This window comes from Pseudanabaena sp. FACHB-2040 (genome assembly GCF_014696715.1).
GTDB lineage: Bacteria > Cyanobacteriota > Cyanobacteriia > Phormidesmidales > Phormidesmidaceae > JACVSF01.
In genome coordinates this window covers 228,201-284,560 of record NZ_JACJQO010000010.1, presented here as the reverse complement: position 1 = coordinate 284,560, position 56,360 = coordinate 228,201, and the positions used below count along the sequence as shown (strand labels likewise).

Here is a 56,360-nt window from a genome sequence, read left to right as displayed (position 1 = left end):
CAAAGAACTTGAGGCTTTAACTCCCCGTGTCCCCGCGTCTCCCTCTCCCCGCGTCCTCCACTCCCTCCTACCCATCCACCCTGGCATTAACACGCTAAAGTGAGCATAGATGAGGGAGTGGCCCCAACTATGGCAGAAACGAGCGGCAACATATTACTGGTAGATGACGAACCTGGTCTGCGGGAGGCAGTGCAGGCTTACCTGGAGGACAGCGGCTTTGTGGTGCAGGCCGCTAGTAACGCTCAGGAAGGCTGGGACCTGCTTCAGGTGCAGACACCGGATGTGGTGATTTCAGACATCATGATGCCCCAGGTGGATGGCTACCAGTTTCTCAAGCAGGTCCGAGAAGATCCTCGCTTTAAGGGGCTGCCGGTCGTCTTTTTGACGGCTCGGGGCATGACGAGCGATCGCATTCAGGGCTACAACGCTGGGGCTGATGCTTACCTGCCCAAACCTTTTGACCCAGAGGAGCTAGTTGCGATTGTAGGCAACTTAATCGGTCGTCGGGCTGCCCAGTCCCCCGACCTATCAGATACCCCCGACATTGCTACAATGGCCCGCCAGATCGAAGAAATTAAGGCGATGCTGAGCCACCGGGGCAATGTCGCCAAAACCCCCTCCCCCATTCGCATTGACCTCACACCGCGCGAACAGAGCGTACTAGATCTGGTGGCCGAGGGCCTGATGAACAAAGAAATTGCCCGCCGCCTCGAAACCAGCGTTCGCAACGTCGAGAAATACGTCAGCCGCCTCTTCAGCAAAACGGGGACCAACAGCCGCACTGAGCTAGTGCGCTTTGCCCTAGAACATGGGCTAGTCACTACCTGATGGGGCTTTTAGGCGCAGGCTTCTACGCCGCTTTCAACTAACTGAATAGATCCAAGGGAAAGGGCCCATAAGTACCATTTACTTCGTCTACATCAGAGCTGTGGTAGGTGATTAGAACTCCTCTAGAGCCGCCGCTGTAGCTGTCTAAATACCAGGCTCCCTTAAGGGTATTAAACTTGATATAGACAGGCCCTTCTCGATCCGGGAGATCTATCTTGACAGGCGTAACCAGGGCCGTGACATAGGCATCTGCTGCCGTTTTGCCCTGTTCTAGCGTGTCGGCGCAAATTCCCAGAGTCTGGTAGTCAGACAGCTCGTTGAGCAACAGCAAAGCGGCACGGGTGTCTTCCTGCTCTTGGGCACTCAAGGCGGGCGGTATATTCAGGCAGCTAAAGCGGTTGAGCTGCTTGCGGAGAACTTTAATATCGGCAGGGCTAGTTTCTGGCATGGTTTAGAGGGTAGTCAGCGCAAGATTCTTTCCCTAGAAACCATACCCCCGATTGGGGTCTTTGGTGCGCAGCAAAGTTCTTAAGCGTTATCGAAAGACGGGAATGAAGCTTTGGAAACACATGGTGCATTACATCAGCGTCAGAATTGAGCTTGCTTCGTAAGCATGAGGGGCTGTGGAGGATTGTGTACAGCTAGTTTAGGGATTACTAGACAAGGCGCACCTTCTACCTTTCAGGCGTACATCATGACCTATCACGTCCGTGTCATGGACATGCCCAGCAGCGAACGACCCCGAGAGCGAATGCAGTCCTACGGAGCCAAGAGTCTGGCGGCAGCAGAACTGCTAGCGATTCTGCTAGGCACCGGCACCGGCAAGATCTCTGCAGTCGGGCTGGGGCAGCTCATTTTGCAGGAGATGGGCCAAAACCAGCGAGATCCACTGGCAATGCTGCGCGAGGTCTCTCTCCATGACTTAACTAATGTGCGCGGTATTGGCCCAGCCAAAGCCGCTACCATTCTCGCGGCGGTTGAACTGGGCAAGCGAGTGCTGCAGACTAAGCCGCTGGAGAAAACAGTGGTTGATGATCCAGCCATTGCCGCCGCTGCCCTCAGCCATGAAATGATGTGGCAGGCCCAAGAGCGCTTTGCAGTGCTGTTGCTCGACATTAAGCATCGACTGCTAGGCACCAAAGTCATCACTATCGGCACCGCTACTGAAACCCTGGCACATCCCCGCGAAATTTTTCGGGAAGTGATTCGCCAGGGAGCCGTTCGCTGCATCGTCGCGCACAATCACCCCTCTGGCAGCCTAGAGCCTAGCCCCGAGGACATCAACCTGACCCGGCAACTGCTTAGTGGCGCGCAGGTTCTTGGGGTGCCCGTTCTCGACCATTTGATTATCGGCAACGGCGATTTTCGCAGCCTACGGCAGACAACAGCGCTGTGGCAGGAGTGCCCGCAGGAGGTTTAGGGAAGAGGGTCCTGCTTTCTATCTTTACTCCTCTCTTCTCCCCTATAATCAGTCCTCACCCAATCCCGAAATAAGCGAATAAGGGCATTTTCCTTTGTGCTTGTTCTGAGAGTTAAAAATTTCTCAACATCGGCTCGGGCTAGCAATGGAAAAGCGAGGCTGAAGTCACAGGGCTGATACTGCTGATGTTTTAATCGATAAATTGTTAGAGACTGGCCATTGTAGCGCCAAACTTCGGGTACGCCCAAGGCTGTGTAGATAGCTAAGCGATCAATTGAGCTACTGGTGATGTCTACTTCGATGGCCAGATCGGGGGGTGGGTCTTGGCTCAAGTCAATCTGGGCTTTATCCCAGACAGCAGGCTCGTTTTGGATGTAGTAGCACTGATCGGGTTCTAGGCCGCGTTCGAGGTCTTCGCGATCGCAAGTCCTCGAACCCAGACTACGAATCTCTAGCCCCAGTTCTTCCGTCAATGCTTCAACCAGTCGTCCCAGTAGTTTCTTGTAAGTTTCGTGGGGATCTAGCGGCATTCTAATTTCGAGTAACCCCCGATCATAGGTAAGGCGCATCGCAGGCTGATTTTCAAAGTCTCGTACTAGAGATTGATAAGTTCGCCAGCTAATATTTTGCAGCAAAACCCGATCTGGACTTTGAATAAGGGTCGCCGTCATGGTGCAAGGGGGTTAGTAAGTCTTCTATCTACTATTTAGCAACAAGTTGACCGTTCTGGACGGTGAGGATCTGGGAGGACTGCAGCCACTGGGCGTCGAATGAGCCTAGGTGAGTGGTGGTAATTAGGGTTTGAAAGCGATCTTGAATGGCGTCTAGAAGCTGGTTTTGGCGCTTCAGATCGAGTTCGGCTAGTACGTCGTCTAATAAAAGTAGAGGCGGGTCGCCTACAACTGAATCAATTAACTTGAGTTCGGCCAGCTTGAGGGCTAGGACCAGGGTGCGCTGCTGGCCTTGGGAGCCGTATTGGCGGGCAGGGGTATCGTTGATGGTGAACTCAATGTCATCGCGGTGGGGGCCAACGAGGGAGGTGCGCTGGTGTCGCTCTGCGATCGCACGCAGCCGAATTTTCTCTAGAAAGGCCGTCTGAATGATTCCCGGATCATCTTCCTCCAGGGGCACGTTGGGCTGGTAGCGAATCTGCAAATCTTCGGTTTGGCCGCTGATAGCTCGATGCCACTCCTGAGCAAGGGGAGCTAGCCGCTCAATGGCCCTGGCCCGCCGCCGGATGACGCGAGTGCCCAGAGCCGCGAGTTGAGCATCCCACAGGGCGAACTGAGTAGCGTCTACCTGGGGCGCTGGCTGAGGCTCTTCCTCCTCCCCATAAGTCTGACGAATTAGGGCATTGCGCTGCTTCAGGGCCTGGTTATACTGGCTCAAGATGTGGGCATAGACGGGCTCAAGCTGCATCAGCAATGTGTCTAGCCAGGTACGTCGCTCTCCTGGACCGCCCCGCACCAGCTCTAGGTCTAGGCTAGAGAACTGTACTGCATTGAGTGCACCTAAAAAGTCGAGCTGCCGCCGCAGCTTTTCGCCATTGAGAATGGCGGTACGACGCCCCCCATTTCGGAGGACTAGAGAAAGGTCGGCGGGCCCTAGGTCACGCTGCACCGTGGCGCTGATCTGACCAACTGCTGCCCCTTCCCGAATCAGATCTGAGTCGCGGCTGGTGCGGTGCGACTTGAGCGTGGCCAGCACCTCCACCGACTCCAGCAGGTTGGACTTGCCCTGAGCATTTTCCCCTACCAGGATGGTTTTGGGGGCACTGAAGTCAACCTGCTGCTCGGTGTAGTTACGAAAGTGTCTCAGGTGAAGGTGCTTGAGGTACATGCAGGCGGCATTAGCAGGGGCAAATTGCGAGGCTAACCAAACCCTCAGTTTAGCGAGATCGGGTATGTTCAAAACAGAAGTGTCTGCTGTCGCTCGGTGGCAAGATGAACCAACTCGTGGGCGAGTGCCGCACCTATTCAGCTCTAGTCGATACCCATGATCATCCCTATGCTCAGCTTTTGCTGACGCTGCAGGGGGAGCTGTTTATTGAAACGCCCGAAGCTGATCTAGTTCTAGATGAGTCGCGCCTGGTCTACCTGCCGCCCCATTGCCAGCACTCTTTCTTTGCCAGAAATACCAACCAATTCGTAGTGCTTGATATCCCTAGAGCCTTGGTTCAGGCAAATTCTCTAGCTGCGGCATCGGCCTGCATTCAGCAGCGTATGAACGAACAGTGGCGAGCCGTGCGTAACCTAATTCGAGAGGATTTGAGCAGGGGGAGTCCGAGCACTGGGCTAAGGCATCTGACGAACTATGCCCTTGCCCTGCTGCAGGATCAGCAGATGCCACGAGGATTAAAGCCCCGCCCTCAAGCGCGATCGCAACAGCATATCCTTGACCACTACGACCAGCCGCTCACCCTAGAGTTCTTGGCCCAGCTAGAGGGTTACACCGTGGGCTACTTCTGTGAGTGGTTCAAAAAAGGGACGGGGCAAACGCCCAATGCCTATCTGCAGCAGGTGCGGCTGGATAGAGCTAAGGAGCTATTGGCGCACAGCGAGCTGACCATTCTGGAAATTGCTCAGACCGTCGGCTACGAGCATCATGCCTCGCTGACGCGGCTGTTTCGCCAGCAGGAAAGCTGCTCGCCGCAGCAGTATCGCCAGCACAGCCGAATTTTGGACAAGGGTTAGCCGCAATTGGGTTAAGCGCTGCCTGGTGCCTTCTCTCTACACTTTTTGGCAGGTAGTTGAGGGATCGTGATGCAGCACGCGATGAAAAAGGCTTCTATCCGGGCGACAGCCGTTGGCTTTACAGCGATTTTGATGTGGGCGACGCTGGCTTTCTTGACGAAACTTAGCGGGGCGTTGCCGCCGTTTCAGTTGACAGCAATGGCGTTTACGCTGGCTTCTTTAATCGGGCTGGGGCTACGGGTAAGGGCTGGGAAATCCTTGGGCGCAGATAGGGGCGCAGGCCCTTACGCCCCTACCAAGTTGCCTATGGGGGCATGGCTCAATGGATTATGGGGTCTGTTTGGCTATCACTTTTTCTACTTCATCGCGCTGCAGAATGCGCCTGCAGTGGAGGCCAGCCTGATTGCCTATCTGTGGCCGCTGTTGATTGTGCTGTTGTCGGCCTGTTTGCCGGGAGAACGGCTGCGCTGGTTTCACTGCGTTGGTGCACTGGCGGGATTTATTGGGGCGGGGCTGCTGGTCACGAGTGGACAGGGTCTGAGCTTTAATCCGCAATATCTGCTTGGCTACTTAGCGGCGCTGGTGTGTGCCTTTACCTGGTCGGGCTATTCGGTGCTGTCTCGCAAGTTTGGGGCGGTGCCGACTAGCGCTGTGGGCAGCTTTTGTGCGGTAACGGCGGGGCTGGCCTGGATTTGCCACGGGCTGTGGGAGACAACGGTGTGGCCGGTAGGTGGGGAGTGGGGTGCGATCGCATTTCTCGGCCTAGGCCCCATTGGTCTGGCTTTTTATACCTGGGACTATGGGGTAAAACATGGCAGTATCAAAGCTTTGGGGGCGCTGTCTTATCTGGCTCCGCTGCTCTCGACTCTGCTGCTGGTGGCAACAGGTTTTGCCGAGGCTTCCTGGTCGCTAGGGCTGGCCTGTCTACTGATTGTAGGCGGCGCGATTTTGGCCTCAGGTGATTTAACGTAATAAGGCATCTAGCTTGAACTTTAAAGAACCCTACCCAAATCAATGAACGCTGCAATTATTGGCTGTGGCTACGTGGGCAAACCCGTTGCCCAACTGTGGCAAGATCAGGGACTCACCATCACAGCGACCACCACCCGATCAGAGCGCGTCTCCGAGCTACAGCCGGTTGCCAACCAGGTTGTTATCTTGCGCGGCACCGACGAAGCGCGGCTGCGAGACACGCTCAACGGTCAGACATGCGTTTTAGTCAGCGTCGCCGGAGGCCGCCAAAACGGCTATGCAGAAACCTACTTAAAAACGGCTGAGACGCTAGCCATGGTCTTGTCTCAGGTTGGCACCGTAGCGCAGCTAATCTACACCAGCAGCTTTTCTGTCTATGGCGACCACAGCGGCAACTGGGTCACGGAAACCACCCCTGTTAAACCAGCCGCGCCCAATGCCGAAGTTTTGGCTGAAACTGAGCGAGTGCTGCTGACCATTGCCCGTCCTGGCTTAAACGTTTGCATTCTGCGGCTGGGCGGCATTTACGGGCCGAGGCGAGAGCTAGCCAGGATCTACGGCCGTTGGGCTGGAACAACCCGTCCAGGAGCAGGGGCTGAGTGGAGTAACTGGATTCACTTGGATGATATTGTGGGCGCAATTGACTTTGCCCGTATGCATGGGCTAAGCGGCGTTTACAACCTGGTGCAGGATGAAATTCCCACGGTGCGAGAGCTAGTTGAGCGAGTCTGCAGCGTCAGTTCTCTACCGGCCGTTACCTGGGATCCTTCCCAGCCTAGCGATCGCCCTTACAACGTTCGCGTTTCCAACCAAAAGCTCAAGGCAGCCGGGTACCGCTTCAACCGCCCCCAGTTCAACCTGGAGTAGACGTTGTACCTGTCTTTCTAAAGGAAAACTCTGTCTTGGGCAGGCAGACTCAACAAAAAGTTTTTTAATTATCCTGAAGAGAAATAATGTAATCGCGTAGGCTGTTTCCATTAATTTTTCTAGGTAGTTCCTGTTCTCTAGGTATGGAAAAGCACCTTATTCTCTTTCGCCACGGCAAGTCTGACTGGGCTGCCGAGTTTCAGAGGGACCATGAGCGCCCCGTTGCTAAGCGGGGCATTAAAGCGGCTAAGGCCATGGGCAAGCTGCTAGCAGCTGCGGGGCAGGTGCCCGACTCTATAGTGTCTTCCTCGGCTGTTCGAGCTAAGACAACGGCTGAGCTAGCGGCTGAAGCGGGAGGCTGGGGCTGTCCCCTGCGAGTCACCGATCAGCTTTACGAAGCAACGCCTGAGGAGGTCATGACTGTCATTCAGCAAGAACCTGATACGACTCGCACGCTGATGCTGGTAGGCCACGAACCCACGTGGTCGGAGCTGACCGGGCGGCTAATTGGCAGCGGTCGGGTGCTGTTTCCTACCGCTGCTATGGTGCGGATTGATTTTGAGCTGAGCAGCTGGGAGCAGATTGCGTTTGGGCTAGGCCAGTTGGTCTGGTTAATTCCCCCTAAACTGTTCACCGAAGGCGATTTTGAGGGGGTGTGATCTGGCTGCGATCGCACCCCCTCAAAGCACTGGCTACCCCCGCTAAGGCTCCACTCCTCCACAACCTCGGAGAAAAGCCAGGGCAGTGCCCTCATAGAACCCTGGCCTAGAGCGCTAGGAGCAGGCATGTATAGCCGCCCGCGCCTAGGACAAAGGCCCAGAATCGACTTTCGCGCTCCTCCGGCAGTTCTTCCTTTAGGACATTCAACACAATGCTGCCTGCTAGAAAAGAAAAGGGTATGGCGATCGCAGTCCCAGAAACCTCCGTACCGCTACCAATCACCCAGCCCACTACCACACTGCCTGCCAAAATCCAGCGACCTACCTGGTCATAGCTCTTTTTATGGTGCACTCGTAAGCCGTAGTCATTCACCGCAAAGTGAAGTGCGATCGCAACAGCAAAAGACACCATCTCCAGGAATCCGGGTTCTTCCTGGTGCAGCAACAGATAGCCAATCAGCGCGTTGTAAAGAGCAAAAGCCACGATGTGAAGCCAAAAAACTCCGGCCTCAGTCACATCGCCATTGCCGCTCTCTTGATTGCGTTGCCGCGACACTATTGCCGCCCGCTCTAATCCATAAAAAGCGGCTAATCCCACCAGCGCCATTATATAAACGTGGTGCTCTAAAAACGCTAACCCAGACCCTAAGCTCTTCTGAACGGTTGTCTGAGCCTCGTTTAGATCAGGAATGAGGTGGACGAATACGTAGGCTACAGACACGCCACTGCCAAAGGAAAGCCAGATATTGCGGGGGATACATTGAAGAAATAGCAGTTTGCCAGAGTAGAGATGCACCAGCGCCAGCAGCACACTGAGCAACCCCGACAATAAGACCAAACTCGACTGGGAGAGATCAGCCTCAGCCATAATGGCATCCCTCAGTGCAAGTACTCCTCTACAGCTTGACGGGTTTTGGCAGTAATTTCGTCTCTCACAGAGTAGAAAGGATGCAGGGGAGGTTTGCGATCGCAGCGTCTCAACAAAAAAGCCACTGATTTTCCTCGTCCCAATGCTCTGTGCTGGAATGCTCAGCAGGGGCTCTACCCCCTCAAAGCAGCAGAGCCCTCAGCGCCATTCTTTAACACAATATCTAGGCAAAAAAAGGCCACTGATGTCTATCAGTGGCCCAACTTCTGGAGTTGGTCGTCTCTCAAATCTCGGGTCTAATGCTTAAGTCAGACCAATGCAAAATCAGACGTGCTCCGTCCGGTTAAATCCGGAAAAGCAGATCGAATGGCGGGGTGAACCAGTTCACCGTTAGCGACATTGAGGCCTTGGCCCAAAGCACTATCGGTCAGCAGCGCGTCCAGCCCCTTCTCAGCCAGCTTCAGCACGTAAGGCAGGGTAGCGTTGTTGAGAGCCTGCGTCGCAGTCCAGGGGGTAGCTCCTGGCATGTTGGGCACCCCAAAATGTACAACGCCCGCTTCTACATAGGTAGGCTGGCTGTAGGAGGTGGGCCGTAGGGTTTCGATACAGCCGCCTTGGTCTACCGCCACATCAATAATGACGGAGCCGGGGCGCATTTGAGCCACCAGATCTCGATTGACCAAAATAGGGGCTTTGCGACCGGGCACCAGCACAGCTCCAATCAACAGATCGGCCTGAGGCACTGCCGCTACGATCTGGCTCGATGTGCTGTAGAGCAGCTCAACGCGAGAGCCAAAGAGGGTTTCCAGGTAGGCTAACCGATCTACGTTAATGTCGATGATCTGTACTCGGGCACCCATGCCTACGGCAATCCGAGCCGCTTCAGTACCCACTACACCACCGCCCAAAATAACGACTCGGCCAGGCTGCACACCCGGCACTCCGCCCAGCAAGACGCCGCGCCCGCCCTGCTGCCGCTCCAGGTAACGAGCCCCAAACTGCACCGATAGCCGCCCAGCAATAATGCTCATAGGCGTCAGCAGCGGCAGTCTGCCGTCGGCTGTGGCTACTGTTTCGTAGGCAATGGCGTGCAAGCCGCTCTGTAGCAAGGCCTCTGTCAAAGCCCGCTCTGCAGCCAAGTGGAGATAGGTAAACAGAATTAAATCTTTGCGAAAAAAGCGATACTCAGAAGGTTGAGGCTCTTTCACCTTAACCACCATCGACTGCGCCCAAATAATCGTCGGATCGGAAACCAGAGTCGCGCCAGCTTCAACATATTCCTGGTCGGTAAAGCCAGAACCCGCGCCCGCCCCACGCTCGACGACAACCTGGTGGCCTTGCTGGCAAAGCGTCTGCACGCTAGCCGGAGTCAAGCCGGCTCGAAACTCTTGATCCTTAATCTCCTTGGGCAGTCCGATCCGCATGGCTCAAATTCCTTCAGGTGTTGTAACAACTGTATGAAGTGCAGCCAAACCATTCAAATGACAGTGTTAATGTCCATGCATGAGCACTGTTGATGTCTCCAAAATTAAGCTGTTTCAGCTGCGGGCTTTTGCCGCTGTGGCTGAGTATGGCAGCTTTGGCAAAGCCGCTGCCGAGCTAGAGCTAACCCAGTCGGCCATTAGCCACGCGATCGCAAGCCTAGAAGCAGAGCTCGGTGTCGTGCTGTTTTCCCGAGGGCGACGGGGCGCAGCGCTGACCCCAACTGGAACCGAGGTCATAGACAACGCTCGCCAGATTTTGCACCACCTCGATCAGCTGGTCAGCACCACCCAGCAGGCTAGGGGTCTAGCCGGAGGGCAAGTCAGAGTCGCCGCCATTCGCAGTTTGGCAACCCACTGGCTGCCCCAGGTGATCGCAGCCTTTAAGCAGCGCTACCCGCAAATTGGCGTTACCATTACCCGCTGCGTCAACCACGGCGAAGTGCAAACCGTGCTGCAAACAGGAGCCGCCGATGTCGGGTTAATGGATATCTACCATCCCGCTGGGCTAAAAGTCTACGAGCTATTTGCCGACGACTACATCGCCCTGCTGCCGCCTCGGGCAGTGCTGCCCGATGGCCCCCTAACCTGGGCCCAGCTACGCCAGTACCCCCTGATCCTGCCGGTGCCCAACGACAACAGCTACACTCTGCTGCGTGAATACTTAGCCCAGCTGCCCGTACACCTAGACATTGCCTACGAACTCAATGAAGACTCGACCATTGTCAGCATGGTGGCTGAGGGGCTAGGCATGACAATCTTGCCCTACTTTGCCGCCATTCCCATTCCTTTAGGGGTGCGAGTGCGGGCGCTGCCCCTGCCTCTGAAGCGGCAGTTGGGTGCGGCCGTTTTAGCAGATGGTATCCATAGCCCGCCAATCTATGCCTTCCTAGACACGATCCAGCAAAAGAGGGATGAGGCAGTCTCGGCTGCATCGCTAGCATCAGGCTAACCTTTTCAAGAAACCCCCTCAGGAAGCCAGCGAAACTTTCACATCTTTAGCTTCCAACTCTCTGATGATGAGATGGCAGCCATCAGCCAGCTTAGAGGCAATCAAAGGCTAGTTTCACCCGCTGGGCTTGCGCCTGCTTGGGATCAGCCCAAAGCCTCCCTGACCCATTAAAAGTACCCTTAGGGGGCATGTTCTTGGAGAGTGGCTGTGGCAGCCTGGTAAGTGCTGATTTGCATTGAATTGCCCCCCTATGACTCAAAAGATTGCGATCGCAGTCATTCACGGCATTGCTCAGGCCAATCCTGAATTTGCCGACAAGCAAAGCCCCAACTACGTCAGTGGTATCGCAGTCCGACTACAGCGGGAGATAGTGCGGGCCCTCCCTGGGGTGGCAGATCCTGATTTGCAGCTAATTATCGAGCCAGTGTACTGGTCCCCCGTTGTGCAAAATCCGCAGGATGAGCTGTTTAAACGGCTCCAAATCCGGCAGCGGCTGAGCCGTTTCTTTGGCCTACGCGACTTTATTTTTCACTCCTTGGCCGATAGCATTGCCTATCAGCCGATTCAGCCCGCCTCCGCAGCCGAAGAGCAGATCTACGAAGACATTCACACCCGCTTTGCAGAGACCCTAAGGCGACTAGCCGATCAGGCTGGTGAACGCGCCCCCCTATGCGTTATTGCCCACAGTTTGGGCAGTGCTATTGCCAGCAACTTCCTCTGGGATTTGCAGCAGGGCAGGCGACCCGCCACCGCCCGCGATAACCCCCTAGAGCGAGGCGACACCTTTACCCTGTTTTATACCCTAGGCAGCCAAATCCCGTTTTGGTCCCTCAGATTTCGCAACTTTGGTACCCCCATCCAGGTGCCCTCCCCCCAACTGCCTCAAATTTATCCCAACCTGCAGGGCCAGTGGCTCAACTTCTACGATCGCAACGATCTGCTCGGCTACCCCATCGAAGGCATTAATGAAGAATACCGCCAAGTTGTCAAAGACATCGAAGTCAACGTAGGCAATCTCCTAACCAGGTGGAATACCCTGTCCCACAACGAATACTGGCGTAGCTCTGCTGTCACTCAACCGATAGCGCAGGGATTAGCCAATGTATGGCGACAGGTAAACGGGTAGAGCAGACCTGTCCTTGAGTAGAGCAGACCTATTTTGAGCAGCTACTAGTAGGAACTGGGAAAAGCCGAGATTTCACGGAATCGCAGAGATCGTTGATCTCCCGGAGTGCAAAGCCGCTATGTAGCTTCTAGGATGAAGTCACGCTGGCTAAATAAAGCTTACATAAAGCGCCATCGTAACGCCCACAGGTCTGTCAACGCGAAGGAGGGCACTATGTTCTGGGAACTCTGCATTCAATATGCCAATGGTAGTGAGCAGGTGCTAAAGGTCTTCAAGGACTTGGAAGCCGCTCTAAACTGCGTTGACCGCATTTATGCCGAAGGCTACCCTATGCACATTGCCTATATGGTGCGCCCGGCCTGTAGTGCCTAAACTAAAACGCCTCGGGGCATGGCTTAGCCATGCCCCGAGGCATAGAACCGAAAAGACTTCAAACAGACCTCAAACGGTGGTGATGTCTTTTTCCTTTTCTGCCAGGGCCTCGTCAACCTTGGCAATGTACTTATCGGTCAGCTTTTGAATAGTGTCTTGAAGATCGCGAGACTCATCTTCAGAAATGTCTCCGCTCTTTTCTTGCTTCTTGACAAAGTCCATTCCATCCCGACGGATATTGCGGACAGAAACCCGGCCTTCCTCAGCGTATTTATGGGCTATCTTGACGAACTCCTGACGGCGTTCGCTGGTTAGCGGCGGGATATTGAGCCGAATCACCTGCCCATCGTTGTTGGGGACGAGCCCAACATCCGATAGGGAAATGGCTTTTTCGATCGGTGATAGAGTGCTGCGATCATAGGGCTGAATCAGCAGCGTGCTGGCCTCAGGAACACTGATATTGGCCAGCGACTTGAGTGGGGTGGGCGTACCATAGTACTCCACCGAGATTTTGTCGAGCAGAGAGGCATTTGCCCGACCTGTACGAATGGTGTTGAAAGACCGATGGGTCGATTCAACCGCTTTTTCCATGGCGTCTTCGATATCGCCAACGTCAGCTAACTTCACAGGATTCTCCCACAGTTGTGCCAATAGACTCTCCCATCACGGCGCGATAGATATTACCGCGCACGGACAGGTCAAATACCACAATCGGAATGCTGTTATCTTTGCATAGCGCAATTGCGGTGCTATCCATTACCTTAAGATCCTGAGTCAACACATGACTATAGGTAAGGGATTGATAGCGACGAGCCTCGGGGTTGATTTTGGGGTCAGAATCGTAAACGCCATCTACTTTGGTGGCCTTGAAGACGACATCAGCATTGATTTCGGCAGCTCTAAGAGCAGCGGTGGTGTCGGTAGTGAAAAAGGGATTGCCCGATCCGGCCCCAAAAATAACCACCCGGTTTTTTTCCAGGTGGCGAATCGCGCGGCGGCGGATATAGGGTTCGGCAACTTCCTGCATGGAAATAGCAGTCTGAACCCGCGTTGGCACCCCGATGCGCTCTAGGGCGTCTTGCAGGGTCATGGCGTTCATCACTGTGGCAATCATGCCGATGTAGTCGGCAGTGGCCCGGTCCATGCCAGCGGCAGATCCTTTGATGCCTCGGAAAATATTGCCGCCCCCCACCACGATAGCGAGCTGAATGCCGGTATTGATTACCTCAGCAATTTCTTCGGCGATAGTTTGAACAATGTTGGGATCAATGCCGTAAGCCAGATCTCCCATAAGGGCCTCCCCACTAAGTTTGAGTAAGACCCGACGATAGGCTGTGCCCATATGAATCACACTTTAGGGGTATCTATAACGGTTCCCCACCAATATACCTACTTAATCCGCGTTCAATTCAAGTAGGGAAGTGGGGCGCTGAAGCTTCATGGGGGGATTAAAGTAGTTTGATAGGGTTTAGATCTGCCGCCCAGGGGCGCTGTCGCTAGAGAGGATTAAAGTCCGGTTTATGCCTACCCCACTGCTTCAGGTTGGCCTGGTTGTTGGCTGGTTAGCTATTGTCGGCGGGGTAGCAGAGGGGCTGCGTCGAACCACGGCGGTTGGCCCAGAGATTACCCGTAAGGTGGTCCACATCGGAGCGGGCCATGTCATTCTGTTGGCTTGGTGGCTGCAAACGCCTGCCTGGATGGGAATTGCAGCTTCGGTGGCGGCCAGTGCGATCGCACTGCTCTCCTACCGTATGCCCATCCTGCCGGGGATTAACGGCGTTGGGCGAGACAGCCTGGGCACGTTTTTCTACGCTTCGAGCATTGGCTTGCTGACTGCTGGGTTCTGGCCCCAAGGGCTGCCCCACTACACGGCCATTGGCATTCTAGTAATGACCTGGGGTGACGGCTTAGCAGCGCTTGTAGGGCAGCGGTTTGGTCGCCATCCCTACAAGCTGTGGGACACGCAGAAAAGTTGGGAAGGCTCCCTAGCAATGTTTATAGCGAGCCTGGTTGTCTGCCTTAGCATTCTTGGTGGGGTCTACGGCTGGTCTCTAGCCATTGGCCTGATCAGTTTTCTAGTGGCTGTGGTCGCTACTGGCCTAGAGGCTTTTTCGAAGTTCGGCATCGACAACCTAACGGTTCCCCTAGGGAGCGCAGCACTAGCCTACTGGCTCAACAGCCTAATATCGTGATTTTGCTACACTCCCAGAGGCTAGCCCTGCTGCCCCATGCCTTTTGTCTTCTGCCGTTTGCCCTTTGCCTTGAGCATCGTTTTGAAAGTAGTTTTGCCGCCTTTGGCATCTATTTTGGCCTGGGTTGGCTGAGCAGTTGCGGTGACGGGGCGCTGTGGGGCAACGGTATTAGATTGTTCAGTGGGTTCAGGCCGCTCTTGGACCGCTGCTGCCGGATTTTCTGTCTCTGGGGGTGCTTCTACTTTTGAATCTTTTTCTACTTTGGCGGGCGGTTCAGCGCCTGGGGCCTCTGGTGTCAGGAGGACAAGCCGTAGGTGATGCCGCATAGCAGGGTCGAGGTAAGTTTGCTGGAGAGACTGCCACTGCTGCCAAGCCTTATAGCGGTTGTCTGCCAGTTGGGAAAACAGAGAGGGAATTTGGTTGCGGGCATCAGGTATCGCCTCTTCTAGAAAATCGGCCAGGATCATGCTGTCTTGGAGCTGGCCCAGAGTTTCCTGCATGGCTTCTAAGTTGTCCAGCTCGGCTGTGAGAGCATCGCCATAAAGGTCTTCGATCAGCTTGAGTTGGTAGCGAACGCGCTTGATTTGCTTGCGCAGGCTGTGCAGGGGCTCGCTGTTTTGATCAATCAACTCATCAACAGCGGCGGGATCAAGCTGGGTGTCGATCTCAAGGGTTTCGGTGGTGCCGATCAACCAACCAGGATGTAGCCAGAGCCGACTAACCAAAGGCAGCACCAGATCGGGCATGGCAGTTGCGGCCGGTAGAGCTGCGATCGCATCTAAATCGGGCTGCTTCAGCCAACCCTTCAGGCCCTTTTTGAGTTGGCGGTATTTTTCCCCCTCCAGCAGCTGCTTGACCTGCTTAAAAACGCGAACGCGACGACGAGCCAGCGCTGTGAAAGCAGTTTCTAGAGCAGTCTGCTCAGCCTGCGGCAACTCTGGCAGGAAACGCTGCCGCAGTGTTTCCTCAATCACGTCTAGGTCACGCAGTTCTCCCAACTGGCGGGCGACATCTGCCACGCGAGGTTCCTTACCAGCTTTTGGGATGGTAATACCGGGCTGGAACACCTGCAGGGCTGTTCGCAAACGCCGCATGGCCACTCGCATCTGGTGCAGTTCTTCAGGGTCGGTATCGGCCAAGACGGCATCTTCGCGACGAGTAGCCTGCTTTAGGTACTTTGCGATCGCAGCTTGAGCCAAACTGCCCAGAGTTTCATATTTAGCACCAACCATGGCATTCACCTTCGTTTAAACATGACAATTCCTCCCCCGAGCACTGAAGGAGGAGAGTTCCAAAATTTAGTTGCTGGTTCTTGTGAGAGAGTGCATTTCTCCCTTATTTAACCCAATCTTAACTAATAGAATGGCCTCCCTGCGGACAGAAAAAAGTCAGACTTTCTTAATGCTTAGTACGGCTGCTCAAAGAGCTAGGCTTAGGGTTAATGGACAGTTAGGTTAAGGCTGCTCGCCCCACAAGAGTTAGAAAAACGCTGTTCTTTCACGCTTTTTGCCAATCAAATACCAGGAGTAGACTTCTAGGTCTACTCCTGGCAAACACGAGCTATGCTTTAAGCGAATTTTTGACTAAGGCCGTACTCAGCAGCAGCTACTGACCTGTCTTGAATCCCATGTGAGACACTGCACTGCGGGTAAAAGTAACTCGGTCTTCGAGATCGAGTTGCTGGATCATGCCAACAAATTCGCTAGTATTCTCGGGCAGCTCATAGTCACTGGGGACATTGATTACAGAGCCTTCTTCCATACATTGAGCCAGCAGCAGCCAAAACTCGAGCTTCACGCTGGAGCTCAGAGCACCATATCCCCGACTAACAGGCGTATCTGCACCGGTAGCAACGTCACGCTGGGCCTGCAGCTGCTCCTCCTTAGGCATAGCTTTTACTTGATCAACTAGGGCCTGCCCCAGGGTTTCTACATCAGCGCCAGGAGCCGGATTTAGCTGATCTTTGATATCCAGGTAGCCAAACCAAAGCAGAGCTAGCTGAGTGTCAGCATCAAACTGCTGAAATTTTTCTAGAGGTTGGTTGATTGCTTGATTGTCGGTGGTGTAAGTCATAGAGAATTCCTAATTTCGTCAGGCGTTTTCATCAGGCGCTCATAAAATTCATGAGGCACCTCTTCAAACTACTTAACAAAGTCTAAGGAACCCTCTCATATAGCCAAACTGTCAAATGAAATACTTTTCAGACACTTTTTAAGATGCTAATTCTGTCTATCGAGAGTGTCTAGCAATCGCTCCTCCCCCATCTAGTTTATTGCCACGTTCCCAGAAAGATTGAAGACACAGGAGAGCTTGACTGCTGTAGCATATACAGTCATAAATTCTCGCCATTTAGGTTAAGCGCTGCTAATCAGAATCCCTTAATAATCGAGTAGCCTCATCTGCAGGAACTGGTCGGTAAAAGAAAAATCCCTGAGCTGTTTCACAATCAATAGACTTTAAGAAATCAAGCTGCTGAACCGTCTCAACGCCTTCTGCCACAATACTAAGGCCCAGGCTTTTACCCAGTGCCACGATGGTTGAGATGATATGAGAGACTTTTTTGTTGTGCGTGAGATCTTGAACAAAAGACTTGTCAATCTTGAGGTGATTGAAGGGTAGAAACTGCAGCCGACTCAAGGAAGAGTGCCCAGTACCAAAATCATCAATAGACAGCTGAATGCCCATCTCTTCCAAACGCTGAAATAGTTCTTCTGTAAATTGAATGTCGTTAATAGCTGTTGATTCAGTCACCTCTAGCTCTAGAAAATGAGGCTCTAAATTGGTTTCAGCTAAAATACCCGTAATTATCTTAACTAGATTAGGCTGCCGAAACTGCTTAGGTGAGAGATTTACAGAAACTCGGATAGGTCGCAGCCCCGCTCTCTGCCAAAGTTTATTTTGATCACAGGCTTGCCTCAAAACCCATTCCCCAATCGGAATAATCAGCCCATTTTCCTCAGCAATAGGAATGAATTTATTGGGGCCTACCAGCCCCATCTCGGGATGCTGCCAGCGAACCAAAGCTTCCATCCCATCAATTTCCCCGCTGCTGATGTTGATGCGAGGTTGATAAAACACTCGTAGTTCATTTCGCTCTAGAGCGTGACGCAAATCCTTTTCTAGGAGCAATGTTTCTGGTGACCTAGAATCCATTGAGGAATGGTATATCTGATAGCCATTTCGGCCTAACTCCTTAACCTGATATAGTGCAATATCTGCTCTTCTAATCAGAGTTTCAGCATCCACTGTATCGTTTTCTAATAAAGCAATGCCAATGCTGCCTGTGACATAAAGTTCATGAGATTCAATGGTAAAAACATTGTCCAGATTGGCAATGATCCTCGCTGCAACGTGGTTGGCATCTTGAAAAGTTTCAAGGCTAGGCAGCAGAATAATGAACTCATCGCCTCCCCATCTCGCTACCACGTCTCCAACCCGAACCGAAATTTCTAGCCGTTGAGAAACCAGCTGTAGAAGCTGATCGCCGATGGTATGACCTAGAGTGTCGTTAATCGTTTTGAAGCGGTCCAAATCAAGGAACATTACCGCTAGATTCTTTTGGGTTCGGTCAGCGTTTTTGAGGCATAGACTAAGCTGCTCATTAAAGAGCATACGATTGGGCAGCCCTGTTAAGACATCGTGTAAAGCCCGATGACGAATGCTATCTTCAACCTGCTGACGCTGAATTGCGCCCCCAATGTTAGCAGCAATGGTAGACAAAGTTGCTACCTCATGAGACGACCAAAGGCGAGGCTGCCGACTGGCCACTCTAAGGAACCCCCAGAAAGACCCTGCTAAAATGAGTGGCACCAGCAAAATAGATTGACAGCCACTAGTCTGCAAAAAAAGCTCTTCTGAAAGCGGCAGATCGTTAGCTGTTCCTACAATGATCTGGCCATCAGATAGTTTTCTAAGCCAGTGAGAAAGACCCTGTTCGCTGTGGGTTTGTTCTTGCCAGCTGAGTTGGCTGGAAGAGTTCGAGGCTTCTTTAACCCACTCAAACTCAATAGTGACGGCTGAGCGCTCTAAGCTTTTTGCTGAAGCATGACTGCACAGCAGCATTTGATCAGCTTCAATAGCTTCTCCAACAATGGAGAGCGCCGATAGCATTGCTGCTTGAAAATCAAGGTTAATTAAAAGACAATTTGCTGCCTGGGAAACCGCTTCCAGAAGGCGATCTCGCTTTAGGAGTTCTGCTTCAGCTATTTTGCGCTCCGTAATGTCTTGGACAGAGCCTTCAAACCCAATACACTGATGGCTCTTATCATAAATCGCTCGAGCATTTTCTGAAATCCAGATTATGCTACCATCCTGACGATAGATCTGAGATTCAAAATCGAAAACTATGCCTGTTAATTTGACGGTTTCGACAAACTTATTTCGACGGGTCTTATCTACGTAGAGGCATTCCCCAATATTCAAAACCTGGTTCATCAGATCTTCAGCCGAACTGTAGCCACAGATGTGAGCGAGCTTGGGATTTGCTGCGAGATATGCTCCTTCTAAAGTAGTTTGAAATAAACCCTCAACGGCATTAACAAAAATGCTTCGATATTTCTTCTCAGCTTGAAGTCGAGCAGCTTCTGCCTGCTTTTTCTCAGTAATATCGAACAAAAAGATTCGGATCAGGTCATTCTCTTTAATTTGATGAATGGTCTCTTCGTAAATAGCTGAATTGTATTCAATTTCTCGAGTATATGATTTTTCTAGTAGGTTGTGAGTAGCTTGAATAATTCCCTCTAGGACGGGGTGGGCTATATTTCTCTCTCGAATGTCTGGAAAGAGGCTGATTGCTTTGGGGTTAAGGTAAGTAATATTACCTTCTGTATTGATTTCAATAATTGGGTTAGGAATTAGCTCTGGGAAGGTGGCTAGATGCAAAAGAGCTAAATCCGAAAATTCTCGGCGTTCCTCCTGTGAAACGATCACCGTTTCGAGTTCCCTACTACCTTCTGAAAACTGGCCCACTAGAGCCGCTTTAAGCTCCTGCGGATCTTCCAATCCGACAGGAGCATAAAAGTTGTAGTAGGTAGCTCTAATCGCACTCCCTAGAGCGACTTCGTCTCCATGTTTGAGAACGTAGGAGGTATGTTTTTTACCGTTGATGTAGATGCCGTTTGTGCTTTTTTTGCCAGATAAGCTGCCGTCTACAATTTGGAATAAGTGCTGGTGGCTATCGGGCACAGCCACCCTAAGCAAAATGGCATGTTGCCTAGAGACTGATGATGAGCTAATGACAATTGAATTACTCGGGTCGCGACCTATCGAGTAGGTTGCGTTATCTAGAACGATCAGCTCATCTTTTTCGTCGCAGGTGAACTCAAGCAGATGGTAAATCTGATTTGTAGAGCTGAGTACTGGCATCGTTTTAAGGGTTGGATGGCTTAGGCTACCCAGGCGGTAGACCACCCCCTGATATAGCAACACGTAATACCAGTTTTCCCCACCAGAATTACAAAAAAACGCCGCCTCTCAAATAGCGCAGCTTGACAGATCCTGAAACGCAGGGAGATAGAGAAAATGAGGGAGATAAATCACTGTTGAGAGTTCCCCGCATCCCCGCGTCTCCTTGCCCCCCGTCTTTACACTAGGTCTTCCGGCGGCGGATCTGATTGACCAGCTTCTCCATCTCTACCCATCTTCCTAAAATCAACCGACTCAGATGCTTTAAACGGCCATTTTTCTGAGAAAAGGACTGATCGCCTCTGCTACTTTTTCTGCCCAGTCTTCCTGAGCATAATGGCCGACCTGATCTAGCTTCACCAGATCTCCGTCCTGCAGAGTCTCAAAACAAGCTTCGGCCAAACTAAGGGGCAGCCAGGGGTCGTCAAGGCCCCAAAGCAGCAAGGTAGGATGGGTTCTCTGGGGAAGTCCGGCAGCAATTTCTGGCGTGACTTTGGCCAAATTTAGCCCCTGCACCGTGGCCAGCAGCGCCCGCCCTACATCCGAGCTTTTCAAGAAAGGGCGGCGGTACACGTCGAGATCGGCATCATCTACCTGATAAGGGCCACCCCCTTCCAACGTGCGATCAACCAGGATTGGATCTTGGGTCAGCATATCGCCTACCAAGGGAATGCCGAACTGCTTAATCTTCCAGGGCAGCTTTGCCTCCGGACTAATCGGTGCATTGAGAATCGCCAACCGCTCAACCCGATCTGGGTAGCGCAGCGCATATAGCAGCCCTACACTGCCTAAAAACCCCTGTACGACCAGGTGAAACCGAGCCAGCTCCAGCGCCTCCACAAATTCCGCTAGCGCCTCCACAAAAGCTTCTGCCGTGTAGGAAAAGTCACGCCGATCGGGCTTGTCAGAAAAGCCGTGGCCAATCCAGTCAGGTGCGATCGCACGAAATCCCTGCTCCGCTAGAGCCGGCATGACCTTGCGCCAGCTATAGCTCTGAGCCACTAGCCCATGCAGCAGCAGCACCGGCAGGCGATCGCTCGTCCCTACGGGCTCAGCCTCCCGATAGAACCAAGTTAGCTTGCCCACCTTGATTCGCTGCTCTGCAATGACCATGATTAATCCCAACCAATTCAGTGGCCTGAGCTTACCGCTGAGGGGGGGCGGAAGGCAAGGCGGCGGGAGCAGGCGAAGGTGAGAAGGGTGGGGCAGGTGAGGAGGGACAGCGTGGTTTGAAAGTTCTTCCCTACCTCCCCTACTCTTCCATCTCTCCCATCTTCCCTGCTCCCCTTGCTCCCTACTGCATTTGAGCCAACGTTGTCCCCATGTAGTAATGGGTCAAAATATCTCGGTAAGAACGGCCCTGACTGGCCATGTTGTGGGCTCCCCACTGACTCATGCCTAGGCCGTGGCCGTAGCCACGTCCAGAGATGTTGACCATGTCGCCTGCTACAGAGATGGAGAACAGGGTGCTGCGTAGGCTCAGAGCTTGGCGCACTTCGTTGCCGCTCATGACGCGGCTGCCACCATTGCCCTGCAGACGTAGAGAAACTACGCGCCCACGGGGAGTGGTGCGTTCGGGTACAGCGGCGACTAGTTGGCCGACCCCAGAGATGCGCCGCTGGAAATCTCCCATCGGCATCGAGACAGACCATTGGTAAACGGGTGCGCCGACATCATAATCCTGTACGGCTCGCAGGTAGGGAACGGGGCGCTGCCAGACATCTTCTACGTTTTCGGTGTAGCCGCCCGAGGAAGAGTGGAAGACGGCTTCGATTACCTGGCCGCCGTGGGTCAATACCTGGCCTCGGGTAGCATCAACGGCGGTGCGGGTGCTTTGGGCTTCTGACTCCAGCCCCTTATACACCTGGGAAGCCGTGGTGCTCGCTACGTCGTAGGGGCGGGCCTGGGCTCGGTTGCGATGATAGAGCGCATAGGAGCGGGCCGCAACGGCCTGGGACTTTAACGCTTCTAGGGGCCAGCTGACTGGCATTTCACCGCCTAAAACGCTGTAGAGGTAGGCTTCTAGATCGACAAAGTTAACAGCAGTGATGCCATTGGGCCCAGGCGTGACCAGTACCCGCCCTCGATACCAGCGATCGCCAATAAAAATGTAGCCGCCCTCGGTGGGTTCAACCCAGAAGGCGTCTCCTAGCCAGGTAGCTAGCCGCACTCTGCCATTTTCCGAGGCCACGCTAATGGAGCGCCCCCCGGGCAGCTGGCCCAACCCTTGACCGTTGCGATCGCGCACTACTGCAGTCGTCGAACTGCCTACTGTCAGCGCTGCCGTATTTTCACGAATGGCCACACGCAGTTCTGGAGCGGCTAGCCCAGGGAGCGCAACCAAGCCCCAGAGCAGGGCAGCACTGCCTACCTGCATCAAGGAGCGCCGCACCTGACGGCTAAGGGGAGCTAGGCGAGTAGGCCATTGTACCTGTGTCATAAGCTTTGCAACGATTGCTGAGTTGATTTTCAAGGAAAAACTGCAAGCAGGCGTGGCCCAGCGGTTGGATGACTCGCCATTAAAGATACCACCCCTTACTGGAAATGAACCAAGCTGAGAAATCCCGGCATTGCTGTGCCTGCTGCCTCTAAAGTAGCCCTGCGGATTCGTAGAGCCGCCGCAGCACTGCCATAATCTTTTGGCCGTACTGTAGGTCTGCACTCCAGCGTCCGCTCAGCTGATTGACTAATGGCGCTACCCCACGCTTGACAAAGCGGAAGCGGGGGTCAACCAGCACCTGCACCAATGGTTCGGTGCTGGCGTAGGCTTTGAGGTGCTGAATCTGAGCCCGCACACCAATGCGGGCACTGGGAAAAGAAGCGCCCTCTGTACCCCCTGTGGCCGAGCCGATGCCGCCAAAATTGTTTTGAGCAGGCCGCAGCGTCGTGCCATTGAAAGTCAAGAATGAAGTTTCAACGCACATTTGGCTGAAGGCAATGTCGTGGTTGACCCCTTCAATGGCCGCCTCTTCCCGGTAAAGCCTGGGCAGATCGGGATATTGGCTAACAGCGGCCTCGTTGTTTGCTTTTAGAAACATCAACATTTGAATTTCTGAGGTCTTACCAAACCCCATGATCCGGTCTAGGGTGCCGGGGCATATCTGAGAACCGCTGAGCGTCCGCAGCTGCACAGTGCGGCTGGCGGCATCCCAACCAACGGAAACATTGTAGTTCCGCAGGTCAACGGCTTTGATGTAGACGATGTTGTTGTAGCTGACCCGGCGCACGTTGGTGTCTTGACTGAGGTTGACGCCCAGCAGGTCGGTTAAGTCGATAGGAATGTAGGCATTGTCGCTGATTAGAATGCCCTTTTCCTCGTAAGCCCCTCCATTGATCGTGATGTTGACAGTTGGAATAGTCGGCGTTACCGGAGTGGGTCCTGTACCGCTAACCGCTCTACTCCAGGCAGCTAGGCCGTCGGCTAACCCCAAAGCGATATCCCGGCGGCGATTTTGAATCAGGGCTAGGTCTTGGGGGTTAGAGAGGAACCCAACTTCCATGATGAGAGAAGGGCAAGCAATGTTCCGGGTGAATGCTAAACTGCCAAACCCAGAGGCGGTATCGGGCCGCACTCCCCGGCTAGTGAGTTGGGGCACCCGACGCAACAGCGCCAGCATCAACAGCTCAGCATGGGTGCGACGGGTTTCGTTGTTGGCAATGTGGTAGGCCACAGCCCCTCGCACCGCTGGGTCATTGAAGGCTCCGGCCTGAATCTCTAGTGAGACGTCGGTGAGGCGGCAGCGGGCGTTGATCCAGCCGAGGGTTTGAGCGGCGCTCAGGTCATCGGGAACCGAAAGGACAGTAAACCCGCGCGATCGCAACTCCGGTACGATCAGGTCGCGAAGCCGGATCATCTCTGCTGCTTCGGTGGTGCCAGGAATGATTGCACCCGGATCGAGCACCCCGTTCTCAAATCCTCCGTGAGCCGCTGAAATAAAGATTTGTGCCATGCTAACCCGCTAAACACCACATTCCTGGCACAAATCATACCCATCTAAGGTAAATTTGCCACCTAAGTTAGGGTTCTTCAAAGGCTTTTAGGGCTTTTTCGCTGACCCGGCACAGCCGCCAGTCGTGCTGCAGTTCGGCTCCCATGCGCTCATAGAATGCGATCGCACTCTCATTCCAGTCCAGCACGTTCCACTCAAGTCGGCCGCAGCCACGGCTTAGCGCCAGTTTCCCTAGGTAGAGCAGCAGCGCCTTACCCACCCCCTGGCGGCGATACTGGGGCAGCACAAACAGATCTTCTAGATAAATACCGGGGCGAGTCAAAAAAGTAGAGTAGTTGTGAAAAAACAGCGCAAACCCCGCTGCCTCACCCTCGACTCGGGCCACTACGGCTTCAATGTAGGGCCGTTCGCCAAACAAATGCTGATGCAGATCCTCAGCATTGCCGACCACTTCATCGGCTAACTTTTCATACTCAGCCAGAGCCTTGATTAGTTCAAAAATCACCGGCACATCCGCAGGCGTTGCCGCTTGAATCTCAACGGTAGAAGCAGAAGACATAGGGGATTGAAGTCAGGAAAAATGAGATTATACGCAACTTGCTAGGCGAATAGCTGTTAAGCCACGAGCTAAACTAGGTTCATCCTGTGCCTGTTTTCCCAAAAGACGCTCTGTGGTTCAAACCTCTCGTCCTAAAATTACTTTGCAAGACTTTCTGACCTCTCCAGAGGCCAGCGGGCGCTGCGAACTGATTAATGGACAGGTGGTACCCAAAGTGGCCCCCAAGCGCTTCCATTCCAAAACTCAACGGGCCTTACTTCGGTGGCTGGAAGATTGGGGAGAAGACAAAGGCGAAATTGGTGTGGAATGGGCCGTGCAGCTAGTCCGGCACGGTCAAGACTGGGTGCCCGTGCCAGATTTATCCTTTGTTTACTTCGAGCGCTTACCGGAGGCACTAGCCGACGAAGCCTGTCCGGTTCCTGTTGACTTAGCAGTTGAAATTATTTCTCCAGATCAGACCTTTGGAGCTATGGCTGAAAAGGCTACGGACTATCTTACCGCTGGAGTCTTGCGAGTTTGGGTGGTAGACCCTAGAGCCCAGAGCATCACTGTGTTTGCTTCCGATACCTCGCCGATGACCTATCGCAGCGATCGCACCCTAACCGACAGCCATTTGCCTGGCTTAAGCGTGATTCCCCAACAGCTATTTCAAAGGGCAGGATTGCGAAATTAGAGGGGTATTATCCCATTAGAAAAACCTCCGGCAAGCCGAAGGTTTATGGGGGTTATCAGTGTGATCGAGCAATGAGTCTTGTCAGAGAGTTGAGTAGTGAGCAAGTTCAGAGCTATCTTTCGTCTACTCGCTCTGAGAAAGGCTCACCATCAAACGGCTGAACACCTGTGGCTGGATAAGAATCGCTGTTAGGGCCAAAAATTCGAACAACCGCCTCAGAAAAATACTGAATGACGCTATCAATCATTCTGGGGACGTTCATACCTGTCACCTCAAGCTTATAAGTAGCGAACTTTTTGGTGTTGAGTTGCTGTTATTAATGCTTGGGTTAGTCTCAACTCAACATTTTCTTCTCTACGCTTTTATCCTATAAGGCAGAACAGGTTTATGAGGGATAGAGCCATCATTCTTTACAGCCGGATTTGAATTTCAAGCACTTAAAAATACATAGAAATTTTTCTTTTGCAAAAGCCAGAAATATCCTTTAGAGTGCCTACCCGACAGCGTTAACAACTAGCAAAGTGCCCAGCTCTGCCGAACAGCCTCTGCTCTGGCCCTAGGCCTTAACGTCTAATGGCGCTTTGGGCACAGGTAGCTGCATTGACCAGCGGCTGGCAATGGGCATGCGCCAGCCCATGCCAAAGGCGCGGTCGGTAATCTTGAGTACAGGTGGAGCCTGCCGCCGCTTAAACTCAGCCCGCGAAACCAGCCGCACCACTTTTTTTACCGTTTCTGGGTCATGGCCTGCCTCGACAATCTCGACCAAAGACTGCTGCCTTTGAACTAGCCGCTCCAGAATGTCATCTAGTACCTCATAGGGTGGCAGCGAGTCCTGATCGACCTGACCCGGCTTGAGTTCAGCACTGGGCGGCTTGGCAAGAATGTTGGAGGGGATGGGGGAGGAAGCGGAAGGCAGCAGGCTCCCCTGCTCCCCTGTTCTCTCATTCAACCAATTACACAGCGAATACACCCGTGTCTTCGGCACATCCGCAATCACGGCTAGCCCCCCATTCATATCGCCATAGAGGGTGCAGTAGCCGACAGCCATCTCCGACTTGTTGCCGGTTGAAAGCAGCAGGTAGCCAAACTTGTTAGCCACCGCCATCAGCAAGTTGCCTCGGATGCGCGACTGAATGTTTTCCTCGGCAATGCCAAACTCGGTTCCGGCAAACAGGCCTTCCAAGGTTTTATCGTAGCCCTGCATGAGGGTACCGATGGGCAGGGTTTCATAGCGGATGCCCAAGTTTTGACAAAGGTCTAGGGCATCTTTAACGGAATGGTCAGAGCTATAGGGGGAGGGCATGAGCACGCCAAAGACGTTGTCTGGGCCGAGGGCGGCGGTTGCGATCGCAGCCACCAACGCAGAGTCAATTCCCCCACTCAAGCCAATTACAGCCTTGGAAAAGCCGCACTTGTGAGCATAGTCACGCACGCCGAGCACCAAGGCAGACCAGATCTCGGCATCTTCGCTGGTAAACAGGGGCACCTTTTGGCCCGACTGCAGGTCTCGCTGGTGGGCATCGTACTCCACGAGAACCAAATTCCGCTCAAAGGAAGCCGCCCGCGCCACGACTTCTCCCTGACGGTTAAAGGCAACGCTAGAGCCATCAAAAATCAGATCGTCATTAGCGCCTACTTGATTGGCATAGACAATGGGGCAGTGAAAGCGGGTCGAGCTGTGGCCCAGCATCGACTCCCGCAGCTTTTGCTTGTTGACAGAGTAGGGCGACGCCGACAGGTTCACGATCAAATCGACTCCGGTTTCGGCCAGATTGGCAATGGGGTTGCGGGGGTAGCTGCGTCCGCCCCAAAATTCCTCATCATTCCACAGGTCTTCGCAGATGGTGACACCGATGCGAACTGGAGTGCCGCTGCGGGTGGCAGCGTCGCTGCGCTCCCACAAATCGAATTGGCAGAAGCCTTGGCCCTCGGCAAAGTAGCGGGCCTCGTCAAACACATCGTAGGTAGGCAGCAGCTGCTTATGAAAAACCTGCTGAATTTTGCCTTGGTGTAGGAGCACTGTGCTGTTAAATAGTGCCTTGCCGCCATGATCTCGGGCCTGAGAATTGGGCAGCGCTAGCCCCACCAGCACCGGCAAATCCACAGGCAGATTCTGCGCTAGCTGCTCTACGGTTAACCCCATCTCGTCAATAAAGCTGGGCCGCAGCAACAGATCTCGCGGCGGGTAGCCGCACAGCACCAGTTCCGTAGTCACCAGTAAATTGGCCCCCAACTGATCGGCCTGGCGCGCTGCTTCTAGCACCTGCTGGGCATTGCCTGCGAGATCACCAATGGTGGGATTGAGTTGTGCGATCGCAATCTTCATAGCGTGTCAGTCAGTAAGAGAGCTGTTGGGTGTAGGCAAATAAGATGGGATTTTACTGTTAGGGTATTGGCTCACGCTACGCTTGACGTCAACCTACGAGAGTTATTAGATAAACACCATAGGTTTATTTTTCAGCGGCTCAAAGGCAGCGGCATCGAAGCGGTAGAGACTAGCCGGGCGACCTGCACCGCGAGAGGTTTTGACACCTGTATCTTGCAAAAAGCCCAGTTTCAGTAGGCGAGCGCGAAAATTAGAATAATCTGAGAAGTCGGGACCCAGGACAGTCACATAGAGCTGGTAGAGATCGCCCAGAGTAAAGACTTCTGGCAAGACATCAAAAGCAATAGGGCTGTACTCTAGCTTGTTTCGCAGTCGCTGGTAGCCATACCTAAGAATTTCGCTGTGGTCAAAGGCTAGGGGAGGCACCTGGCTAAGCGGGTACCAGGCAATGCCGCTGACGCCATCGGCAATCAGCTCTGCTTCGGCAAAGCCTACTAGGGCGAAGTAGCTGACCGAGAGATAGCGGATATCGTAGGCGTCTTTGGCTTCGCGGGGGTCGCGCTGGGGGCCGCCAAAGGTGTAGAGCTGCTCTAGATAAAGGTTGTTGACCCGGATCTTTTCAGAGAGCACCCGGTAGGCGGCATCCTCTAGAGATTCGCCTTGGCGGACTAGAGTTCCGGGCAAGCTCCAGGTACCGGCAAAGGGGCTGTCGTGGCGCATGACTAGCAGCACCAGTAGACGGTTTTGCTCGGTATCGACGGAGAAGATAACGTTGTCTACCCCGACTTTAAAGTCTGCGAGGGCTACGGTTTCCTGACTGATAGTTTTTCTCTGGAGTCTTCCGGGCATGAGTAGAGGTGGTTTTGCTCAATGTAAGCTCGAACGGCAGGCGGTAGCTCAGCGGCTTCAGCGTCGCGGTACTGAGAAGATGACACATCGTACTGTTTAGGAGTGGCTGCCACTTCAACTACCGCACCCTGCCGCTGCAGTTCCTTGAAGTCTGAATCTGCCAGGCTATAGCCAGGACGGGGCACAACCAGAATTTTGACGGCTTCAAAAATCTCTTGGGCCTGGTACCAGTGGGGCAGCTGATGCACCAGATCAGCCCCGATTACCAGAGTCAATTCTGCCTCAGGCCATTTCTGCCTGGCCCGCTCAATGCTGATGATCGATCGCATGTGACTCAGCTCTGGGTGAAGCTGCACCGTTCCCGGCGGCACATTAAGATCTGCAATCAGCAGCTCCAGCATACGAAACCGATCGGCTAAATCCGTTTGGTGAGCTTTGAAAGGGTTGTTGGCCGTCCAGACAGCAACATGGTCAAACCGAGTTGCCAGCCAGCAAAGAATGGCACAGTGTCCCTGGTGAGGAGGATCGGCGCTGGTTCCAAAAAGAGCGATTTGCATAGGCATTGCGGGGGAAGTGGCCATCGGACTATACCAAGGCTTCGGGCGAAAGACGGCGCTGGGTGGCTTCGGTCAACCGCTGGAGCGATGCCGAGATCTCAACCGCAACCGCAACGGGTTGCTCGATATCTCGGACTGCCGCAGACAGGCTAGCTACCGATGCGGCTGTGGTCTGAGCGATTTGCTCTAGAGAACGGGCAGGTTGGAGCATCTGACCATTTTGCATCACCAACTGCAGCAGAGGCTGCTCTATTCCAAAGCTGTCACTTTCTACCGGATCGCTCATTAGCCCTAGGCGATCGCCTACAACCTGCCCGTCTTGCAGGCGGCGGAAGATCTGCTTGCGGCCCGGATACGTGACCTTGCCATCCGACGATTTCATCACTGGAATGCCGTCGATATCCACCAGCTTGTAGACTCCGTTCACCGGCTCTCCTGTGACTAGGCGAGTCCCCAAGCCGTAGCCGTCAATCTCGGCTCCAGCCCGTTTTAAGCGGGCAATTTCGTACTCATCGAGATCGCCGCTGGCGAAGATTTGAGTGTGGGGCAGATGCGATCGCACCTGCTTCGACAGCGTCACTAGATCGCCTGAGTCAATCCGCACGCCAGTTACTTGAACCTCACCGCGCTGCACCTTGCGGCCCAGTCGCTCAGCAGCAGCCACCGTATCGTAGGTATCAATCAGCAGGGGCGCATTGGGAAAATACCGTTGAAAGGCCGTAAATGCTTCATCTTCACTGCCCTCTACTGCCGTCAGCGCCATCACCAGCGCATGGGCCATCGTGCCAGCAGGTTGCTGCCCCAGCTTTACCGCTGCCAGCACGTTGGAAGTCGCATTTAACCCGGCTGCCAAGGCTGCTCGTGCGGCCCACACCGAACCTTGAGGGCTAAAGGCTCGGCGCGTGCCGAACTCTAGCAGAACTGCTTTAGGCCCGGCCACGTCTCGCAAACGAGCGGCACGAGTGGCCACTAGCGTTTGGTAATTGATCGTATTGAGCAGATAGGTTTCGGCAATCTGGGCCTGCCATAGAGGAGCTTCTACCCGCAGCAAAGGCTCCTGGGCAAAGACAGCAGTGCCTTCGGGTACTGCCCAGACATCGCCGCTAAAGTGGGCCTCTGCCAGCAGCTGCCAGAACTGAGGTGGGGCTTGCTCAAACAGGCCCGTCGCTTTGAGTGACTCAATTTGAGCCGCAGTAAAGCGCAGATGAGTCAAGTACTCTAGAGCCTGAGTCAATCCCATCGCAATTAGATAGCCAAAGCCCTTCGGCAACCTACGGGCAAACAGCTCAAAGCTGGCCCGCCGCTGATCGAGCCCTTCCCCGACATAGCAGGCCGCCATTGTCAGCTGGTACAGATCGGTTAGCAGGGCGTAGTCGTCCTGGCTAATTAGGAGTGAGGGGTCTTCCATCAGTGCCGCTTTTCATGAGCAATTATGGTTATTTTAACCATAATTATTGAGGGCTAACGTAAAGCAAAATACCTTTTGGATAAAAAGGGTATAAAGTAGGCCAGCAGAATCGTCTCGGCCAGAGTGTTCAAAATTTGCCTAAAATCACAAAAATAAGCTGTATTCCAAGATAAACACCTCTGGAGCTAAGAGGTGAGGCAACAGGGCTGCAACTTCATTTTTAGTAGATGCCTCTATTAAGCAGGCCGTCCTATGACAATGGCAGCTTAACTCTAGGCTTCGGTGTAGGGCCTCGGTGCATTAATCAGTACGATGACACAGCGTACCGATGGATACGCTTTTTAGCTAGCAGCCGGCTGGGTGCGAAACAGGTTCCAAGGAATCTGCGGGTTAGCCGCTAGCTGTTTGCCTAGCTCTGCCGCACCGAAGCGGTTTACGTGGCTGGGGTCGGCAAAAAATTGGTTTTGATTGCGCCACTGCTGCAGCAAATCGATCACGATAAAGTTGTTTTGGCTGCCCTGCTGGCGCAGGTACTGCTGAAACTGCTGCTCGTAGCGTAGCCGTACCGCATCTAGATAGTCGTCACTGAGGGGCAAGTTGACGACAACTAACGGAACCTGTTGCGATCGCAAGTAGGTTGCGATCGCTTCTAACGACAAGGACTGCACCCCTTCCAGCTGAAAAGGGCTGTAAAACCCGTCGTAGCGACCGCTAACCCGAGGAAACTGGCGGTAGTACGTAGCTGGGTCAAAGCGATCTTCAACCGTCAAAAATCCCTGAGCCGTGATCGCGCTAATGGGTAAGGTCACGGCATTGGGCATGGGATCGGCGGCTTTCTCGGCTAGCTGAGGCAGCGTACCTGCTCGAACGGCCTGATAGCCAGGGGAGTTTAAAATCTCGGCAAAGGTGCGATCAAAGCGACCGCTGTTAAACGCGCGGGAGCCGTCAGCCCAAATCACTAGTTGGGGAAGTTGTTCGGGCTTAAGCACCTGCCGCAGCACAAAGCTCATCACCTGAGCCGTCGCACCATTAATACTAAAATTGAAAACTTTTAGGCCAGGGTAGCCTTGGGCTGCCAACCCCTGCTGCAGCGCCTGAGGATCAACTCCCTGGAGGGCGCGCGAGCTGCCCATCACCAGCACGTCGGGGGGACCAATGGTAGCAATGTACGACAGATATAAACCAATCTGTTCGTCTAAGATGGGGCTGCCAAAGGTGGGAAAGATTTGGGGAGCACTGCTTTGTTCAGCTCGCTGCTGTGCGATCGCAAGGTTTTGCACATACTCACGTCCCTTGCGCTGGGCAAATACCCGCTGCGGGCTACCTACCGGAATGGCCTGTAGCTCGTTGATTGCCTCAGTCCAGGCTACTGTTACCTCGTCCCAGTCCTGAGCCGTTCTAGCAGTTTGGGCTAGCCTAGCAGCCTGAGTTGCCTGCACCACAGCGCTATCCCACCGAGCTTGAGCCTCAGCACTGATGGGATTATCTGCTTCAGTCTCTGCGGCAGAGCTTTCACCTGCCATACTGACCTCTTCAGCGGCAGAAGCATCAGTTGGGGCGGCAAAAGGCTGGGGGCGGCTGACATAGCAGCTCAACAGCAAACTCAAAGTTACCAACCCCAAAAACCAGCCCCGGATATTTCGCCTGCTCACCATAGTTCTTCTGCCCATTAGAGCAGCCGTGCCAAACACTAGATCTCCATTATCCAAATCCAAGCTAGGAATGGAGTGAATCAGAGACTACTTTTGTTAAGGCGGCTGTACTAACTACGCTCTAAGGTGAGGCATTTAATGGCGTAATTGAGGCTGTTTGAGGGGCTAGCGGGTGGCGTACCCCGCAAACCACTTTTGGTAAGTTTGCACCATTGCTTCATCGTTCAAGAGCAGTTCTAGGCGAACAGTGCTGCATTGCTGGGCCAGGGAAGTGTCCAAAACTGAGAGCACCTGGATGGCTGTTTCAGGCGACTCAAACTGGTGAGCAGTGGCTTCAAGGCCAGCCGCTCGCGTGAGGAAAATAACGACCCGAACTTTTTCGCAGTGATGAGCAGGCAGCTTAACTACGGATCCTAGAAAAGTGATGGCCTCTCGAATACTTGGTAAATCAGCACTTGTGGTTAAGTCCTGAGATGCTGTAGCTGTAGCCGTACTCGTGGCTGACCCTGTTCCGGCCACAGAGACAAGACCGTCCGCAAGGCCGGCTCCCTGAATTCGGGTTTCTCCTAGGCCGATCTCCATCAGGGGCTCGCCAGCGCCAATCTTCTCAATAACCAGCTTCTCTCGCCGGATGGGCACTTCAACGATTTCTGTTTCTATCACTTTGCGCACACTGATCTCACCGACCTTATTGCGCTTGCGGTTAACTACTAGCCGCTCTTCTACAAGCTGGATGCCTTTACCTGCGTTGGGAATAATCTCCTGCTGGTCAAGGTTAACGTGCAGGATTTTTTGCTCCGTATCAATGTCTTTTAAGTGGTTGTTGCCAATAGTAATTTCAGTTCCAGCCTGGCCATTGCCAACTAACTGTACAACCAAGGAAAAGTCCCCAGCTGACAGCGGCTGTACTCTTACAACTTGACCTAATAGATAACCCGCACGATCGTATACGGAACTTCCAATTAACTGATGTTCAGGCATTGTAGATAAACAATTAATATTTTGGATTGTTTAGTGCGAGGGACACAGCTATCGCTGCGTCCCTCGCTAGCGACTCAAGTCAGCAAATCAATCAGGGAATCACATCACCGAACTACGGGTTGATTCTGGGATTCTGGTTAGTTGAGGGGTTTTGGTTGATTCTAGGATTGCCCTCGGTTTTAATATCCAGTTCCTCACGACGCACCTGCTCGCGGGCCCGCACGGTTTCGTGGTCAGTTTCCTTACGGACATTGACCTCTTCCCGAACGAAGGGCTGTTTCTCAACGCTGATTTCCTCTTCGTAAACTTCCATGCGAGCAACCTCTTGGTTGTCAAAGGCATGGTCGCCAGGCACAGCAGCTTGACCCGTTACAGCGTGCCGTTCGATCACAACGCGCTCTTTATCCACGGTTTCAGCAACTTCAGCGGTTTCAGTCAGAACCCGCTTACCAACGCTAACTTCACCAACTTTGTTGCGCTGATGGTGAGCAATTAGGCGCTCCTCATACAGGCGCAGCGGACCGTGGTTGTCCTCTTCGCTGTAACCATAGAGGCTAGGCTCTTGGTCGTAGAGGCCAGCTGTTGGCTGTGCTATCTCTTGACGAGCGGTTACCCGGCGAGTCTCTTCGATGCCGCGAGTGCTGCTCTCAAGGGGCTGCATACCACGGTCTGTGTCTAGCGGGTTCATTACGGATGCATCATTGGGCGCTGCATAGTTGTTGCCCAAAAATTGACGACTAGAGCGACCTTGAGCCACGGGTCGGTAGCCGCTCCGCACTTGCTCTTCGTATTTGTCGTCTACGACTGTATCTTCTTTATACTCAGGAAGGTTTTCAACCTGAGATTTAGACAGTCCATTTACGTAGATGCGGCTCTTGTCATAGTCGAATTGAGCCAACCCAATGGGCATCAAAACAGTTTTGCCGAAAATCCAGGGGCCCGTATCAACAACTAGATAACGGAAGCGACCGGACTCGTCTACTAGGAGATCCTTAGCAGTTCCTACACGATCTCCGCCTTCAGTATAAATAGAGTAGGAGTCGATGTTTTCCATCTGACCGTTGGCCAGAGTTTCGCGATAGTTAGGGTAATAATCTTTAAGCCGATGTAAAGGCATAAATAGCCTCCTCTGAAATTTGTCATCCTGTTAGATACTATGGAATCGAACCCCTCTGTTCCATCGTCCAATGGAAGGACGCAATTGTCTCAGCAGGCGTATTTTGAACAGTCAATAGTAGTTAGAAATACACGATTCTTGGAGTATTGTTTTGCTTGCTCGGTTATTTCTAAAGAGGGCGCTCACAGCAATAGAGCGTATTTGTAAAATGACTGGTTAAGCCGCTCAAAATCTATGGCAAGTATTGATAAGAGGCGATTTTTGAGAAGAGGTCTGTAGCAAGGTGTTTTTATCAGAAAATGCTGGCCGATTGATAAGACTACTCGGCAGGGCCTTTAAGCTAATACGCCTAACTTTCTCGAATCCAGCGTGAGAAGAGTAGCAGCAATCCCTGAAAGAATGCGCTTGAGGTGACTAGCTCAGGCCAAATCTAGGTGGTATTCTCTATGGAACATTGCAGTGTGGATATTGGCAGGTGCAGCATTTCCCTATGAAACGATCACGTCGATGGTTTACCCAAGTGGTGCTAGGGGCAGGGGCAGCGGTTGCGATCGCAGCCTGCGGCGGCGGCAGCAGTGAAGAGGTCGTCAGCGTTGGCTCTAAAGACTTCACTGAACAGCTAATCATCGGCGAGATGTATGCCCTGATGCTGGAAGAGGCTGGGTTGACCGTCGAGCGCAAGCTCAATTTGGGCGGCACCCCTGTAGCCCAAGCTGCAATGGAGAGCGGCGAGATCGATCTCTATCCTGAATACACCGGCACTGGCTTACTCACAGTGCTTAAGCTACCCCCCAGCAGCGATCAAGAGGCGGTCTACAACACCGTTTCAGAGGCCTATCGAGAGCAGTTCAACATGGTCTGGCTCGATCCCTCTCCCATGAACAACACTCAGGCGTTGGCCATGACCGAGGAAAAAGCCCAGGCTCTAGATATTCGCAGCCTCTCTGACTTTGCAGGCAAGGCCGATCAGCTAGTGCTGATTGGTCCCCCTGAATTTGAAGTGCGCGAAGACGGGCTGCCAGGAATTCAGGAAGCCTACGGCAACTTCACCGTGCAAGAGTACAAGGCTGTTGATCCAGGTCTGCGCTATCGGGGGCTGGTAGATGGAGAGGCGGATGTCGCTGTTGCCTTTGGCACCGATGGTGAGATTAGCGCCTTTAATCTGGTTCTTCTCGAAGACGACAGGAACCTGTTTCCGCCGTACCAGGTGGCTCCGGTCGTTCGCCAAGAAGCCCTCGATGCCAACCCCGGTATTGCCGATGCTCTGAACCAGCTTTCGCCCCTGCTCAACGACGAGGTGATGCAGCAGCTTAACTACGAAGTCAGCGGCAATCAGCGGGAGCCTGCAGAAGTCGCCCGCGAATTTTTGGTTAACGCGGGTTTACTGTCAGAATAGGGCTGGTAAAGGTAGACCCTGCACATCCGCCGAAAAGGTTCTCTATGGCCACCATCCAGTTTGATCAGGTTTCACTGCGGTTTCCTAGGGCACCTCGGCCTGCCGTTGATCGGGTGACCTGCCAGGTCAGTGCTGGAGAGCTGGTGGTGATTTTAGGGCCTTCAGGCTGCGGCAAGACGACCCTGCTGAAGATGGTCAACCGCCTCTATGAGCCGACCGGCGGCGCGATCTACCTGGGCGGTACCAATATTCGCCAGCTCAAGGCCACCAAGCTACGGCAGCAGATTGGCTATGTGATTCAGCAGTCGGGGCTGTTTCCCCACATGACAGTGGCCGACAACATTGCTGTCGTGCCCAAGCTGCTGGGCTGGTCAAAGCCCCAAATCCAAATGCGCATTGATGAGCTGCTACAGCTGGTTCGGCTACCGCCTGCTGAATATCGGCATCGCTACCCGGCGCAGCTCTCGGGGGGGCAACAGCAGCGGGTGGGTATTGCCCGCGCCCTAGCTGGTGACCCAGCTACCCTGCTGATGGACGAACCTTTTGGAGCCATTGACGCCATTACCCGCACGGCGCTGCAAGATGAGATTTTGCGCCTACAGCGGCAGCTGAAAAAAACAATTCTCTTTGTCTCCCACGATGTTGAAGAAGCGCTGCGCTTAGCCGATCGCATCATCGTGATGCGGGAGGGGCAAATTGTCCAGTTCGATACCCCCTTTAATCTGCTGACCCAGCCTGCCGACTCGTTTGTTTACAGCCTGCTCGGCGCAGATGACATGGTGCGTCAGCTAGGGCTATTGCGGGTTTCCTCGGCTATGATTGGCCTCCCTGATAACTACACCAATGGCAACAAGCCCAGTCTCTCCGCCGACGACAGCCTGCGCGATGCCCTCTCGCTGATTCTCAAAACAGGAGCCCAGGAGCTATCGGTTGTTCAAGATGGTCAGCCGGTGGGACTGCTGACCCTCGATCATATTCGCGAGTCAGCCCTAGTTGGGGATGGGGTTTGACCATGAGCTATTTAACCAACAACTTCAGTGAGGTTTGGACCCTGCTGCTACAGCACCTGCGGATGACGGGACTGGCGCTGCTGGTTGCGATCGCACTTGCCGTCCCCATTGCCCTTTTGATCTCCCGCTTTCGCTGGCTAGGCATTCCCGTCATGGGCACCTTGGGCGTTCTCTACACAATTCCCAGCTTGGCTCTGATCATTTTCCTGGTACCGCTTTTTGGGCTCAATGCTACCTCGGTAGTCGTTGCAATGGTGATCTACACCCAGGTAATTCTGGTGCGTAACCTAACCGTGGGGTTGAACTCAATTAATCTAGCGGTGATAGAAGCTGCCCGAGGTATGGGCATGACCGCTTGGCAGCGGTGGTGGCGGGTGCAGGTACCCCTGGTACTGCCTGTTTTTGTGGCCGGAGTGCGCATCGCCACGATTGTCTCAATCGCCATTGCCACCATCGGCGCAAAGTTCAACGCTGGAGGATTGGGCAAGCTGCTTTTTGACGGCATTCAAACCAATCGCTACGACAAGATCTGGGCTGGTTCAATCGCGGTGGCGCTGCTAGCCTTTGCCCTAAATGCACTGCTGTTGTGGCTAGAGAAGCAGAGCAATCCGCTGCGGCGCGTCAAGCTGTCTTAAGTCACCCCGGCTTTGCCCCTATCCGCCACAATGGGAATTGCCCTTCAGCCGTTGCTTGTCCATGAAAAAGGTGTCGCGAAAATTCCGTTGGAAACCCTTGCTCATTCTGCTAGGACTGGGAGCAGTGGGAGCAATCCTGGCGGTGTTTTTCATGCCACGACAGCCTCAAACCGTCGCGATCGACCCCAGAGAGCAGTGGCAGGCCCAGCAGCAGGTGGTCAGTAGCGTCATGCAGTCAGCCGACCGCAATGCGCTGATCGGCACCTCCCCGACCCAAGGTGCGCCAGAAGCTGAGATTATCCTGTTTGAGTTCTCAGACTTTCAGTGCCCCTACTGTGCCAGAGCCTCTCTAGACGTGAAAATCTTGCTGGACAAGTATGACAACGATGTCCTGTTTGTCTACAAGCACCTGCCGCTCACCCAAATTCACCCCGAAGCCATGCCTGCTGCCAGAGCCGCTTGGGCAGCGGGCCAGCAGGATCGGTTCTGGATCTACCACGACGGGCTTTTCGCCAATCAAGCCCGCTTGGGAGAAGGGCTCTACGTTGAACTGGCGCAGCAGATCGGGCTAGATGTGGAGCAGTTCAATCGCGATCGCACCAGTACAGCCTCCCTCACCGCTATTCAGCGCGATCTGCAGCTAGCCCAAAGGCTGCAGCTGAGCATCACCCCCACTTTTTTGATCAACGACCTGCTGATGCCGCCAGGGGCTCCCCTCTCCTTTTTCGAGCAGACTCTAGATCAGATAAAAGAGGCACTAGCCGCTAGAAGCCAGCCCCAGTAGTCATCAGGATTGAAATGACCAGGGTGAGCAAAGGATAATGGCGTCTCATAGCTGCTTCAGAGCCAGCAAAGTCGTGGCGGCCTGCTCTAAGGTTTCGCCAAAAGCCAGCAGACCATCTTCATGGCCCGCCATCACCAGACACCGCTTCTGGGCCAAGCCCTCTTCCTGAAAGAGTCGCCCCATTTCATAGGCCATCGCGGGCGTGCCGTAGGGAACGCTGGCGCGGGTGGTAGGCAGAACATTTAGATACTGTTGCCAAAGGGCGGCGCTGTGCCCGTGGACAATCGCCTGAATCGTAGAGTCCAGGGTATACACTGCGGCATGGGTGAGAGATTCTGAAGAGGCTTTGATCGGGCCGGTGCAGTGCAGGCTGTTGCGATCAATGTCCCAGCGATCTACCAAGGTATAGTGCTGAGGTTCTGTATGGAGTAAGTGGCCGGTTTGAGTGCCCGAAATGATGAAGCTACTGTCGGTAAGCTTTAGGCTAATGTTGCCGTAGCCAATGCCATTGGGGTAAAGGCCGATTAGGCCAGCGGCGAAGATGCGATCGCGCCATCCCATCAGCGTTTCCAACCCAGAAAACGCCAGCGGCTCTGTCTTTTGCCACTCACAGCTAAATTTGATCACCCCCTCGTCAAACATCTAGCTCGCCCTGCTAAGCATTAGGATTAGCTAAGTTGCGGAAGCGCGTAAACTGCGGCTCAAACAGCAGCTTCACTGTCCCAACTGGGCCGTTTCGGTGCTTCACCACAATTACCTCAGCAATACCGCGATCAGGCGTATCCGGCTCGTAATATTCCTCGCGATACAGCATCATAATCAGGTCCGCATCCTGCTCAATTGAGTTGTGAACTACTACATTATTTGCAATAAAATTGTGCAAACCTGGAACCGTAAGATCAAAGACTTCCTCTTCTCCATCCGGTTCAATAGAGACAATAGCATCCCAATAAACATCACTATTGGCTAACTGAAGAAGATGCTCTGATTGAACAACCTGCGCCAGCCGCAGTGCTCGCTCCCGGCTAACGTTCTGCTTATAAAACGTTGTACCGCAGTAGGGGACGCCTAGTTGATACTGCATCTGGCGTGTAGTTAATCCATTTGCTTGCATAGCTGGAACTGCATACAGTCTCCAAACATCAAAAGGAATCACATCTCGGTTCGTATTTCCCCTGCGACCCTTTATGTGTTCTCGAATTTCGACAACGGACTTTTGCTTGTAGGACCCGACAGCCCCAACAAGCTCGACGAAAAGTTGAATGTCAATCTTGCCTGTCACAACGACATGGTGTTGGTCTCGCCCTTTCCCGTGTTGTGAACGAGTAGAGAGCCGAGCATTAATTCCGAGACGTAGCAATAGTGATTGAACATCCTCTGCCAACTTCCGGCTGCTGCTTGCATAGTAAGCTATAGGTCGAGGTGATTTGCCTTGAACTAATTTAATAGAGCCGTCAGTACTCCAAAGGTGCCTGAGGAAAACTGAAATCGCGTCGCGAGATTGCTCGAAAACTAGATCAGGCACAAATTTCTCATGGGATCGAAGGCCAAAAACGCCTAACGAGTCCAGCCATGCTGCAATCGGATTTCTTGTTTTATGTGTTAATCGTTGAGTCGAGACAAGGTAAACCTGATACCAATTCCGCTCTTTTACAACTCTTGGGGTAATTCGTTCACCAAACGCTTGAGTTGCTAATGATGCTACTAAATTAGCTAAATCGTCTTCTCTGGTAGTGTATTGAATTGTGTGGCGAGGTAACGTGCAACCATCCCCTATCAAATGCCCTAATAGGGCAAGTTCAGCATTGCTCATTGTCTGAGATGATGAACTTTCGAGCCTACGAGGTAAAGCGATTCGATCACCCGTTCTAAGTTCATCTAACCGCTTCCAGCCATGAATGGTGAGAAATTTATGGTTTTCTGTGGCTCGAATACTTCTTCCTAAGGCCGTATTGAGCCGTAAAATAGGCTTGAATCCTGTTGAAAAGGCATGGCTGACAGCAGCTGCCTTCAACTGCATTGCCGCTTCATCCAATGCCCACACTTTGAAACCTTGCTGGCCGACTAACTCTTGAATCGGTACCTGTGCTCCACTCTCTGCTAGCGTCACTAATGTATCCCCTGTCAAACAGCCAGATTCCCGCAAATCAGACATCATGGGGCGCTTGTTAGTACGCGACTCCACGCCTCGGCTGAGCTGAGAAAGCGCAATAATTGGAGTATTGAGTTCGCGGGCTAGCCCTTTCAAAGAACGAGTGATTTTAGAAAGTTCCTGTACCCGGTTGTCGCTGCCGCCTTCCATCAGCTGAAGATAGTCAATAAGAATTAGGCCCAAAGCTCCCCCTTGCTCAGCCTGAAGTCGGCGGGCTTTGGAGCGCATTTCGGTAACTGAAATGTTGGGCGTGTCATCAATGAAGACCGGCATTTGCGACAAAATGCTGATCGCATGACCGAGTTTTTCCCACTCCTGCTGGCCAATGCGGCCACTGCGCAGACGGCTACTCTCTATTTCAACTTCGCTAGAGAGTAAGCGGTAGACTAGCTGCAGCTTTGACATCTCCAAACTAAAGACTGCCACCGGCATTTTGTTAACCGCAGCAATGTGGCGCGCAATGTTTAATACAAAGCTAGTGTTATGAACACAGATATCATTAGCCACAAAGTTGTGGGTTTCCGGGATAGTCAAGTCATAAACCTGCTTGCTCCCCACAGCCTCGATTGAAATGATTTCGTCCCAATAGACATCACTGGTTGCAAGTTGCTGTAGTTCCGTCTGCTCTAGTGCTGTTGCTAAGGCAAATAATCGCTCACGGGTGGGTGCCCGTTTACCAACATGAATATTGCTTGTGCCTTTAAGCCCAGCCCGAGTCGCTAAAGACTTCCAGGTTTCCGCCCCTTTGGCTGCGCTCAGGGATTGCCAAACTTCAGTCGGAATCAAGTCTCGATTGGTCTGGTACTGACGTTTTGATAAGGCTGCCTCGGCTTTTGCGATCGCATCTTCCTTGCCAAAAATACCAATATCCTGAATGAAAGTTTTGATGGAGAGGGCATCAGTAATGTCTAACTGCCAGACAACCCGACGATCGTTCTGGTATTTCATGGTGCGCCGCTTGAGACGAGCGATAACACCAAATCTAAGAAGAAGATGCTGAGTTTGTCGAGCTAGCTTTTCGCTAACAGTCGCAAATCCCAGTTGAACCTGGCCACTGCTAAGGACGCTAACCCAGCCATCCGTAGCAAAGAGCCGGTTAAGAAAAAGGGCGAGTTGCGGTCTCACTAACCTAAACACCGCCTCTGGAACACTCTTTTCATGGGCCGACTTACCCCACAGCTGGTGCGTTTGAAGCCAAAGGGTTACAGCATTCTGACTAGTCCAACGAATACTGGAAAATCCGTGAGGAGCTAACGTCTCTGTGGAAACACTAAGCGCCTCGATTAGTCTTTCAAAAGTTGCCAGATCCGGCGCGCAGGTACCCTCCTTCCACTGACAAATTAACGAAGGGCTAACATTTAGCTGATGGGCAAGCTGACGATCGGAGACTGGGTGCTTCTGGAGCAGCAATTTAAGGACTTCTCCAAAAGCTTGGCGTTGAGTTTTCACCAGTTCAGCATTGGCCGTGACGTATAAAGAGGGGGTTCGCTGCCCCTGACCGGTTTCAATTCGCACTTTAACGCCAGAAAACTGAAGCGCAGCTTCAGTGAAATCCTCCTGCAGGCAAGGGTTTGAGTTCGTGAACTGAGGGGAAAGCCCAGTAAGGCAGCCATCGCCAATGAAATAGGCTAGCAGCTTTACCTGATGTTCTGGCAGCCTTTGCGTGCCAAAGATAGGAAGGCAGCGAGGAACAGCCACTCTAGCCCCTACCGCCAACTCAGCCAACGGTTTCCAACCTTGAATCGTTAAAAAAGGATGGGAGAGGGTTGTTTCAAGGGTGCGGCCTAACCGAGTTGTTACCCGAAAGACTGGCTTTAACCCATCATCGACATAGGCGCTGGGTTCAGCCAGCTTAAAACGCCAGTCCGGCCCTAAAGTGAGTAGTTGGGCAGCTCGTTGACGATAGATCTCCCCAATACTGGCAATACTGCCATCAGCCAGCAAAATCTCTGCCTCAGCGCTGAGACACTTGCCCATTGCCGGACGCCCAGCAGCAATAATCAGGTCAGAGCGCTGAAAACCCTGGGTCATTGCGTCTAAGTCATAAAAGCCGCAGGGAACGCCTGGCATGACGATACCGAGCGATCGCTGTTCGATCTCAGCAAAGGTATCGATCAAAATATCGGAAGCGGCCGTCAATCCGCTCTGGGGGCGATCTTGGGTGATGCCAAACAACTTTTGCTCTGCTTGATCAAGCACCTGCTCCAACAGCGAACCCGCTTCGTAGCCTAGCTGGGAAATCTCGCCCCCTGCCTGGATCAGACGTCGCCGAGTGTACTTGTCCATTACCAGAGCCGCATACTGGTCGATATTGGCGGCGCTGATAGTGCGGTCAATCAGCTGAGCTAGGCGGCTTTGGCCCCCAATCTTCTCTAGCTTTTCATTGTCCTTGAGCCAGGCGGTAATGCTCATGAGGTCAGTAGGGCGACCTTTGGCGTAGAGATCGAGCGCCGCCCGGTAGATATCTTTGTGGGCCCCGATATAAAACGCTTCGGGCACCATGACTTCCATGACTCGGCTAATGGCTTCGGGATCTAGTAAGATGCCGCCCAAGATTGCCTCTTCGGCCTCGATGTTCTGGGGGGGCAGCCGATCGCTAACCTGCTCAAAATTGAGATTTTGCACCATAGTCAAGCCCTTGCAAAGAGTTATCCGGAGAAAGGAGCAGGGAGTGTCGTCACCTAACCAGCAGGCTAATGCTAAGGCCAGCAGCCCAGCATCTCATCAAAAAATGAGGCAGAAACCCTGTCTGGATAAACTTATTATCCAACAACTGTTTCTGCCTATAGAGCAAATGTATTACTTTGTCAGCTAACGCTACTCAGCCGCAACCCGCAGGTTGATGGTGACGGTGACTTCAGGATGCAGCTTGACATCCACCCGATAATCGCCCAGCTTGTTGATATCGGGCAGGGTGATCTCGCGGCGATCTACCTCTTTACCAGCAGTGGATTGAATGACCTCAGCCACGTCTGCTGCCGTAACGGTCCCGAAAATCGCTTCTTTTTCGCCCACTGGCTTCTGCACAGTGAATAGACCAATGGTTTCCAAAGCCTTTTTAACAGACTCAGCTTCTTGCTTGAGTTCTAGCAGCCGCTGACGCTCTTTTTCGCGCCGCCGCTCTACCTGCTTCAACACGCCAGGCGTGGTGCGAACCGCCATCCCCTGAGGAATGAGGAAATTGCGAGCATAGCCAGGAGCAACTTCTACGAGGTCGCCATTTCTGCCCAGCTTGCGCACATCTTGATTGAGAACTACCTGTATCCGTTTAGCCATGATTTTTTAGTTACTGCCCAGTCGTCTATACTACCGAAAGGAAACGCGCGATCGCAACACCTCCTTAAAATCATGGCTAAACTTATCGCTGCCCTGCTCCTAGCTGTCTGGGTTGCTGCCATTGCCATTTTCTCAGCCCAGAACGGTACGCCTATCTCCTTACAGTTCTTCGGCCTCCGCTCGATTCAGCTGCCTCTAGGGATGACGTTAGCTTTTTTTGCTGCAGCTAGCATGATCGGGACAGCGTTAGTTTTGCCTGTATTTACGGGGAGTGAGCGGTTGGGAGCTGCTGGTCGGCGGTTGAAGTAAGGTGGGCAGAGGGCAGAAGCAGAGCCCAACGTTTCTAGGTTGGATGCGTAGTCGGGTCAGGTCAAAATTGTGCCGCCCATGAGCTTTTGATAGCGGCGATCGAGTTCTGCTTTGAGGCGGGGCCAGAGTTCAAGGGTTTTGTCTTCTTTGAGCAGGGCTTCTGCAGCGGTGCGGGCCTGTTCTAGCACGTCCTGGTCTTCTACTAAGCTGGCCAGGGCAAAGTCGGGCAGACCCGATTGGCGGGTGCCGAGCACTTCCCCTGGGCCTCGAAAGCGTAGATCCATCTCAGCAATGAAAAAGCCATCCTGGGACTGCTCTAGCACTTTAAGCCGCTGCAGAGACACTTCGCTGCGGCTGGCGCTCATCAGCAAACAGTAGGACTGGGCTGCGCCTCGGCCCACTCGACCGCGCAGCTGGTGCAGTTGGGAAAGGCCAAAGCGCTCGGCGTGTTCAATCAGCATTACAGAAGCGTTGGGCACATCGACGCCGACCTCTACCACAGTGGTAGAGACTAGGATGTGGGTTTTGCCATCGCGAAATTCAGTAATGGCCCGATCTTTTTCAGCCGAAGACATGCGCCCGTGCAGCAGGCCCACCTTGAACTCTGGAAAGATCACTTCGGACAGCCGCTGGTGTTCTTCGGTGGCAGATTTGAGGTCGAGCTTTTCTGACTCTTCGACTAGGGGCAGCACCACGTAGACCTGGCGGCCCTGGGCCACTTCTCGGCGCACTAGGTCGTAGGCATGGTTGCGATCGCGCCCCGTTAGCAGCGTCGTCTGAATTGCCTTACGGCCTGGCGGCAGTTCATCGATCTGGCTCACGTCTAGATCGCCGTGTAGGGTCAGAGCCAGGGTGCGGGGAATGGGGGTTGCCGTCAGCGTGAGCACGTGAGGGTTGGGGCCTTTCTGCTGGAGTCTAGCCCGCTGCTGCACGCCAAAGCGGTGCTGCTCGTCAATCACCACTAAGCCCAAGCTCTGAAACTGCACCGGATCTTCAATCAGAGCATGGGTGCCGACTAGGACGGGCAGCTGCCCAGTAGCCAGTTCTGAGAAAATAGCTCGCCGCTTAGCAGCCTTGGTTGACCCCGTCAGCAGCTCCACCGGCAGGTGCAGCTGGGTAAACCAGCTCACCAGCTTACGGTAGTGCTGCTCTGCCAGTACCTCCGTAGGAGCCATCAACGCCCCCTGATAGCCCGCCTGAATCGCTGCCAGAATGGCGATCACGGCCACCACCGTTTTACCGGAACCGACATCGCCCTGCACCAAACGATTCATCGGAATGGATCGCTGCAGGTCGGCCAGAATGTCGTTGACTACTCGCTGCTGCGCCCCAGTCAGATCAAAGGGAAGCACTTCGTAAAAGGTGTCGATCAGCGCCCCAGTGGGAGCTAGGGCAACGGTGGTTTGCTGCTGCTGCTGTTCTAACCGGCGGCGCAGCAGACCCAGCTGCAAATAGAAAAATTCGTCGAACACGAGGCGGCGGCGAGCAGCGGCCAGTTTGTCGGCATCATCAGGGAAATGGATTTGTGCGATCGCATCCCCCAACCCCGTCAGGCCATACTGCTGGCGCAGGTCCACCGGCAGCGGCTCCTTTAGCTCAGCCACCGCAGGCAGAGCGGCCACTACCGCCCGCCGAATCAAATCTGCCGACACCCCTTCGGTAAGCGGATAAACCGGCACTACCCGGCCAATAGTCAACGACTCAATGGCACCGCCAGAGCCTTCTAAAACTTCCAGATCTGGGTCTTCTAGCGTCAGGCCAAACTTGCTCTCCTTCACCAACCCCGAGGCCGCCACCACTGCGCCCATCGGAAACTCTCGCTTTTGGCGCTGCTGCCAAGATACGTTGCTATAGCGGCTACCGGCATAAAAGCGGCTCAGCTTTAGGCGACCGCTGCCATCCTCTAGCATTAGTTCAAAGATGGTCAGCTTGGCGTTGCGGGGACTGGTAAAACAGTTGATGCGCTTGACGTTACCTACGACCGTGACCGTTTCCCCTGGCTCTAGGGCCGCGATTTTGACCTGTTTGGCGTAGTCAATGTGGTCGCGGGGGTAGTAGTAAAGGATATCCTGCACAGTCCACAGGCCGAGCTTAGCCAGTCGTTCCCCGTTTTTGGGCCCAATTCCTTTAAGGTAAGTTACCGCCTGTTCTAAAGTGGGCTTGCGGCCGTTAGCTGCGGCAGCCGCAGCTGTGAGCTCTGTCGTCTTGGGGGAGCGAGTGCGGCCTTCGGCCTGAGTCTTTTTTGCAGCCCCAGGAGCACCACTGCTTGCTTTTTCTAGCTGGCTTTCCAGAGTTCGCCGGGTTTCGTAGAGGGTTCGGCGGGCGTCTGCAACTAGGTGCTGGCGCTGGGCAAAGCTCAGCTCGCTGTACTGAGTAAATTTTTCGGCCAAGCCGGTCCACCGCGCTTGCTCAGTCCCTGGCAGCTGAGCGGGAGGGCAGCGCAGATTGTCCTGCAAAAACTCATTAAAGCGCTGCTGTTTGCCCTCCAGATTGTTGAAGCCCCGATCGGCTTCCAGAGAGAGAGCTTTTTGCAGGCGCAGCCAGTCAGGGGTAGGCGTAGGGCTGTCTGTCATAGAAGCTCATTCTCCCCCAGACGGCTCCTCTTGCGGCTCCTCTCGGGGCGCTTCATCGTACCAGGTAGAGCGCCAGGCTAGTTCGGCTTCTGCGATCGCAAGTTCCCGCTGCTTTTTCTGGTAACGGCTGCCGAGCTGCTTTAGCTTACCAACGGCCTCTCGCAGCTTACTGCGCCACAGAGATGCCTGAGCATCGGCAAATTCAATATCAGACAGCCGCAGGTGTATCGCTACTAGATGGGTTACGTCGCGTTCGTTGCCAGCTTCGTCTAACTCCTCTTCTGACAAGACGCTTCTATCGTCTTCGTCCTCATCGTCCTCATCTGCTGTTTCTGAACCGCCATCGCGAGCTATCTCCACCAGCACATTGAGCAGGTTAGGAGCAGAGGCTGCTTTTTCTAAGGGAATATCTGCCTCTGTTGCCGCTGCTAACAACGCCTCAGGCAGATCGGGCAGCATCTGAGCCCTTTGCAGCAGTCGATTAGTGCCATTCGACACCCGCTGCAGCACCATCCGCAGGCGCTGCTCCAGCAAGAAGTGCCGCTTCATCAATCGAGCGGGCGTCATGGGTTGATCCGACTCATCTGCCTCAGCCAAGTCTGGGTCCATCGCCTCCAAAACGGCATTCATCAGCAGGGCTCGCACCATTGGCATATCCGAGATCTCGGTGTCATCCTCGGGGTTGTCTTCAGTATTGTCCTCGGGGTTGTCTTCAGCGCTAACCGACTCGTTTAAAGCGGTGCCCCCAGTCTGACTAGCCTCTGCCTCGGGCAAAGCCGCATTGGTCCCCTCAGGAGCATCCTCTGCTGGGGCCAAGGACATTTCAGCTATCCCTACTTTGTTGCTGCCGCCAGAGAGAGCTTGAGCCGATTCGGCTACAGCTAAGGCACTTTGCAGGCTCTCTAAATTTGTCTCCATCAGAGTAGATAGGCGGTTTTGCACGTCGTTGGCCAACGTTCGCAGCGCCTCCTGCAGCTTTTGCCGCTGACTTAAAGAAAGCCGCAGAAACGCCTCAGGGTATGCCTGGGTACAAAGATGATAGCCAGCTAAGATTAGCTGCCGCCGGGCCGCCTTGCCCAACATCTTCAGGTAGTTTTCGTAGAGCGTTTTGAACTCCTCAGCTAAAGTTGCAGTAGCTGTTTCCAGTACTGCCAGATCTTTGCGGATTTGTTCGACCGTGCCTACCATAAGCCGTTTGCTGTATGACGATCAGAGAAATCTGAAGAAGCCTTGAGGCCATTGCTTGCATCCATTTCCTAGCCTCGGCCTCCCTACAGGATAGCGGGTTCTATCCCGTTCTTGAGCGAGTTTGTCAGTTATGGGAAGCTGACTGGGTCTTCTTTTGCTGACTGGGTCTTCTTTTTAAGCAACGCTATAAAAGTGAAGGGCAGGCTTTTTGGAAGCCTGCCCCAACACCTGCAAGTTAGAAAAAAGAGCCTCTTTATCTAACTGTCCCCAAGCAGCAACCTAAGATTGCCGTTTGGCCTGTAGGTTTCCCTACTTTTGACCTGTTTGAGCAGCAACTTCCTCTGCAAAGTTGCTCTCTTCCTTCTCAATGCCTTCACCGAGGACAAACCGGGAGAAGCGACGAACCTGGATGTTTTCACCCAACTGAGAAACGCTTTGCTTGACCAGTTCTTCAACGGTGATGTTCTGGTCTTTGATGAAGGGCTGATCCATCAGAGAAAGCTCTTTGAGGCGCTTTTCAATGCGGCCCTCAACGATTTTGGCCCGGATGTTTTCTGGCTTGTTAGACAGATCATCGCGGCCCATTTCGATTGCTTTTTCCTTTTCCACCATGTCGGCAGGGATGTCGCTGGTCTTCACGTACTCAACGTTAGGACAGGCAGCAATCTGCATAGCCACATCCTTCACTAGAGCTTTGAACTCGTCACGGCGAGCTACGAAGTCTGTTTCACAGTTGATTTCGACCAGCACACCTACGCGTCCACCCGTGTGAATGTAGCTCTCCACCAGACCTTCAGCAGCTACTCGACCTTCTTTTTTAGAGGCCGAAGAGATACCTTTCTGGCGCAGCCACTCACTGGCTTTTTCCTTGTCACCGTCGTTTTCCAGGAGTGCTTTTTTGCAATCCATCATGCCTGCGCCAGTCGCCTCGCGCAGCTCCTTAACTAATTTTGCAGAAATCTCTGCCATGATGACTTAACTTCCTAACGCGCTAACCTTCAAAGCGGACAATACAGAGCTTTAGCTAGTGACCTGAAGGGGCCGACGCTTAGCCGTTATCTCCATCCTCATTGTCAGCGGGATAATCGACCTCATCGTAATCGAAGTCATCATCGGCCCCATCGTACTCATCATAGATGTCATCGCCGTCACCTCGACCTTGGCCACCAGAACCTTCGTAGATGGCATCTGCTAGCTTGCCGAGAATTAGCTTGATGGAGCGAATGGCATCGTCGTTACCGGGAATGGGCACATCAACCAGATCAGGGTCGCAGTTGGTGTCTAGCAGCGAGATGATCGGAATGCCTAGCTTGTGGCATTCCTGCACCGCGTTGTACTCCCGGCGGATATCAACAATGATGGCTACATCAGGAACCCCGCGCATCGCTTTGATGCCGCCTAGGTATTTTTGCAGCTTCTCCATTTCCCGCCGCAGCACCGCCGCCTCTTTCTTGGGGCGCAGGGCAATGGCTCCCGTTTCTTCCATGCGCTCTAGTTCTTTGAGGCGCTCCACGCGGGACTTGATTGTCGTCCAGTTGGTGAGCATACCTCCCAGCCATCGCTGGTTGATATAGTGGGAACCGCAACGGCTCGCTTCTTGTGCAACAATACCAGCCGCCTGTCGCTTGGTGCCGACAAACAGAAATTTCTGGCCTTGCTCAGCAGATCTACGAACGAAGCCATAAGCTTCTTCGATTAGCTTGGCGGTTTGTACCAGGTCAATGATGTGAACCCCGTTCCGCGAGGTAAAGATGTACGGAGCCATCTTAGGATTCCAGCGGCGGGTTTGGTGCCCAAAGTGGACCCCAGACTCTAGCAGTTCGGGCAGAGTAACAACAGGCATATTTAGCTCCTTTCGGGTTTATCCTCCATCCGGAAGTATCTCTGTCAGAGACACCCGAAACTCCGGATGTGCGATTTAGACAACTTTTCTAATCTAGCACAAACGAGTCCTCTACCTAGGGCAGTCTTTGAGTTGCGATCGCACCCCCACACAAGCAATAGGAACAACCGAGCAGGGGTTTTTGTTTCCTTCCAGCGCCCCATCGAGCACCCCAATCGAGCCCCGCAAGAATTACTCCTCACATCTCTCGCAAAAAGCCTGCTCAATTCGCTTGAATAGAATTTGTTGGGTGAGATTCTGACAATTTAGCGATAGCCTATCTTGAAGATTTGGGCAATCTATGGATCATTAAAGGACAACCCGGTCAATAATTCTTTTGAGTCACCGGTTAGCCGACCTGCCAGCATACTTCTTATACAGAGGCGCTCTATGAGTGAGTTACCCCGTAACCCTGCTCCCCATCCCGCTCCCCCGCCACCACCGCCCCCTCGCGCCAGCGCCAATCCCGGAGCGCCTGCCGGACATCGGCCTGCTGCCCCGCCACCGATGCCCAAAGGGCCGAGCAACATTAAGGTCGGCTCTGGGCTAACGCTGGAGCGGATTGTACGGGAAGCCTTTGACAAAGGGTTTTCAGACGTTCACTTAGGGGTGGGTGAGGTGCCCCGCTTTAGAGAGCGAGGGGAGATCTCCACCACAGACTATCCTGTGACCGACGAAGCCACCTTTTATGGCTGGCTCTCTGAAATCATGAAGCCTGAGCAAATTCAGGAATTCAAGCAGACGATGGACTTTGACGGGGCCGCCCAATACGACTTCACCCGGATCCGGATCAACGTCTTTGACACCCTGCGGGGACCCGCGCTGGTGCTCCGTCTGATTCCGGTGAAGATTTTGACGCTGGATCAGCTCGGCTTTCCGCCGGTTTTCCGCGATGTGTGCCACTACCACAAGGGTCTGGTGCTGGTGACAGGGCCAACGGGTTCGGGTAAGTCCACCACCCTGGCAGCGATGATTGACTACATCAATGCAGAGATGCCTAAAAACATCATCACCATTGAAGACCCGGTGGAATTTGTCCACAGCAGTAAGCGATCGCTAATCAAACAGCGGGAAGTGGGCATGCACACCCTGAAGTTTGACAACGCGCTGAAGGCATCTCTGCGGGAAGACCCAGACATCATTCTGGTGGGTGAAATGCGGGACAAGGAGACGGTCAATACGGCGCTTAAAGCGGCTCAGACCGGACACCTAGTCATGGGCACCCTACACACCAACAGCGCTGTCAAGACGGTGGAGCGGATTCTCAACCTGTATGAGCCAGAGCAGCAGGCCCCAGTGCGGGTGTCGCTGGCAGAGTCTCTAGTCGCCGTTATTGCCCAGGGGTTGTGCCGAACGACCGACGGTAAGCGAGCGGCATTCCACGACATCTTGCTCAACACAGACGCGATCAAGGACTACATTTTGCGGGGTCAGCTCGATGAAGTCGAGGCGCTGATTCCGAAGTGTACCTTTGACGGTATGTGCACCATGAACCAGTCGCTTTATGCCCTTTATGAAGCCGGACGTATCACTGAAGAAACCGCTCTAGAAATGTCGCCCAAGCAGAATGAGATGGCTCAGATTCTGCGCGGGCGTGTCTAAGGTTGACTGATTCTCCTGTGACCTCTACTAGCCCCCAGGTATTCAAGGGCATTGCCCTGTTTACCCCTGGGGGCGACCTAGTTTATTGCCTAGATAAGCAAAAGCGAACCCGCTGGCATCTAGATCTCTGTGCAACGCTGCAGGATCAGCTGGCCCTGTCTGATCCACCTTACTTTTTGCTGCCGTCCTACACAGCCACCGTCGATCGCTGGATTGATCCGACCTCAGGGCAACTGGTGATGGTGGCCGAAGCGTATCCCCGAGTCTTGCGCTTTAGAGCCCTGCTCAACGCAGTGTTTGCGGTAGAAGCTCAGTGGCAGCCGGTCTATACTTCACCCGAAACTGGCTCTCCAGTGCTGCTGGAGACGCATCGAGCCCAGTTTCCCCAGCTTTGGGAGTGCCACGATCTAATTGTTCAAGCCGATCGGGGCAGGTTGGAGCCGCCATCGCTGGCAATGCCCGTCATAGACCAGTCTTTGACTAATGCACCCACTTCGGCTGAGCCGCTAGCCTTTCGCCTTTTTGTCAGCGGTTCGGCAGCGGCCTCTGCCGAGAATTTGCTGCGGGTGCTCTACACCACGTTTGAGAGCGTGCTCAAGCAGCCCTACACGCTGAAACTCATCGACGTTACCCAGCACCCTGAACAGGCTGAGGCTGACCAAATCTCAGTCACGCCTACGCTGGTGCGGGTGTGGCCCGAGCCTCGGCGACGGATTGCCGGAGATTTGTCTTCGCCGCAGCGGCTGCTGGCGTTTCTCCAGACACCTTAGGGCCAAAATGCTAAAGCCAGTCTATTGAGCCAATTTACTCTTTAAGAATCCGCCTGAGCAGCTCTGACAAAGGCTCTGTGGCACCCTGCGCTTGGTGCTGCTGAATTAGCATTCTGGCTCTGTGGAGCTTGCGGCGGATGCGGTAGGGCAGGGGGCGGCTTTGTTTTTGGGCGATGTAGCCGTAGTAGCGGCTTTGAAGAATGCGATCGCACCATACATCGGCCCGCAACACAGGTGGATGGCGCAGCGGCAGTGCGATTGGCTGGGTGAGTAGCTTTGCTCGCCAGTCAAACTGATCTCGGTTGTGGGCAGCATCGGCTCCAAAGCCCAGGTTAGTGACCAAATTCACGCAGGGCACAATGCAGTGCGCTCCCTGCACCCAGGTGCTAAAAATCCACTGATAGTCCCAAGTATCTTTTTGCCCAGCATAGGTCTGCTGCAGTGTCTTGTCCCACCAGCGCACTGCCGCCGAATCGGGCAAGATATCGCTCAGCCAGCCCGCCTGACGGAACTCAGGCCAGAGCGCCATGTCAGCATCGTAGTGCTGCCAGGCCCGCCGCCAAGTTGCCCAGCCCCAAAAGTGGGTGTAGCGCGAAAAAGAGTAGCTGTACTCGGCTTGCCGGGGCGGGATATTGAAGTTGTCGCCGGTAATGGCCATGACCCGCTGATCGCTAGCGTAGCGCTGCAGCAGCTCCTGACAGTAGCCAAAAAAGCTAGGTTCAGGAACGCAGTCGTCCTCTAGGATGATGGCCTGCTCCACGGTCGCAAATACCCAATTCAAGCCGCTGACTATGCGGTCTTTGCAGCTCATGTAGGTCTCTGCATAGTTCCTGAAGACCTCACAGGGCCAGTCTACTGCTTCCACAATGGCCCTAGCCTGCTGGCATTGCTGCAGCTGATCGGCTTTGTCTGCAGGGGGCAGGTTAGAGACAATCAGCAGCGTTTGGGGCCGCGCCTGCCGGATCGCCTCAAACACTAACTGGGTGGTTTGGGGGCGCTTGAAGATCAGCAGCACCACAGGCGTTTTTAGAGCTTCCTGACTGGTCATACCCGGCTGCCTTCCTCAATGACCTGGGTGTAGAGGCCTTCTAGCTTTTCAATGCTGCGCTTCAGGTCGAAGTTTTGCTCGACGTGCTGGCGAGCAGCGCCAGAAAACTGCTGCCAGAGGCCAGGTTGGGAGAATAGGGTCAGGAGGCGATCGGCCAGGGCTTCGACAGCTTTTTCGGGCACCAAAAATCCGGTTTTGCCCTCTACCACGGCTTCTGGGATACCCGCGTGAATAAAGCCCACTACCGGCAGACCCATCGCCTGGGCTTCGACCACGACGTTGGGCAAACCCTCAGAATCGCCGGTGCTGGCGGTAATGCTAGGGGCAGCCAGCACAGTCGCCCGGTTCATCCAGTCTCTAACGACGCTGTGAGGCTGTGCCCCTAAAAAGCGGTAGGACGAGAGCAGCTGTTGTGCCCTTTGCTCTAGCGCGGTGCGGCGCGGCCCGTCTCCAATCACCACCAGCGTTGCCTCTGGGCACGTCGCCTGAAGTTTAGCCACCGCTGGCAGCAGATACTCACAGCCCTTTTTTTCTACTAGGCGACCGACAAAGAGAACCACTGGCTGACGAGAGCAGTCGGGCCGAGCTGTAAACTTTGCCAGGTCAATGCCGTTGTAGACGACCACAGCTTTTTGTTCGGGGCAGCCTGCCTGAATCATGCGATCGCAAATAAAGCCAGAAACCCCAATGCAAATCTTGGCCTCCTGAAACAAAGCAGGCCGTCGCTGCAGGTAAAAATCTCGGTAAAATTGCCCCCGGTGGTGAATGAAATCTAGGGGCCGGGGCGCGCGCCTATTGGGTCGGCTGAACTGCATGCCGGTGATGTCGCTGCCGCGAAAGGTAATCATCAGCGGCAGGTGCAGCTGTCTGGCTAGCCGCGCCGCCCAGAGAGCGTCTAGACCAAAATGAGCGTGTACCAGCAGCGCAGAGGTTGCCCGCACGCGCCGCAGCCAACCGGGGTGAATAATGCCACCCAGCTTCAAGGCCGTCTTCCAAACTCCAGCATGGGCTACCCCATCACTCAGGCAAAGGCTGCGCTCCGGTGGGATAGAGATCTGGCCCTGGCCTAGCCGCGATGTGCCAACGTAGATGCCCTGATACTGCTGCAGACTGTCAACCTGAGTCTGAATAAAGGTTTCGGAGTAAGGCAGCAGCTGGTCTCGGTAGATCAAGATGGGCCGGGTCATAGCAGCGGGGAGCCTAGCCCTGAGGCAGGACGATGGGGCAGCGCCCGGCGATAGAACGGGCTCACAAGGGCACTTCTAAGCTTTTCTAGCTGACAGGCCGCCACCACATCGCTGCTCAAGACAGGGTAGTACTTGGCGTAGTGAATCACCATCCTTAGAAAATCGTGAGTCATATAGCCAGCCAGGAAAAAAGGCCGCTGCCACTGATGAAGCCGCTGCATGCGAATCAGGTGCTGCGCTAACCCAATACTGCGAACTAGCGCCAGCAAGTAGTCTCGCTCTAGCCGCCAAGCTGGAATATGGTGCAAAATCACCAGGTTGGGGTTGTACAAAATTTCCCAGCCCGCCTTTCGCAGCCAGCCCAAAAGCTCGATATCTTCGCCTTTGAGGGCCAAGACATGGCCGACAGGGCCAGAAATTGAAAAGTCCTTGGGCACACTTTTGAGCCAGGCAGATTTGCGAATGACGAGCCCCGCACCGGGGGGTAAAACTCGGTCCTTGCGCAGGCTGTAGGAAAAAGGCTGATCTCCTCGATCAATCAAGGCCATATAGCTGGCTATATGGGCAAAATTGGGCGGCGGCGGCACCTCAAAATCACCAAAGATCTTGCCGCTAAACGCGCCTGCCCCTGGGTGCTGCTGGCCAAATTCCCAAATCTCAGCGACCCAGTTAGGAGCAGGATAGTTATCGTCATCTAGAAAGCCAACCAGGTCAGCACCTGCCTCTAGTAAAGCTCGCTGGCGAGCAAAGGCAGCACCCTGACGATCTTCCAAAACATACTTCAACGTAAAAGGAAGGGGCTCAGCTCGCTTAGCCCGATCAATGATTTGAGGCGTGTCGTCGGTGCTGTTGTTGTCTACTACCAACACTTCCCAGCTTAAATGAGCGGGAACAACTTGCCGTTGAAGGCAATCAAGAATTTTAGGCAGCCTACTAGCGGCATTGTAGGCCCGGATGGCAACAGTTAGCTGAACCATGGGATCTCTGTCCTGCTGAGCATTGAATTGAGCTCTGTAGGGCGTTTAGATTAGAAATGAATCCTGTTTCGTGTTGCTCTCTATTTAGTATAGGTGGAGAAAGTTCACCCTCCTCACCCTGCTACCTCGTCTCTCTCCTACCGCATCACCCGCCTACTCTGTCACCTTCCGCCCACCACCCTATTCCCCCTTTTCCCCACTCAAAATAAAAATAGGATCCACAGCTGCAAACACTTGATGATTTCCCCGGGACTCCAGGCGATTGACGGCAGGCTGGACAGCTTCTACATTTCGGACCCGAAGGGCTGCAAAAGTCTCAGAGACCGTATAGAGGGTTTCGAGGTTGGTGGCAGTGACAGCCAGACGGCCTGCTGTAGCCAGGTATTGCCAGGACTCTAGCAGCGTTTCTTTTAAGGGCCGACCCCCCTCTACTAAGATGCAGTCGGGCTCGTAGGGCAGCTCGGGCAGGCAGTCGGGGGCGATGCCTTCGATGACCTCTAGATTTTTGAGGCCAAAGAGATCGCAATTTCTGCGGATCAGGCTGGCCACTTCTTCATCACGCTCCACCGCTACTACCTGGCCTTGAGGACAGAGCAGAGCCGCCTCGATAGCCACGGTGCCAGTGCCTGCGCCAACGTCCCACAGCACAGACCGGGCCTTGAGCCGCAGGTAGCCCAGCAGCAGCAGCCGCACCTCCCGACTGGTGAGTGGAATGCCGGGCAGCTGCTCAAACAGTTCATCGGGAATGCCGGGCGTCACGTAGGGCCACAGGGAAGTCATACAAACAAGCCGAAAAGAGTATTGGGACGGGAGGTTTTTCAACCCCTAATTACCGTTAGGGTAGCGAGCGTTGAGTCAGCGCAGCCGGTCACATACCCACCAGCCTGGCGAATACACTGTAGGGATTGTAGCGCTTGTGCTGTGATGGCTTCTCCCGGCAGCACCAGAGGAATGCCTGGTGGATAAGGGCAGAGCGTCTCGCCACTCAGGCGACCAATAGCTTCAGCGGCAGGCACCGTTTCGGCTGCCGCAAAGAAGGCATCTCTAGGCAGCAGGTCAGGCACTTGGATGGCCGCAGCCACTCTTGACTCAGCCAGCACCTCTGTGTGATCTGCCGATGGCGGGCCGTCATAGCGCTGGCTGAGTTCTTTCAACGCCTGCACCAGCCGCTCGCCATCGGCTGGCGAGTTGCCCAGGCTAAGAATGAAGGTCAGGTGCCTTAGGGTTGGCAGCTCGGCGGTGACCCCTAACTCTTCATGCAGCAGGGCATCGGCAGCAAACCCGCTAAGACCCAAACCAGATACCTCAACCGTCAGCCGAGTCAAATCAAGCTGGTAGCAGCCCCTATCTGCTACCGGCTGCTCAAACACACGCAGACCGGGCAGCGCTTTCAGCCGCTCTCGCACAGTTTGCGCTAGGGACAATACTGCCGCCATTTGCTCTCTACCCTCCAAGGCCATCTGTTGCCGCGCTGCATCTAATGAGGCCAAAAGCAGGTAGCTGGGGCTGGTGGACTGGGTGAGCTGCAGCGCCTTTTGCAGCCGGGATCGATCAATGCGATCGCACCGGACATGCAGCATTGAGGCTTGGGTCAAAGCCGATAGCACCTTGTGGGTAGACTGCACTACCAAATCAGCGCCGGCAGCCAGGGCCGGGGTGGGCAAAT

At 53.9% G+C, this 56,360-nt stretch carries 52 protein-coding genes (1 of these 52 only partly in view); 18 read left to right on the top strand and 34 right to left on the bottom strand.

The features are described 5' to 3' along the window. The first annotated feature begins 129 nt into the window (after positions 1–129). Positions 130–828: a response regulator transcription factor gene (locus H6G13_RS13975; RefSeq protein ID WP_190483823.1), complete on the top strand. Its 699-nt coding sequence runs from the start codon at positions 130–132 to the stop codon at positions 826–828. A 37-nt stretch (positions 829–865) separates the two neighbouring features. Here the strand turns inward: H6G13_RS13975 and H6G13_RS13970 are convergent, their stop codons facing one another. Further along, positions 866–1,276, bottom strand: a complete 411-nt coding sequence (locus H6G13_RS13970; protein ID WP_190483822.1) for a DUF1824 family protein — start codon at positions 1,274–1,276, stop codon at positions 866–868. 246 nt (positions 1,277–1,522) lie between these two features. Between H6G13_RS13970 and radC the strand changes: the two genes are divergently transcribed. Further along, entirely contained in the window at positions 1,523–2,248 is a 726-nt protein-coding gene (gene radC / locus H6G13_RS13965) for a DNA repair protein RadC (RefSeq protein ID WP_190483821.1), read from the top strand. Here radC and H6G13_RS13960 read toward each other — a convergent pair. Together H6G13_RS13960 and recF are read right to left on the bottom strand one after the other, a co-directional pair. Beyond that, on the bottom strand, positions 2,245–2,919 hold the full coding sequence (locus tag H6G13_RS13960) for a Uma2 family endonuclease (RefSeq protein WP_190483820.1): 675 nt from the start codon (positions 2,917–2,919) through the stop codon (positions 2,245–2,247). The genes radC and H6G13_RS13960 overlap by 4 nt on opposite strands. A 31-nt stretch (positions 2,920–2,950) precedes the next feature. Then, positions 2,951–4,087 (bottom strand): DNA replication/repair protein RecF, encoded by a 1,137-nt coding sequence (gene recF, locus H6G13_RS13955; protein WP_190483819.1) that lies wholly within the window; start codon positions 4,085–4,087, stop codon positions 2,951–2,953. Positions 4,088–4,191: 104 nt separating this feature from the next. Between recF and H6G13_RS13950 the strand changes: the two genes are divergently transcribed. The 4 genes from H6G13_RS13950 to H6G13_RS13935 all read left to right on the top strand — a co-directional run bounded on the left by H6G13_RS13950 (position 4,192) and on the right by H6G13_RS13935 (position 7,439). Further along, positions 4,192–4,941 carry an AraC family transcriptional regulator gene (locus tag H6G13_RS13950; RefSeq protein ID WP_190483818.1) on the top strand — a complete coding sequence of 250 codons (750 nt, stop codon included), beginning with the start codon at positions 4,192–4,194 and terminating at the stop codon, positions 4,939–4,941. Positions 4,942–5,022: 81 nt separating this feature from the next. Continuing rightward, positions 5,023–5,913, top strand: coding sequence for an EamA family transporter (locus H6G13_RS13945; protein WP_242028306.1), 891 nt, complete (start codon positions 5,023–5,025; stop codon positions 5,911–5,913). A gap of 42 nt (positions 5,914–5,955) precedes the next feature. Continuing rightward, a complete protein-coding gene (locus tag H6G13_RS13940; RefSeq protein WP_190483816.1) occupies positions 5,956–6,780 on the top strand; it encodes an SDR family oxidoreductase in 825 nt (274 codons plus the stop codon). Between the two features lie 143 nt (positions 6,781–6,923). Continuing rightward, complete coding sequence (locus tag H6G13_RS13935) at positions 6,924–7,439, top strand: histidine phosphatase family protein (protein ID WP_190483815.1); 516 nt, start codon at positions 6,924–6,926, stop codon at positions 7,437–7,439. Positions 7,440–7,545: 106 nt separating this feature from the next. Here H6G13_RS13935 and H6G13_RS13930 read toward each other — a convergent pair whose 3' ends face one another. Then, positions 7,546–8,307, bottom strand: coding sequence for a hypothetical protein (locus tag H6G13_RS13930; RefSeq protein WP_190483814.1), 762 nt, complete (start codon positions 8,305–8,307; stop codon positions 7,546–7,548). 308 nt (positions 8,308–8,615) lie between these two features. Further along, positions 8,616–9,731, bottom strand: coding sequence for an alanine dehydrogenase (ald, locus tag H6G13_RS13925; protein WP_190483813.1), 1,116 nt, complete (start codon positions 9,729–9,731; stop codon positions 8,616–8,618). A 79-nt stretch (positions 9,732–9,810) separates the two neighbouring features. Here ald and H6G13_RS13920 point away from each other — a divergent pair, with 79 nt between their 5' ends. From H6G13_RS13920 to H6G13_RS13910, 3 genes are all read left to right on the top strand, one after another. Further along, positions 9,811–10,740 (top strand): LysR family transcriptional regulator, encoded by a 930-nt coding sequence (locus tag H6G13_RS13920; protein ID WP_190483812.1) that lies wholly within the window; start codon positions 9,811–9,813, stop codon positions 10,738–10,740. A gap of 250 nt (positions 10,741–10,990) precedes the next feature. Continuing rightward, positions 10,991–11,866, top strand: coding sequence for a hypothetical protein (locus tag H6G13_RS13915; RefSeq protein WP_190483811.1), 876 nt, complete (start codon positions 10,991–10,993; stop codon positions 11,864–11,866). A 213-nt stretch (positions 11,867–12,079) separates the two neighbouring features. Continuing rightward, positions 12,080–12,238, top strand: a complete 159-nt coding sequence (locus tag H6G13_RS13910; RefSeq protein ID WP_190483810.1) for a family 2 glycosyl transferase — start codon at positions 12,080–12,082, stop codon at positions 12,236–12,238. Positions 12,239–12,307: 69 nt separating this feature from the next. On the opposite strand, the gene frr is transcribed toward H6G13_RS13910, so the two are convergent. Both frr and pyrH read right to left on the bottom strand, forming a co-directional pair. Then, positions 12,308–12,865, bottom strand: coding sequence for a ribosome recycling factor (frr, locus tag H6G13_RS13905; RefSeq protein ID WP_190483809.1), 558 nt, complete (start codon positions 12,863–12,865; stop codon positions 12,308–12,310). After that, positions 12,852–13,580, bottom strand: a complete 729-nt coding sequence (gene pyrH, locus H6G13_RS13900; protein ID WP_190483808.1) for a UMP kinase — start codon at positions 13,578–13,580, stop codon at positions 12,852–12,854. Before pyrH ends, frr begins: the two co-directional genes overlap by 14 nt. Positions 13,581–13,758: 178 nt before the next feature. Here pyrH and H6G13_RS13895 point away from each other — a divergent pair, with 178 nt between their 5' ends. After that, positions 13,759–14,430: a diacylglycerol/polyprenol kinase family protein gene (locus H6G13_RS13895; protein ID WP_190483807.1), complete on the top strand. Its 672-nt coding sequence runs from the start codon at positions 13,759–13,761 to the stop codon at positions 14,428–14,430. A gap of 20 nt (positions 14,431–14,450) precedes the next feature. On the opposite strand, the gene H6G13_RS13890 is transcribed toward H6G13_RS13895, so the two are convergent. The 7 genes from H6G13_RS13890 to H6G13_RS13860 all read right to left on the bottom strand — a co-directional run bounded on the left by H6G13_RS13890 (position 14,451) and on the right by H6G13_RS13860 (position 24,342). Further along, positions 14,451–15,662 carry a CHAD domain-containing protein gene (locus H6G13_RS13890; RefSeq protein ID WP_190483806.1) on the bottom strand — a complete coding sequence of 404 codons (1,212 nt, stop codon included), beginning with the start codon at positions 15,660–15,662 and terminating at the stop codon, positions 14,451–14,453. 373 nt (positions 15,663–16,035) lie between these two features. Then, on the bottom strand, positions 16,036–16,503 hold the full coding sequence (locus tag H6G13_RS13885; RefSeq protein ID WP_190483805.1) for an orange carotenoid protein N-terminal domain-containing protein: 468 nt from the start codon (positions 16,501–16,503) through the stop codon (positions 16,036–16,038). A gap of 291 nt (positions 16,504–16,794) precedes the next feature. Next, positions 16,795–19,794, bottom strand: a complete 3,000-nt coding sequence (locus tag H6G13_RS13880; protein ID WP_190483804.1) for an EAL domain-containing protein — start codon at positions 19,792–19,794, stop codon at positions 16,795–16,797. Positions 19,795–20,097: 303 nt separating this feature from the next. After that, entirely contained in the window at positions 20,098–20,946 is an 849-nt protein-coding gene (locus H6G13_RS13875) for an alpha/beta fold hydrolase (protein ID WP_190483803.1), read from the bottom strand. 181 nt (positions 20,947–21,127) lie between these two features. After that, positions 21,128–22,273, bottom strand: a complete 1,146-nt coding sequence (locus H6G13_RS13870; protein WP_190483802.1) for a SpoIID/LytB domain-containing protein — start codon at positions 22,271–22,273, stop codon at positions 21,128–21,130. A gap of 148 nt (positions 22,274–22,421) precedes the next feature. Then, positions 22,422–23,783 carry an N-acetylmuramoyl-L-alanine amidase gene (locus tag H6G13_RS13865; RefSeq protein WP_190483801.1) on the bottom strand — a complete coding sequence of 454 codons (1,362 nt, stop codon included), beginning with the start codon at positions 23,781–23,783 and terminating at the stop codon, positions 22,422–22,424. Between the two features lie 67 nt (positions 23,784–23,850). Then, positions 23,851–24,342, bottom strand: a complete 492-nt coding sequence (locus tag H6G13_RS13860; RefSeq protein WP_190483800.1) for a GNAT family N-acetyltransferase — start codon at positions 24,340–24,342, stop codon at positions 23,851–23,853. A 112-nt stretch (positions 24,343–24,454) separates the two neighbouring features. Between H6G13_RS13860 and H6G13_RS13855 the strand changes: the two genes are divergently transcribed. Continuing rightward, positions 24,455–25,015: a Uma2 family endonuclease gene (locus H6G13_RS13855; RefSeq protein WP_190483799.1), complete on the top strand. Its 561-nt coding sequence runs from the start codon at positions 24,455–24,457 to the stop codon at positions 25,013–25,015. Between the two features lie 112 nt (positions 25,016–25,127). On the opposite strand, the gene H6G13_RS13850 is transcribed toward H6G13_RS13855, so the two are convergent. The 8 genes from H6G13_RS13850 to H6G13_RS13815 form a co-directional block, all read right to left on the bottom strand. Beyond that, a complete protein-coding gene (locus H6G13_RS13850; protein WP_190483798.1) occupies positions 25,128–25,277 on the bottom strand; it encodes a hypothetical protein in 150 nt (49 codons plus the stop codon). 294 nt (positions 25,278–25,571) lie between these two features. Then, the gene (locus H6G13_RS13845) at positions 25,572–27,341 is read right to left on the bottom strand and encodes an NAD+ synthase (protein WP_190483797.1); all 1,770 of its coding nucleotides are present in this window, start codon (positions 27,339–27,341) and stop codon (positions 25,572–25,574) included. Positions 27,342–27,446: 105 nt separating this feature from the next. Then, positions 27,447–28,190 (bottom strand): NUDIX domain-containing protein, encoded by a 744-nt coding sequence (locus tag H6G13_RS13840; RefSeq protein ID WP_190483796.1) that lies wholly within the window; start codon positions 28,188–28,190, stop codon positions 27,447–27,449. Then, positions 28,145–28,747: a nicotinate-nucleotide adenylyltransferase gene (locus H6G13_RS13835; RefSeq protein ID WP_190483795.1), complete on the bottom strand. Its 603-nt coding sequence runs from the start codon at positions 28,745–28,747 to the stop codon at positions 28,145–28,147. The genes H6G13_RS13840 and H6G13_RS13835 overlap by 46 nt, the downstream gene beginning before the upstream one ends. 28 nt (positions 28,748–28,775) lie before the next feature. Next, a complete protein-coding gene (locus H6G13_RS13830; protein ID WP_190483794.1) occupies positions 28,776–30,155 on the bottom strand; it encodes a nicotinate phosphoribosyltransferase in 1,380 nt (459 codons plus the stop codon). A 341-nt stretch (positions 30,156–30,496) separates the two neighbouring features. Further along, on the bottom strand, positions 30,497–31,810 hold the full coding sequence (locus tag H6G13_RS13825) for a hypothetical protein (RefSeq protein WP_190483793.1): 1,314 nt from the start codon (positions 31,808–31,810) through the stop codon (positions 30,497–30,499). 162 nt (positions 31,811–31,972) lie between these two features. Further along, positions 31,973–32,686 carry a DUF2382 domain-containing protein gene (locus H6G13_RS13820; RefSeq protein ID WP_199305887.1) on the bottom strand — a complete coding sequence of 238 codons (714 nt, stop codon included), beginning with the start codon at positions 32,684–32,686 and terminating at the stop codon, positions 31,973–31,975. A 214-nt stretch (positions 32,687–32,900) separates the two neighbouring features. Then, positions 32,901–33,905: a DUF2382 domain-containing protein gene (locus tag H6G13_RS13815; RefSeq protein ID WP_190483791.1), complete on the bottom strand. Its 1,005-nt coding sequence runs from the start codon at positions 33,903–33,905 to the stop codon at positions 32,901–32,903. 490 nt (positions 33,906–34,395) lie between these two features. Here H6G13_RS13815 and H6G13_RS13810 point away from each other — a divergent pair, with 490 nt between their 5' ends. The 4 genes from H6G13_RS13810 (at position 34,396) to H6G13_RS13795 (ending at position 37,730) form a co-directional block, all read left to right on the top strand. Further along, the gene (locus tag H6G13_RS13810) at positions 34,396–35,301 is read left to right on the top strand and encodes a glycine betaine ABC transporter substrate-binding protein (RefSeq protein ID WP_190483790.1); all 906 of its coding nucleotides are present in this window, start codon (positions 34,396–34,398) and stop codon (positions 35,299–35,301) included. Positions 35,302–35,345: 44 nt separating this feature from the next. Next, complete coding sequence (locus tag H6G13_RS13805) at positions 35,346–36,311, top strand: ABC transporter ATP-binding protein (protein ID WP_190483789.1); 966 nt, start codon at positions 35,346–35,348, stop codon at positions 36,309–36,311. A 2-nt stretch (positions 36,312–36,313) separates the two neighbouring features. After that, positions 36,314–36,946 carry an ABC transporter permease gene (locus H6G13_RS13800; RefSeq protein WP_190483788.1) on the top strand — a complete coding sequence of 211 codons (633 nt, stop codon included), beginning with the start codon at positions 36,314–36,316 and terminating at the stop codon, positions 36,944–36,946. Between the two features lie 151 nt (positions 36,947–37,097). Beyond that, positions 37,098–37,730, top strand: coding sequence for a thioredoxin domain-containing protein (locus H6G13_RS13795; protein ID WP_242028305.1), 633 nt, complete (start codon positions 37,098–37,100; stop codon positions 37,728–37,730). A gap of 45 nt (positions 37,731–37,775) precedes the next feature. Here the strand turns inward: H6G13_RS13795 and H6G13_RS13790 are convergent, their stop codons facing one another. The 3 genes from H6G13_RS13790 to rplI form a co-directional block, all read right to left on the bottom strand. Then, positions 37,776–38,372: a class II aldolase/adducin family protein gene (locus H6G13_RS13790; RefSeq protein WP_190483786.1), complete on the bottom strand. Its 597-nt coding sequence runs from the start codon at positions 38,370–38,372 to the stop codon at positions 37,776–37,778. A gap of 13 nt (positions 38,373–38,385) precedes the next feature. After that, complete coding sequence (locus tag H6G13_RS13785; RefSeq protein WP_190483785.1) at positions 38,386–42,510, bottom strand: replicative DNA helicase; 4,125 nt, start codon at positions 42,508–42,510, stop codon at positions 38,386–38,388. A gap of 189 nt (positions 42,511–42,699) precedes the next feature. Beyond that, complete coding sequence (gene rplI / locus H6G13_RS13780; protein ID WP_190483784.1) at positions 42,700–43,158, bottom strand: 50S ribosomal protein L9; 459 nt, start codon at positions 43,156–43,158, stop codon at positions 42,700–42,702. A gap of 72 nt (positions 43,159–43,230) precedes the next feature. Between rplI and H6G13_RS13775 the strand changes: the two genes are divergently transcribed. Next, positions 43,231–43,467, top strand: coding sequence for a DUF1049 domain-containing protein (locus H6G13_RS13775; protein ID WP_190483783.1), 237 nt, complete (start codon positions 43,231–43,233; stop codon positions 43,465–43,467). 56 nt (positions 43,468–43,523) lie between these two features. Here the strand turns inward: H6G13_RS13775 and recG are convergent, their stop codons facing one another. The 4 genes from recG to rpsB all read right to left on the bottom strand — a co-directional run bounded on the left by recG (position 43,524) and on the right by rpsB (position 49,071). Further along, on the bottom strand, positions 43,524–46,040 hold the full coding sequence (gene recG, locus H6G13_RS13770; protein WP_190483782.1) for an ATP-dependent DNA helicase RecG: 2,517 nt from the start codon (positions 46,038–46,040) through the stop codon (positions 43,524–43,526). A gap of 6 nt (positions 46,041–46,046) precedes the next feature. Next, a complete protein-coding gene (locus tag H6G13_RS13765; RefSeq protein WP_190483781.1) occupies positions 46,047–47,228 on the bottom strand; it encodes a hypothetical protein in 1,182 nt (393 codons plus the stop codon). A gap of 309 nt (positions 47,229–47,537) precedes the next feature. Further along, a complete protein-coding gene (gene tsf, locus H6G13_RS13760) occupies positions 47,538–48,197 on the bottom strand; it encodes a translation elongation factor Ts (protein ID WP_190483780.1) in 660 nt (219 codons plus the stop codon). 79 nt (positions 48,198–48,276) lie between these two features. Then, positions 48,277–49,071: a 30S ribosomal protein S2 gene (gene rpsB / locus H6G13_RS13755; RefSeq protein WP_190483779.1), complete on the bottom strand. Its 795-nt coding sequence runs from the start codon at positions 49,069–49,071 to the stop codon at positions 48,277–48,279. 429 nt (positions 49,072–49,500) lie between these two features. Between rpsB and H6G13_RS13750 the strand changes: the two genes are divergently transcribed. Both H6G13_RS13750 and H6G13_RS13745 read left to right on the top strand, forming a co-directional pair. Next, entirely contained in the window at positions 49,501–50,712 is a 1,212-nt protein-coding gene (locus H6G13_RS13750) for a type IV pilus twitching motility protein PilT (RefSeq protein ID WP_190483778.1), read from the top strand. A gap of 17 nt (positions 50,713–50,729) precedes the next feature. Further along, the gene (locus H6G13_RS13745; protein ID WP_347277479.1) at positions 50,730–51,482 is read left to right on the top strand and encodes a circadian clock KaiB family protein; all 753 of its coding nucleotides are present in this window, start codon (positions 50,730–50,732) and stop codon (positions 51,480–51,482) included. Between the two features lie 34 nt (positions 51,483–51,516). Here the strand turns inward: H6G13_RS13745 and H6G13_RS13740 are convergent, their stop codons facing one another. The 5 genes from H6G13_RS13740 to H6G13_RS13720 form a co-directional block, all read right to left on the bottom strand. After that, complete coding sequence (locus H6G13_RS13740) at positions 51,517–52,530, bottom strand: glycosyltransferase family 2 protein (protein WP_190483776.1); 1,014 nt, start codon at positions 52,528–52,530, stop codon at positions 51,517–51,519. Next, entirely contained in the window at positions 52,527–53,717 is a 1,191-nt protein-coding gene (locus H6G13_RS13735) for a glycosyltransferase (RefSeq protein WP_190483775.1), read from the bottom strand. Before H6G13_RS13735 ends, H6G13_RS13740 begins: the two co-directional genes overlap by 4 nt. Next, entirely contained in the window at positions 53,714–54,694 is a 981-nt protein-coding gene (gene hpsE / locus H6G13_RS13730) for a hormogonium polysaccharide biosynthesis glycosyltransferase HpsE (protein WP_190483774.1), read from the bottom strand. The genes H6G13_RS13735 and hpsE overlap by 4 nt, the downstream gene beginning before the upstream one ends. 180 nt (positions 54,695–54,874) lie before the next feature. After that, the gene (gene cbiT / locus H6G13_RS13725) at positions 54,875–55,474 is read right to left on the bottom strand and encodes a precorrin-6Y C5,15-methyltransferase subunit CbiT (protein ID WP_190483773.1); all 600 of its coding nucleotides are present in this window, start codon (positions 55,472–55,474) and stop codon (positions 54,875–54,877) included. Between the two features lie 38 nt (positions 55,475–55,512). After that, a protein-coding gene (locus H6G13_RS13720) for an aminotransferase class I/II-fold pyridoxal phosphate-dependent enzyme (RefSeq protein WP_190483772.1) crosses the window boundary here: on the bottom strand, positions 55,513–56,360 show its 3' portion. 640 nt of this gene lie beyond the right edge of the window; only the last 848 of its 1,488 coding nucleotides appear in the window; its start codon lies beyond the right edge, outside the window; it ends in the stop codon at positions 55,513–55,515.

What these genes read in the sequence shown, in the direction of transcription:
- H6G13_RS13975 (WP_190483823.1), top strand. Translation starts at nt 130, where the DNA reads ATGGCAGAAACGAGCGGCAACATATTACTGGTAGATGACGAACCTGGT.
- H6G13_RS13970 (WP_190483822.1), bottom strand. Translation starts at nt 1,276, where the DNA reads ATGCCAGAAACTAGCCCTGCCGATATTAAAGTTCTCCGCAAGCAGCTC.
- radC (WP_190483821.1), top strand. Translation starts at nt 1,523, where the DNA reads ATGACCTATCACGTCCGTGTCATGGACATGCCCAGCAGCGAACGACCC.
- H6G13_RS13960 (WP_190483820.1), bottom strand. Translation starts at nt 2,919, where the DNA reads ATGACGGCGACCCTTATTCAAAGTCCAGATCGGGTTTTGCTGCAAAAT.
- recF (WP_190483819.1), bottom strand. Translation starts at nt 4,087, where the DNA reads ATGTACCTCAAGCACCTTCACCTGAGACACTTTCGTAACTACACCGAG.
- H6G13_RS13950 (WP_190483818.1), top strand. Translation starts at nt 4,192, where the DNA reads ATGAACCAACTCGTGGGCGAGTGCCGCACCTATTCAGCTCTAGTCGAT.
- H6G13_RS13945 (WP_242028306.1), top strand. Translation starts at nt 5,023, where the DNA reads ATGAAAAAGGCTTCTATCCGGGCGACAGCCGTTGGCTTTACAGCGATT.
- H6G13_RS13940 (WP_190483816.1), top strand. Translation starts at nt 5,956, where the DNA reads ATGAACGCTGCAATTATTGGCTGTGGCTACGTGGGCAAACCCGTTGCC.
- H6G13_RS13935 (WP_190483815.1), top strand. Translation starts at nt 6,924, where the DNA reads ATGGAAAAGCACCTTATTCTCTTTCGCCACGGCAAGTCTGACTGGGCT.
- H6G13_RS13930 (WP_190483814.1), bottom strand. Translation starts at nt 8,307, where the DNA reads ATGGCTGAGGCTGATCTCTCCCAGTCGAGTTTGGTCTTATTGTCGGGG.
- ald (WP_190483813.1), bottom strand. Translation starts at nt 9,731, where the DNA reads ATGCGGATCGGACTGCCCAAGGAGATTAAGGATCAAGAGTTTCGAGCC.
- H6G13_RS13920 (WP_190483812.1), top strand. Translation starts at nt 9,811, where the DNA reads ATGAGCACTGTTGATGTCTCCAAAATTAAGCTGTTTCAGCTGCGGGCT.
- H6G13_RS13915 (WP_190483811.1), top strand. Translation starts at nt 10,991, where the DNA reads ATGACTCAAAAGATTGCGATCGCAGTCATTCACGGCATTGCTCAGGCC.
- H6G13_RS13910 (WP_190483810.1), top strand. Translation starts at nt 12,080, where the DNA reads ATGTTCTGGGAACTCTGCATTCAATATGCCAATGGTAGTGAGCAGGTG.
- pyrH (WP_190483808.1), bottom strand. Translation starts at nt 13,580, where the DNA reads ATGGGCACAGCCTATCGTCGGGTCTTACTCAAACTTAGTGGGGAGGCC.
- H6G13_RS13895 (WP_190483807.1), top strand. Translation starts at nt 13,759, where the DNA reads ATGCCTACCCCACTGCTTCAGGTTGGCCTGGTTGTTGGCTGGTTAGCT.
- H6G13_RS13890 (WP_190483806.1), bottom strand. Translation starts at nt 15,662, where the DNA reads ATGGTTGGTGCTAAATATGAAACTCTGGGCAGTTTGGCTCAAGCTGCG.
- H6G13_RS13885 (WP_190483805.1), bottom strand. Translation starts at nt 16,503, where the DNA reads ATGACTTACACCACCGACAATCAAGCAATCAACCAACCTCTAGAAAAA.
- H6G13_RS13880 (WP_190483804.1), bottom strand. Translation starts at nt 19,794, where the DNA reads ATGCCAGTACTCAGCTCTACAAATCAGATTTACCATCTGCTTGAGTTC.
- H6G13_RS13875 (WP_190483803.1), bottom strand. Translation starts at nt 20,946, where the DNA reads ATGGTCATTGCAGAGCAGCGAATCAAGGTGGGCAAGCTAACTTGGTTC.
- H6G13_RS13870 (WP_190483802.1), bottom strand. Translation starts at nt 22,273, where the DNA reads ATGACACAGGTACAATGGCCTACTCGCCTAGCTCCCCTTAGCCGTCAG.
- H6G13_RS13865 (WP_190483801.1), bottom strand. Translation starts at nt 23,783, where the DNA reads ATGGCACAAATCTTTATTTCAGCGGCTCACGGAGGATTTGAGAACGGG.
- H6G13_RS13860 (WP_190483800.1), bottom strand. Translation starts at nt 24,342, where the DNA reads ATGTCTTCTGCTTCTACCGTTGAGATTCAAGCGGCAACGCCTGCGGAT.
- H6G13_RS13850 (WP_190483798.1), bottom strand. Translation starts at nt 25,277, where the DNA reads ATGAACGTCCCCAGAATGATTGATAGCGTCATTCAGTATTTTTCTGAG.
- H6G13_RS13845 (WP_190483797.1), bottom strand. Translation starts at nt 27,341, where the DNA reads ATGAAGATTGCGATCGCACAACTCAATCCCACCATTGGTGATCTCGCA.
- H6G13_RS13840 (WP_190483796.1), bottom strand. Translation starts at nt 28,190, where the DNA reads ATGCCCGGAAGACTCCAGAGAAAAACTATCAGTCAGGAAACCGTAGCC.
- H6G13_RS13835 (WP_190483795.1), bottom strand. Translation starts at nt 28,747, where the DNA reads ATGCAAATCGCTCTTTTTGGAACCAGCGCCGATCCTCCTCACCAGGGA.
- H6G13_RS13830 (WP_190483794.1), bottom strand. Translation starts at nt 30,155, where the DNA reads ATGGAAGACCCCTCACTCCTAATTAGCCAGGACGACTACGCCCTGCTA.
- H6G13_RS13825 (WP_190483793.1), bottom strand. Translation starts at nt 31,810, where the DNA reads ATGGTGAGCAGGCGAAATATCCGGGGCTGGTTTTTGGGGTTGGTAACT.
- H6G13_RS13815 (WP_190483791.1), bottom strand. Translation starts at nt 33,905, where the DNA reads ATGCCTTTACATCGGCTTAAAGATTATTACCCTAACTATCGCGAAACT.
- H6G13_RS13810 (WP_190483790.1), top strand. Translation starts at nt 34,396, where the DNA reads ATGAAACGATCACGTCGATGGTTTACCCAAGTGGTGCTAGGGGCAGGG.
- H6G13_RS13805 (WP_190483789.1), top strand. Translation starts at nt 35,346, where the DNA reads ATGGCCACCATCCAGTTTGATCAGGTTTCACTGCGGTTTCCTAGGGCA.
- H6G13_RS13800 (WP_190483788.1), top strand. Translation starts at nt 36,314, where the DNA reads ATGAGCTATTTAACCAACAACTTCAGTGAGGTTTGGACCCTGCTGCTA.
- H6G13_RS13795 (WP_242028305.1), top strand. Translation starts at nt 37,098, where the DNA reads ATGCCACGACAGCCTCAAACCGTCGCGATCGACCCCAGAGAGCAGTGG.
- H6G13_RS13790 (WP_190483786.1), bottom strand. Translation starts at nt 38,372, where the DNA reads ATGTTTGACGAGGGGGTGATCAAATTTAGCTGTGAGTGGCAAAAGACA.
- H6G13_RS13785 (WP_190483785.1), bottom strand. Translation starts at nt 42,510, where the DNA reads ATGGTGCAAAATCTCAATTTTGAGCAGGTTAGCGATCGGCTGCCCCCC.
- rplI (WP_190483784.1), bottom strand. Translation starts at nt 43,158, where the DNA reads ATGGCTAAACGGATACAGGTAGTTCTCAATCAAGATGTGCGCAAGCTG.
- H6G13_RS13775 (WP_190483783.1), top strand. Translation starts at nt 43,231, where the DNA reads ATGGCTAAACTTATCGCTGCCCTGCTCCTAGCTGTCTGGGTTGCTGCC.
- recG (WP_190483782.1), bottom strand. Translation starts at nt 46,040, where the DNA reads ATGACAGACAGCCCTACGCCTACCCCTGACTGGCTGCGCCTGCAAAAA.
- H6G13_RS13765 (WP_190483781.1), bottom strand. Translation starts at nt 47,228, where the DNA reads ATGGTAGGCACGGTCGAACAAATCCGCAAAGATCTGGCAGTACTGGAA.
- tsf (WP_190483780.1), bottom strand. Translation starts at nt 48,197, where the DNA reads ATGGCAGAGATTTCTGCAAAATTAGTTAAGGAGCTGCGCGAGGCGACT.
- rpsB (WP_190483779.1), bottom strand. Translation starts at nt 49,071, where the DNA reads ATGCCTGTTGTTACTCTGCCCGAACTGCTAGAGTCTGGGGTCCACTTT.
- H6G13_RS13750 (WP_190483778.1), top strand. Translation starts at nt 49,501, where the DNA reads ATGAGTGAGTTACCCCGTAACCCTGCTCCCCATCCCGCTCCCCCGCCA.
- H6G13_RS13740 (WP_190483776.1), bottom strand. Translation starts at nt 52,530, where the DNA reads ATGACCAGTCAGGAAGCTCTAAAAACGCCTGTGGTGCTGCTGATCTTC.
- H6G13_RS13735 (WP_190483775.1), bottom strand. Translation starts at nt 53,717, where the DNA reads ATGACCCGGCCCATCTTGATCTACCGAGACCAGCTGCTGCCTTACTCC.
- hpsE (WP_190483774.1), bottom strand. Translation starts at nt 54,694, where the DNA reads ATGGTTCAGCTAACTGTTGCCATCCGGGCCTACAATGCCGCTAGTAGG.
- cbiT (WP_190483773.1), bottom strand. Translation starts at nt 55,474, where the DNA reads ATGACTTCCCTGTGGCCCTACGTGACGCCCGGCATTCCCGATGAACTG.